The organism is Actinoplanes sp. URMC 104 (assembly GCF_051386375.1).
Taxonomy (GTDB): Bacteria; Actinomycetota; Actinomycetes; order Mycobacteriales; family Micromonosporaceae; genus Actinoplanes.
On record NZ_JBPQTO010000002.1, the window covers coordinates 2,076,327 to 2,133,442 of the forward strand.

The window sequence follows — 57,116 nt, forward strand, 5'->3', positions numbered from 1 at the left end:
GATAGACGCCCTCGCGAACGCCTACGCCAACTACGTCGTGGACGACGCTGCCGGTGTCACGGCGGGGCGCGTCGGTCAGGCGGTGATCAGCCTGCTTGCCGTGGCGCTGGTTGCCGTGACGCCCTGGACTGTACGAGCCGTCCGGCGCGGCCGCCACGCCGCCTGTGGATAACTTGCCTTTGTGGACAGCGCCGGCGTAGGGAGACGACGGGCGGCACGATGCAAGCACCTGCGATGAGAACAGGTCGCGGCGACGAGGGCCCGCGGGGAGGTCTGTCGGCCGGCGCGGGCGACCGTCGGCCGGCGCGGGCGACCGTCGAGCGATGCGGGCGACCGTCGAGCGATGCGGGCGATCGTCGAGCGATGCGGGCGATCGTCGAGCGATGCGGGCGATCGTCGGCCGGTGCGGCCGACCGTCGAGCGATGCGGGCAACCGTCGGCCGGCGCGGGCGACCGTCGGCCGGTTCGGGCGACCGTCGGCCGGTTCGGGCGACCGTCGGCCGGTTCGGGCGACCGTCGGCCGGTTCGGGCGACCGTCGGCCGGTTCGGGCGACCGTCGGCCGGTTCGGGCGACCGTCGGCCGGTTCGGGCGACCGTCGGGACGTTGCGGGCGGCTCGGTCCTTCGGCGGATCGGGGTCTGTCCGCGGTTCGATGCTGCGACGGGAGCCTGCTTCTTAAGATCACCACCGTGACGATCAAGCGGAACGTCGTCGTGGTGGCTCCGGTGGCGGGCGTGCTGCTGGGATTGCTCGACTTCGTGTGGATCAAGTACGTGCCGTGGCCGTTCGGGGCTCTGGGCAACTCGATGGCGGTCTGGGCCACGGCGGCGTTCCTGCTGACGTTCGGTTCGCGGTGGAGTCTGCGGGCGGGAGTCACGGGCGCGGTCGTCTGCCTGGTGCTGGCCGTGCCGAGCTACTACCTCGCGGCCACGGTGATCCAGGACGACGACCTGGCCAACCTCTACAACCGGAACGCGATCCTGTGGATGGCCCTCGGCGTGGTGGCGGGGGCGGTCTTCGGCGCGGCGGGCGTGCTCGCCAGGACGCCGGGGCGGCTCGCGACCGTAGCGTCCGCCATGCCGGGCGCGGTCCTGTTCGCCGAAGCCGTGATCCAGGCCCGGCGCATCGGCGACCCCTCCTACGACACGCCGGGCCAACTGGCGTTCGTCGCCGTGCTGGTGGCGCTCGGCGTGACGGCCACCTTGTCGGTCGCCCGGAACAGGGTGACGGCGCTGCTGGTCGCACTGCCCCTGACCGCGGTCGGCTACGCCCTGTTGTCGGTCACGGGCTTCCGCTGACCGGGCCAGCCTGCCGGGAACGGCACGCCGGCCGGGTCAGCCGAACGGGAGCGGCACGTCGATGCCGTTGGCGTGGTCGGTGACGCCCGCGCCGGTCACGGTGGCGCTCACGGGCAAGATTTCGAGACAGCGCCGGATCGCGTGGCCCATCAGCGGGTTGGGCACGCGCATCGACACCGTGCAGTGCGGCACCCAGCGGCCGGGCCGATAGAGGTCCCACACCTCGACCCCGGCGGCGGCGAGGCGCTCGTGCACTGCCCGGTGCCGGGTGAGCAGAGCGTCGGTGGGGGTGACGCCCAGCCAGAGCACGCGCCCGACGAACTGACCGACGAAGTCGAGGCTCAGCGTCAGGCCCTGGGCCACGGGCAGGCCGTCTAGGGCAGACACCACAGCGGACGGGGACAGGGTCCGGGCGGCCGCCAGGGACACGTGCGGGCGGTGCTTCTCCTGCAGCAGTGACGCCAGCGTCGGCACGCCCTCGTCCTCCAGGGCGCGCCACAGCGTGCGGACCCGGCGGGTGGCGTCGACGTCCAGGTAGAGCTCGAGCGCGGCGACCACTCAGGACGAGATGGTCAGCGTGACGGGGTTGCTCAGCAGGGTGCCGAGGCGGCCGCGCAGCTGGAACTGGCCGGGCGGCGGGGTGGGCCCGGCGGGGGCGCCGCCGGCGCAGGTGCTCGACTGGCGGCCGTTCCAGGTCACCTTGTACGTCAGCTGCTGGCCGGGCGGGAGCTGGCGGACGTCGCCGCCCTTGGCCGTGCTGCACGTGTCCGACGACCAGTACTTGTTGGCGCCTTGGTCGATGTAGAGCTCCTGCGGATCCGCGCCGACGTCGCGGGAACACGTACGGGCGCTGGTGTTCTTGATCTGCAGTTGGATCTCGATCGCCTGGCCGCGCTTGAGGTTGGTCGCGGCCGGGACGGGGATCACGGAGATCTCGTTGTCGGCGCAGGTGCCGTCGGCGGGCACGGTGACGTTGTTGTTCTGCCCGGTGCCGGTGCCGCCGGTCGGGGGCAGCGTCTGCTGCGTGCCGTCGGTCGGCTGGCCCTGCAGGTCGCCGGGCGCGGGCAGCGAAGGCTCGTTGCCGGGCCGGCCGTCGAGGAACGACGGGTCGGTGCTGGGCGCGGAACCGGAGGCGCCGTCGGACGTGGCCGGCTCGGGCGTCGGCAGCTGCGACGAGGACGACGTCGGGCTCTGGCCTTGCTTCCGGTCGCTCTTGTCGTCACCGGAGCAGGAAACGAACAGCACGATGATGCCGAGCACCAATGCGCCCAGCACGACTGCACGGCGCCGCCAGTAGACGGCGGAAGGAAGGGGACCAACCGTCGATCGCATGATGGGGCCCACCGTAGACCCGCGCGCCCGCGAGACCGTCGCGACGCGCCGGGGGTATGCGACACCGGCTCATTTAAAGATGGATCACAGATAGACCTTGCGCTGGTAGATCGCGTGCGCCCCGGCGACTCGATCGAGGAACAACTTTCCGGCGCAGTGATCGATCTCGTGTTGCAGCGCGCGTGCCTCGAACGCGTCGGTCGTCACGGTGACCTCCTCGCCGGTGCCGGGCAGGGCCGCAGCCACCACGACCCGGCCGGCCCGCTTCACGTCGCCGGTCAGGTCGGGCACCGACATGCAGCCCTCGCGACCGGCCTTCCAGCGGCTCGCCTCGATGATCTTCGCGTTGCAGAGGACGAACGTGCCGTGCGTGGTCGACGCCTTGGGGTGGCCGGTGACGTCGACGGCGAACAGCTGGGCGCCGACGCCCACCTGGGGCGCGGCCAGGCCGACGCAGCCGGGCGACACCCGCATGGTGGCGACCAGGTCGGCCGCCAGCTGCACGACCGCGGGGTCGGCCGGGTCGACCTCGTCGCCGACCGTGCTCAGCACCGTGGCCGGGGCGGTGACGACCGGAAGGACCTTGCCCTCGGGGCCGTCCCAGGTGATCACAGGATCTCCGACTCGGCGCGCCGCAGGGTCACCTCGACGCCCAGCTCGGCCGCGGCGACCGCGAGCTGCTCGGCCAGTTCGTCGGAGGCGCCGGCGGGCACGTCGACCTCGGCGATCAGCACGTACAGCGTGCCGCTCAACCGGGTGCTCAGGTCGGTGATGTTGCCACCCGCGGCGGCCACCACCCGGGTCACCGCCGCGACGATGCCGAGCCGGTCGGCGCCGTGGACGCTCACCACGTACGGCTCCCCGCCGTCTGATTTGTCCGGCTCGGGAGCGACGGAGCTGACCGATGTGACCACCCCGCGCAGGGAACCGAGCGCGGCCTCTGCGGAGGAGAGCGACGGCCCGGTGCAGATCAGGGTCATCGTGAAGTGCCCGCGCAGGCGGGTCATCGTCGAGTCGGTCAGGTTGGCGCCGACCCCGGCCAGCGCCTCGGCCACGTCGGCGACGATGCCGGTCCGGTCGGGACCGATCACGGTGATGGCTAGCTCGTCCACCCGCTTACAGTAAGACCTGCCATGACTCTCGCCGACGACGCCATCGCCTGGTACGACAAGAACGCCCGCGATCTGCCCTGGCGGCAGCCCGGCACGACCGCCTGGGGCGTGCTGGTGAGCGAGGTGATGCTCCAGCAGACCCCGGTCGTCCGCGTGGAGCCCGCCTGGCGCTCCTGGATGACGCGCTGGCCCACCCCCGCCGACCTAGCCGCCGACCCGCCCTCCGAGGCGATCCGCATGTGGGGCCGGCTCGGCTATCCCCGCCGGGCGATGCGGCTGCACGCCTGCGCGGTGGCGATGGTCGAGCGGCACGGCGGCGAGGTGCCCACCGATCTCGAGCAGCTGCTGGCGCTGCCGGGCGTGGGCACCTACACCGGGCGGGCGGTCGCCACCTTCGCGTACGGGCAACGGCACCCCGTGGTCGACACGAACGTCCGCCGCGTGGTGTCGCGGGCCGTCGAGGGCAAGCCGGACGCGGGCCCGACGACGACCGCCGCCGATCTGGTCGCGATGGCCGACCTGCTGCCGGAGGAGCCGGCCCGCGCCGCACGCGCCAGCATCGCGTTCATGGAGCTGGGCGCGCTGGTCTGCGTGGCCCGTTCGCCGCGCTGCCCGGAGTGCCCGTTCGCCGGCGTGTGCGCCTGGCGTCGCAACGGCTCGCCCCCGCTGGAGGGGCCGAGCCGCAAACCGCAGCGGTACGCGGGCACCGACCGCCAGGTGCGCGGACTGCTGCTCGAGGTGCTGCGCCACGCGACCGGCCCGGTGCCGCGCCAGCGCCTCGACGTGGTGTGGAACGACGACGTGCAGCGCGCCCGGGCGCTCGCCGGCCTGGTCGAGGACGGGCTGATCGAGCCGCTGAGCGAGGACACGTTCGTGCTGGCGGGCGACGGACCCCGGGTACCTCCCCAGGCGCTCTGACCCGGGCCCTCCCCAAGTCGCCGCACGGTCGATATAGTGAACGCTCACATAGACGTTAATCACGCGAATATGGCCGTTCAGGTGCCACTACGCCTCCACCGTCTCCGCGGCTGGTCAGACGGTTGTTCGCGCGAACAACGGAGGATCCCGTGGCCCGCTTCCGATCCCGCACGGCCGGCGCCCTCGTCGCGCTGGCCGCCCTGCCCCTTGCGGTCGCCCCACCGGCCGCCGCCGCCGACACCCCCGACTACACGATCACGGTGGACCCCGCCGCCACCGGCGCGGCGATCGGCGACGCGATGTACGGCGTCTTCTTCGAGGACATCAACTACGCGGCCGACGGCGGCCTGTACGCCGAACTGGTCCGCAACCGCTCCTTCGAGTTCCAGGCCGCGGACAATCGGGCCTACACCGGGCTGACCGGCTGGACCGCGACCGGCGCCGCGACAACCGTCGACGACGAGGCCCGCCTCAACGAGCGCAACCGCACCTATCTGCGGCTGTCCGGGCCGGGCGGCGTCACCAACGCGGGCTACAACAGCGGCATCGCGGTCGAGAAGGGCGAGCGGTACGACTTCTCGGTGTGGGCGCGCAGCGACACGGCGGCCCCGCTGACGGTTGCGCTGCAGACCGCCGACGGCGCCGCACTCGCGTCCCCGATCAGGATCAGCGTCGGGAACGACACCTGGACGAAGTACGCGGGCACGCTGCGAGCCACCGGCACCAGCGACGCCGGGCGCCTGTCGGTGACGACCACCGGCGCCGGCACGCTGCGGCTCGACATGGTCTCGCTGTTCCCGCGGGACACGTACAAGGGACACGGCCTGCGCAGGGACCTGGCCGAGAAGGTGGCCGCGCTGCGCCCCGGCTTCGTGCGGTTCCCGGGCGGCTGCCTGGTCAACACGGGCAGCCACTACGCGTACGACGCCGCCTCGGGCTTCCCGCGCGCCCGGTCGTACCAGTGGAAGGACACCGTCGGGCCGGTGGAGACGCGGGCCACCAACGCCAACTTCTGGGGCTACAACCAGAGCTACGGGCTCGGCTACTACGAGTATTTCCAGTTCTCCGAGGACATCGGCGCCGCTCCCCTGCCGGTCGTGCCCGCGCTGGTGACCGGCTGCGGGCAGAACCGCGCCACCGACGACCCGGCGCTGCTGCAGCGGCACATCCAGGACACGCTCGACCTGATCGAGTTCGCGAACGGCCCCGCCACCTCCACGTGGGGCAGGCTGCGGGCGCAGATGGGCCACCCGAAGCCGTTCGGCCTGACCATGGTGGCCGTCGGCAACGAGGAGAACCTGCCCGAGGAGTACTTCGCGAACTTCCTGAAGTTCCGCGCGGCGATCAAGGCCAAGTACCCCGCGATCACGGTGATCAGCAACTCGGGGCCGGACGACCAGGGCGCGACCTTCGAGAACCTGTGGGCCAAGAACCGGGCCGCGGGCACCGACATGGTCGACGAGCACTACTACAACAGCCCGAATTGGTTCCTGCAGAACAACGAGCGGTACGACTCGTACGACCGCAGTGGCCCGAAGGTCTTCCTCGGCGAGTACGCCTCGCAGGACGCCAAGTTCTTCAACTCGCTGGCCGAGGCGGCGTACATGACGGGTCTCGAACGCAACGCCGACGTGGTCAGGATGGCCTCGTACGCGCCGCTGTTCGCCAACATCGACAACGTGCAGTGGCGGCCGGACCTGATCTGGTTCGACAACGACGAGTCGTGGGGCTCGACCAGCTACCAGGTGCAGAAGCTGTTCATGAACAACGTCGGCGACCGCGTGGTGCCCACGAAGCTGGCCGGCGGCCGGGTCGTGCAGCCGCAGCCGATCACCGGCCGCGTCGGGTTCTCGACCTGGCGTACGGCCGCCCGCTACGACGACCTGAAGGTCACCACGCCCGACGGCACCGTGCTGCTCCAGGACGACTTCGGCGACGGCAACGCGGACGGCTGGACCTCGCCGGCCAACCGCGGCACGTGGACGGTCACCGACGGCGCGTACGCGCAGACCGACCTCGCCGCGGAGGACACGATGGTGGCGGCGGCCACGAACATCACCGCGACCGACTACGACATCTCGGTGAAGGCGACCAAGACCGCCGGCGCCGAGGGCTTCCTCATCCCGTTCGGGATCAAGGACTCCGGCACCTGGTACTGGTGGAACCTCGGCGGCTGGAACAACACCCAGGGCGCGGTCGAGAAGGCCACCGGCGGCGCCGCCAAGGAACAGCTGCTCACCCGGCCCGACACGGTCAACACCGGGCAGACGTACGACCTGAGGATCGAGGTGCGCGGCACCAAGGTGACGCTGATCCGCGACGGCGAGGTGTGGGGCAGCTTCGACGACGACAACGTCGTCGAGCCGTTCGCCCAGGTCGTCACCCGCGACCTGCGGACCGGCGAGCTGATCGTCAAGGTCGTCAACGCCGCTGCCGAACCGGCGTCGGCCAGGATCGACCTCGGCGACCTCCGGGTCGCCTCGACGGGACGCATGACCGTCCTCGCCGGAGACCCGGGCGAGCAGAACACCCGGTCCGCCGAGCCGATCCAGCCCGTCACCACCACGGTCCGCGGCCTCGGCTCCACCTTCACCCGCGAGTTCCCCGCGAGCTCGGTCACCTTCCTCCGACTGGAGACCCGATGAAGAGGCGCACACTGCTCGGAACCGCCGCCGGCGCGGGGATTGCCGGGCTCGCCGGAGCCGGCGCGGCCGAGGCCGCCGTGCCCCGCACCGACGCCGAGATCTACGGCGTCCCCACCGTCCAGCCGCTGGTCAGGCAGCGGGCCGACCCGTTCATCACGCCGCGAACCAACGGCATGTACTACTTCACCGGCTCGGTGCCCGAGTACGACCGGATCGCCCTGCGGGGAGCCTCCACGCTGGCCGGGCTGACCGGCGCCACCGAGACCGTGATCTGGCGGCGCCCGGCGAGCGGCAGGATGGCCGGGCACATCTGGGCGCCCGAGCTGCACCGCATCGACGGCCGCTGGTACGTGTACTTCGCGGCCGGCGACTCCGACGACGTGTTCCGGATCCGCACGTACGTGCTGGAGTCCCCGCTGGCCGACCCGCTCGACGCCAGCGGCTGGCAGCTCAAGACCCAGCTCAGGACGGAGTGGGACGGGTTCACGCTGGACGCGACGACGTTCGCGCACCGGGGCCGCCGCTATCTGGTGTGGGCCCAGAGCGAGCCGGAGATCGCGGTCAACACCAGCCTCTACATCGCCCGGATGGGCACGCCCTGGTCGCTGGCCACCAAGCCCACCCGGATCACCACGCCCACCCGTGACTGGGAGATCCAGGGCTTCCGCGTCAACGAGGGGCCGGCCGTGCTGATCCGCAACGGGCGCGTGTTCCTGACGTTCTCGGCCAGCGCCACCGACGCGCGGTACTGCATGGGGCTGCTCACCGCGGACGCGGACGCCGACCTGCTGCGCCGCGAGTCGTGGGTGAAGACGCCGGACCCGGTGTTCGTGACCAGCGCCGAGACTTCGCGCTACGGGCCCGGGCACAACTCGTTCACGGTGGCCGAGGACGGCCGCACGGACGTGCTGGTCTACCACGCCCGCGACTACCGCGACATCACCGGCGACCCGCTGTACGACCCCAACCGGCACGCGCGCGTGCAGCGGCTCTACTGGCATCCGGACGGCACCCCGCTGTTCGGCGTGCCGGTGGGCGACGGCGGCCCGATCGTGCGGATCTCCCCCGCGGACCGCCCGGACGACTTCGTACGCCATGCCGCCGACGGCGCGATCGTCGTGCAGCGCGCGCCGCGCGACCTGGCCGCCACCCAGTTCCGCTTCGAGGCGCAGGACGACGGCACGGAGGTGATCCGCTCGGTCGATCACCCCGCCTCGTACGTCGGGAGTGACCTGCGGCTCGGCCCGGCGCCGGTGAAGGTCCGGCGGGAGACCGTCCGCACGGGTCTCCAGCTGCGCGTGGAGGGCGGCGGATACCTGCGGGTCTCGAGCTCCACGGTCTCCGTCGGCTCGACCGGGACAGTCCTGCGGCTGAGCTGACGGCACGCCCGCGGACGCGTTCGCCCCCACCGCGTACGCGGGCCAACCGGAAAGGAAACGGCCCGGCTGCATCGCAGCCGGGCCGTTTCACTTGTCTGTCCTGCGGCTTACTCCTCGGAGGTCGCCGCACCCAGGTCGGCGGGAACCGCGTCGGGCACCGAGACTCCCCGGTCGGCGCCGCGGAAGACCAGCTTGGACTTCTCGACGTTGTCCGGGTCGCCCTCGCAGTCCACCACGACGATCTGGCCGGGGCGCAGCTCGTTGAAGAGGATCTGCTCGGAGAGGGTGTCCTCGAGGTCGCGCTGGATCGTGCGGCGCAGCGGCCGGGCGCCCAGCACCGGGTCGAAGCCCTTCTTCGCCAGGTACTTCTTGGCGTTCTCAGTCAGCTCGAGGCCCATGTCCTTGTTCTTGAGCTGGCCCTCGATCCGGGAGGTGAAGATGTCGACGATCTGCAGGATCTCTTCCTGGCGGAGCTGGTGGAAGACGATCGTGTCGTCGATGCGGTTGAGGAACTCCGGGCGGAAGTGCTGCTTCAGCTCGTCGTTGACCTTGACCTTCATCCGGTCGTAGTTGCTCTCGACGTCCTCCGAGGCCTGGAAGCCCAGGGAGACCGCCTTGGCAACGTCGCGGGTGCCGAGGTTGGTGGTGAGGATGATGACCGTGTTCTTGAAGTCCACGATCCGGCCCTGACCGTCGGTCAGGCGGCCGTCCTCGAGGATCTGCAGGAGCGTGTTGAAGACGTCCGGGTGGGCCTTCTCGATCTCGTCGAACAGGACCACGGAGAACGGCTTGCGGCGCACCTTCTCGGTGAGCTGGCCACCCTCGTCGTAACCGACGTAGCCGGGAGGGGCACCGACGAGGCGGGACACCGTGTACCGGTCGTGGAACTCGGACATGTCGAGCTGGATCAGCGCGTCTTCCGAGCCGAACAGGAACTCCGCGAGCGCCTTGGAGAGCTCGGTCTTACCGACACCGGACGGGCCGGCGAAGATGAACGAGCCGGACGGGCGCTTCGGGTCCTTGAGGCCGGCCCGCGTGCGCCGGATCGCCTTGGAGACGGCCTTGACCGCGTCCTCCTGGCCGATGACCCGCTTGTGCAGCTCATCCTCCATGCGGAGCAGCCGGGAGGTCTCCTCCTCGGTGAGCTTGTAGACCGGGATGCCGGTCCAGTTGCCCAGTACCTCGGCGATCTGCTCGTCGTCGACCTCGGACACGACGTCGAGGTCGCCGGCCTTCCACTCCTTCTCCCGCTGCGCCTTCTGGCCCAGCAGCTGCTTCTCCTTGTCGCGCAGCTGCGCGGCCCGCTCGAAGTCCTGCGCGTCGATCGCGGACTCCTTGTCGCGGCGCACCTGGGCGATGCGCTCGTCGAAGTCACGCAGGTCCGGCGGCGCGGTCATCCGGCGGATGCGCATCCGGGCGCCGGCCTCGTCGATCAGGTCGATCGCCTTGTCCGGCAGGAAGCGGTCGGAGATGTACCGGTCGGCCAGCGTCGCGGCCGCGACCAGTGCCGCGTCGGTGATGCTGATCCGGTGGTGGGCCTCGTAGCGGTCGCGCAGGCCCTTGAGAATCTCGATGGTGTGCGCCAGCGACGGCTCGCCGACCTGGATGGGCTGGAAGCGGCGCTCGAGAGCGGCGTCCTTCTCCAGGTGCTTGCGGTACTCGTCGAGAGTGGTGGCGCCGATGGTCTGCAGCTCGCCACGGGCCAGCATCGGCTTGAGGATGCTCGCCGCGTCGATCGCTCCCTCGGCGGCACCCGCACCGACCAGGGTGTGGATCTCGTCGATGAACAGGATGATGTCGCCCCGGGTGCGGATCTCCTTGAGCACCTTCTTGAGGCGCTCCTCGAAGTCACCGCGGTAGCGGGAGCCGGCGACCAGCGCACCGAGGTCGAGCGTGTAGAGCTGCTTGTCCTTGAGCGTCTCGGGCACCTCGCCCTTGACGATCGACTGGGACAGGCCCTCGACGACCGCGGTCTTGCCGACGCCCGGCTCGCCGATGAGCACGGGGTTGTTCTTGGTGCGGCGGGACAGCACCTGCATGACCCGCTCGATCTCCTTCTCGCGCCCGATGACCGGGTCGAGCTTGCCCTCGCGGGCGGCCTGGGTCAGGTTGCGCCCGAACTGGTCGAGCACCAGGCTCGTCGACGGGGCGGCCTCGCCCGCGGCGGCGCCGGCGGCGGCCGGCTCCTTGCCCTGGTAGCCGGAGAGCAGCTGGATGACCTGCTGGCGGACCCGGTTGAGGTCGGCGCCGAGCTTCACGAGCACCTGGGCGGCGACGCCCTCGCCCTCGCGGATCAGGCCGAGCAGGATGTGCTCGGTGCCGATGTAGTTGTGGCCGAGCTGCAGCGCCTCACGCAGCGACAGCTCGAGAACCTTCTTGGCTCGGGGCGTGAACGGGATGTGCCCGCTCGGCGCCTGCTGGCCCTGGCCGATGATCTCCTCGACCTGCTGCCGCACTCCCTCGAGGGAGATGCCGAGGCTCTCCAGAGCCTTGGCCGCGACGCCCTCACCCTCATGGATCAGGCCGAGCAGGATGTGCTCGGTCCCGATGTAGTTGTGGTTGAGCATCCGGGCCTCTTCTTGGGCCAGGACGACAACCCGTCGCGCTCGGTCGGTGAACCGCTCGAACATGCCCTCGTGCTCCTCACGTGCCGTGCGCCAATGGACTGGCGGGGCCAGCGCACGGGCATCGGTGATACCCGTACAGACAACTCTATCGCCGCCGGGTGGTCTTGCTGGGTCCTCACGGCCCCTCGAAACCGTCCGCAACGTTGATAGAGCCAACTTCGCACGCTCAACCGCTGTTCCCCCAGCGGAACGGCTACGCGGACAGCGAAATCCGGTTCCCGGCGTCCACAGCCTGTGGACAACGTTGTCCCCACCTGTGGATAACTCTACGCGCGCGACCGGGAACGCAGCGAAAAAGCAGCGGGCCCGCCACACGGTCGCGTGGCGGGCCCTGCTGCGTCGGTCGGGCGGCGATCAGTTGCGTCCCGGCCCCTTGGCGTGGAACTCGTCGACGATCTCCTGCGGGATGCGGCCCCGGTCGGAGATGTCCTTGCCGGACTTCTTGGCCCACTCCCGGATCGCCTTGTTCTGCTCCCGGTCGGCGGTGGCGCCGCCCCGGCCGCGGGCGGCCCGGCCACCCACGACCACCCCGCCGCGGGCGACCTTGGCGCCGGCCACCACGTAGGGCTCGAAGAGCTCCCGCAATTTGGCGGCGTTCTTCTCCGAGAGGTCGATCTCGTACTGAATGCCGTCGAGCGCGAACTTCACCGTCTCGTCGGCGTCGCCTCCGTCGATGTCATCGACCAGCTTGTGAATGATCTGCTTGGCCACGCGCCGCAATCCTCCCGAACACAGGTTCTCCCCGAAGCAACGCACAGACAATAACGCGCACGCGGCGTCGTACGTCAATGGCGGTAGAAACATTTCGGCAACGGATTGCTCGGCGGTGCTTACTCCGGCCGTACGAGCGGGAAGAGGATCGTTTCCCGAATGCCCAGCCCGGTCAGCGCCATCAGAAGCCGGTCGATTCCCATTCCCATGCCCCCGGTCGGCGGCATTCCGTACTCCATGGCGCGCAGGAAATCCTCGTCCAGCTGCATCGCCTCGGGATCGCCGCCGGCGGCCAGCAACGACTGCGCCACCAGCCGATCGCGCTGCACGACCGGGTCGACGAGCTCGGAATAGGCGGTCGCCAGTTCGAAGCCCATGACGTAGAGGTCCCACTTCTCGGTCAGACCCGGCGTTTCGCGGTGCGCGCGGGTCAGCGGAGCGGTCTCTTCGGGATAATCCCGCACAAATGTCGGCGCCTGCAGCGTGTGCTGCACCAGGTGCTCGAACAGCTCCTCGGCGAGCTTGCCGGGGCCCCACTTCGGGTCGACCGACAGGTCGTGCTTTTCCGCATACCGCTGGAGTTGCACGATATCGGTGCCGGGCGTGACTTCTTCGCCGAGCGCGGCCGAGAGCGAACCATAGAGAGTCACCGACGCCCACTCGCCACCGAGATCCAACTCGGTGCCGTCGAAGTGCGTCACGATGTGTGATCCGGCGACCGCGAAGGCGGCTTCCTGAATCCACTCGCGCACCTGCTGTTGCATGACGTTGTAGTCCGCGTACGCCTGGTAGGCCTCGAGCATCGCGAACTCCGGCGAGTGCGTCGAGTCCATACCCTCATTGCGGAAGTTCCGGTTGATCTCGAAGACGCGCTCGATGCCGCCGACGACGGCCCGCTTCAAAAACAGTTCCGGCGCGATCCGCAGATAGAGATCAGTGTCGAGAGCGTTGCTGTGCGTCACAAAAGGCCGGGCCGTCGCGCCGCCGTGCAGCAACTGCAGCATTGGCGTTTCGACCTCGAGGAAATCGCGGCGGAACAGCGACTCGCGCAGGCTGCGCACGACCGTCGCCCGGGTGCGGACGGTGTCGCGCGCCTGGGGGCGCACGATCAGGTCGACGTAGCGCTGGCGGACCCGGGTCTCCTCGGAGAGCGGCTTGTGCGCCACCGGGAGCGGCCGCAGCGCCTTGGCGCTCATCGCCCACGAGCCGGCCAGCACGGAGAGCTCACCGCGGCGGCTGGTGATCACCTCACCGGTGACCGACACGAGGTCGCCCAGGTCGACGAGCTGCTTCCAGTCCGTCAGGCGCTGCTCGCCGACCTTGTCGAGCGAGAGCATCGCCTGGATCTCGGTGCCGTCGCCGTCGCGCAGGGTTGCGAAGCACAGCTTGCCGCCGTTGCGCACGAAGATCACGCGGCCGGTCACCGAGACCTGGTCGCCGGTCGCGGTGTCGGTGGGCAGCTCGGCGTACTGCTCGCGGACCTGCTTGAGTGTGGTCGTCCGCGCGACGGTCACCGGGTAGGGGGACACCCCTTCGGTGAGCATCCGGTCCCGCTTCGACCGGCGGACCCGCATCTGCTCGGGAAGGTCCTCGGCGGGGTCTGGAACGGCCACATTCTGCTCGGTCACGGCACGACTCTCTGTATGGCTGGTGATGGGCCCTGAAAGCGTACTCAGGGCCCGCCCCGGCCGGAAACGAATACCGGTCAGACGTTGCGCTCGTAGACCATGCGCAGACCGATCAGGGTGATCATCGGCTCGTGCGCGGTGATGGTCTTGCACTCGTCCTTGACCAGCCACGCGAGCCCGCCGGTCGCGATGACCGCGCGCACCGGCCCGATCTCGTCGATCATGCGCGAGACGATCCCGTCGACCTGCCCGGCGAACCCGAAGTACATGCCCGACTGCAGGCACTCCACGGTGTTCTTGCCGATCACCGACCGCGGCCGCGCGGGCTCCACCTTGCGCAGCTGGGCGGCCCGGGCGGCGAGCGCGTCGAACGAGATCTCGATGCCCGGCGCGAACGCCCCGCCGAGGAACTCGCCCCGCTCGCTGATCACGTCGAAGTTGGTGGTCGTGCCGAAGTCCACCACGATCGACGGCCCACCGTAGAGCGCGTGCGCCGCGAGCGTGTTGACGACCCGGTCGGCGCCCACCTCCTTGGGGTTGTCGATGGCGAGCTGCACACCGGTCTTGACGCCCGGCTCGACGATCACGTTGGGCAGGTCGCCGTAGTAGCGCGCCAGCATCGTCCGCAGGCTGCGCAGCGCGGCCGGCACGGTCGAACAGGCGGCGACCCCGGTGATCTCCACGGCGTCGCCGGCCAGCAGCCCGCGGAACATCAGGCCGAGCTCGTCGGCGGTGGAGCGGGCGTCGGTCTTGATGCGCCAGTTGTGCACCAGCTTGTCGCCGTCGAAGGTGGCCAGCACGGTGTTCGTGTTGCCGATGTCGATGCAGAGCAGCACGGCGGGGGCTCCAAGGGTTCAGTTCGGGGTGTCGGCGGTGTGCGCGAGCCGCGTCGTTCCATCGTGTCAGTCAGGCCGGGCAGACCCCGCCCGCCCTGGGGGCTGGCCAACCATACGCCGCCGCCCGGGCGCAAATCCGAGTTCTCCACAGGCCGGAGATGAGGGGTTGTCCACAGCCAGAAGCTGACGGGTTGCGCGCGGAAACCGGCGGCGGTGCCGGCCATCCACAGAGCGAAGCTGACGGGTTGCGCGCGGAAAACCGGCGGCGGTGCCGGCCATCCACAGAGCGAAGCTGACGGGTTACGGGCGCAGAAGACCAGCGGCGGTGCCGGCCATCCACAGAGCGAAGCTGACGGGTTGCGCGCGGAAGACCAGCGGCGGTGCCGGCCATCCGCGGAGTCGAGCCGGCTGAGGGCGGCCGGAGTGAAGGCCGTCCACAGAGCCGAGCCGGCACGGTCATCCACAGGACGGACGTCCGCACAGCGGAGAGCCCGACACAGCGGCCGCCCCGCGGAGGCGGGGCAGCTGACGACGGGAGCTAGCGGGCGCGCAGGTCCATCGCGATGTCCAGGATCGGGGACGAGTGCGTCAGGCCGCCGACCGAGAGGTAGTCGACGCCGGTTGCCGCGTACTCGGCGACGTTCTCGAGGCGCAGGTTGCCGGTGGCCTCGAGCTCGGCCCGGTCGCCCACCTCGGCGACGACCTCGCGCAGCCGGTCGGGCGGCATGTTGTCGCAGAGCAGGAACGTGGCGCCCGCCTCGACGGCCTCGACCGCCTCGGCGACGGTGGTGACCTCGACCTGGACGGCCACCTCGGGGAACTTCTCGCGCACCAGGCGGTAGGCCGCGGTGATGCTGCCGGCGGCGAGCTTGTGGTTGTCCTTGATCATGGCGACGTCGTAGAGGCCCATGCGCTTGTTGGTGCCGCCCCCGACGCGTACGGCGTATTTCTCGAGGTAGCGCAGGCCGGGCGTGGTCTTGCGGGTGTCGAGCACGGTCGCCTTGGTGCCGGCCAGCGCGTCGGCCCAGCGGCGCGTGTGGGTGGCCACCCCGGACATGCGGCTGAGCAGGTTGAGCGCCGTGCGCTCGCCGGTGAGCAGCGCCCGGGTGGGGCCGGTGACCACGGCCAGCACGTCGCCGCGGGTCACCCGGTCACCCTCGGCCACCCGCTGCTCGAAGGTCGCCGTGTGGCCCGAGGTGTCGTTGAAGACGACCGCGGCGACCGGCAGCCCGGCCACCACGCCGTCGGCGCGGGCGACCAGCTCGGCGGTGTCGACCTGGTCGGCCGGGATCGTCGCCTCGCTGGTCACGTCGTGCGGCGGCGAGCCGAGGTCCTCCGCCAGCGCGGTGCGGACGACGAGTTCCACCTCGGCGACGTCGAGCTCGTTCATGGTTCCCCCTGTGGTCAGGCCATCTCTTCGAAGGACTGGTGCAACCGGGTGCGGTCGAGGGTGTGCAGCAGATGGCCGCGCCACTCGTCCTCGGCGACCGGGAAGTCCTCACGCCAGTGGCAGCCGCGCGTCTCGCGGCGGGTGCGCGCGGCCGCGACCAGCACCGTCGCGACCGTGAGCAGGTTCGTCGCCTCCCAGGCGGCGTTGCGGGGGGTGTCGCGCTGCTCGGCGAGGCGGGCCAGCTCCTTGGCGGTGGCGCCCAGCGAGTCGGCCGAGCGCAGCACGCCGGCCCCGTGGGTCATCGACCGCTGCAGCTCGGCGCGCACGGACGGGGAGACGACCCAGCCGTCGGCGGCAGAAGAATCAGCGGGGTCGGCCTGTGGGGGCAGGTCGCGGGCGATGTCGTCGGCGATGCGCCGGGCGAAGACCAGGCCCTCGAGCAGCGAGTTGCTGGCCAGGCGGTTCGCGCCGTGCACGCCCGTGCAGGCGACCTCGCCGCAGGCGTAGAGGCCGGGGATGCTCGTGCGGCCGTGCAGGTCGGTGCGTACGCCCCCGGACGCGTAGTGGGCCGCGGGCGCGACCGGGATCAGCTCGGCGGCCGGATCGATGCCGGCCGCGCGGGTGGACGCGACGATGGTCGGGAAGCGCTGCTCGAGGAACTCCCGGCCGAGGTGGCGCGCGTCGAGGTAGACGTGGTCGGCGCCGGTCTGCAGCAGCACCCGGTGGATGCCCTTGGCGACCACGTCGCGCGGGGCCAGCTCGGCGAGCTCGTGCTGCCCGACCATGAACCGGACGCCGGACTCGTCGACCAGGTGGGCGCCCTCGCCGCGCAGCGCCTCGGAGATCAGCGGCCGCTGCACCGACGTGATGCCGGCGCTGACGAACGACGTGGGGTGGAACTGCACGAACTCGACGTCGGTGACGACCGCGCCGGCCCGCAGCGCCAGCGCCACGCCGTCGCCGGTGGAGACCGACGGGTTGGTGGTGGAGGCGTAGATCTGGCCCATGCCGCCGGTGGCCAGCACGACCGCGCGGGCCAGGATGGCGCCCACGCCGTCCTCGCTGCCCTCGCCCAGCACGTGCAGCGTGATGCCGCAGGCCCGGCCGTCGGGGGCGCGCAGCAGGTCGAGCACCAGCGCGTGCTCGACCAGGCGGATCCACGGGTCGCGGCGGACCGCCTCGTGCAGGGCGCGCTGCACCTCGGCGCCGGTCGCGTCGCCGCCCGCGTGCACGATGCGGTCGGCGCGGTGGCCGCCCTCGCGGGTGAGCATGAGCGACCCGTCGGCGTTGCGGTCGAAGGCGGCGCCGAGCCGGATCAGTTCCCGTACGCGGGCAGGCCCCTCCTCGACGAGCACGCGCACCGCGGCCGGGTCGCACAGCCCGACGCCGGCGATCTCGGTGTCGTTCGCGTGGGCGGCTGGGGTGTCGAGCGGGTCGAGCACCGCGGCGATGCCGCCCTGGGCCCACCGGGTCGACCCGTCGTCGATGTTGACCTTGGTGACGACGGTGACGTGCAGGCCCTGCTCGCGCAGGTGGAGCGCGGCGGTCAGCCCGGCCACGCCGGAGCCCACGACGAGCACGTCGGTGGTCTCGCTCCAGCCGGGCTCGGGGGCGGCGAGCCGGCGGGGCAGCTCCGGAAGGTCGGCGACATCCATTTGCTCAGTACACCCCGCGGGTACGACAGTTTCCCGCCGGGGGCGGACATTCGTGGTCACCGTTACTTGTACTGCACCGGCAGGCTCTTGATGCCCTTGCCCTTGAGCGACGACGTCAGCTCCACGCCGTCCAGCCACAGGTAGCAGCGCACCCCGCGGTCGCCCTGCGCCCAGACGTCCGCGCCCCCGGGCAGCGACACCACGCCCGTACGGTATTGCAGGTCGGCGTCCTTGGGCACACCGACGTAGTCCGCGATCAGGGCGCGGCAGCCGTCGTGGAACTTCGCCCAGGTGGCGTCGTCGTCGGGGTAGTCGAGGTCCTTGGCGAACCACACCCCCGCGAACTCGCCGTTGTGCTTGGCCGCGCAGCTCACCTCGGGCATCGTCGCGATCGCGCCGTTGCCGTCCATCTGGATCGCGTAGCAGCCGAGCAGCAGGTCGGAGGTGCCGGCGGCGAGCGCGTCACGCAGACTGCTGTCCCGCTGCACCAGGCCGCCGTCGTCCTCGACCGAGTTCAGCTCGAGCACCTCGCAGCGGTACCACCGGGCGCCGCCGCTCCACGCGGCCGCGGTCGGGTGGATGACGCCGATCCAGAGCCGGGCGTTGCGCCACGGACCGCCGACGAACGTGGTGGTCTTCTGGTCGCAGACCGAATAGGCGGCCCGGGCGCCCGCGGAGCCGTCGGCGGGCGGGACGTCGGCGTCCGCGGCCGGCGACTCGTACGTGCCGACGTGCACGGTTTCGGTGCGGTGCTTGGCGGTGCAGTCGACTTCCTCGTACGTGCCGCGCGCCCCGACCGGGTTGAAGTTGGCGGTGTGGCAGGCGCCGGTGTTCGGCTCGAAGCCCGTCGCCGGCGCCATCGCGCCCCAGCCGTTGGTCAGGTCGCCGTCGACGCCCCCCGGCCGCGCGCATCCCGCGGTGAGCAGCACCGTGCCCAGGACGGCGGTGATCCCCAGCCGGAGGCCGAGCCGGTGTCGCATGAACCCACGCCTTCCCCGCGCGCCGCCGATGTCCGGTTTCTGATCATATGGTGGCGGTAGCGGCGGCGTCGGGCTTTTACGCGGCGCGATCCCCCCGCGTCAGGCCACCGGGCATGCCCTCGGCGGCCGCGGCCGGGTCGGCGCCCAGCTCGATGATCCGGTTGGCGGCGTCGACGTGCACGACGCGCGGCTGGTAGGCGCGCGCCTCGGCGTCCTCCATCTGGCCGTACGAGATGAGGATGACCAGGTCGCCGGGGTGCACCAGGTGCGCGGCCGCGCCGTTGATGCCGATCACGCCGCTGCCCCGCTCGCCCGGGATCACGTACGTCTCGAGGCGGGCGCCGTTGGTCACGTCGACGATCGCGACCTGCTCGCCGGGGATCAGGTCGGCCGCCTCGAGCAGGTCGAGGTCGATCGTCACCGAGCCCACGTAGTGCAGGTCGGCCTGGGTCACGGTGGCCCGGTGGATCTTGCTCTTGAGCATGGTGCGGAGCATCAGGCGGCCCTCTCCAGGGTCAGCGGCACGTTGTCGATCAGGCGGGTGGCGCCGACGCGGGCGGCCACCAGCAGCCGGGCGGGGCCGGTGGGCGGCGGATCGCCGAGGTCGGGGCCGGTGAGCGCGAGGTAGTCGACCCGTACGCCCGGCTCCTCGGCAAGGATCTTGTTGGCGGCGGCCAGCACCGCGTCCGGGTCGGTGTGGGTGGCGCCCTCGCGCAGGGCCCGGGAAAGGGCCAGGGCGGCGCGGCGCTCCTCGGCGGACAGGTAGCGGTTGCGGCTCGACAGGGCCAGGCCGTCCGGTTCCCGTACGGTCGGCACGCCCACGATCTCGACGCCGAGCTCGAGGTCCCGCACCATCCGGCGGATCAGCGCGAGCTGCTGGAAGTCCTTCTCGCCGAAGAACGCCACGTCGGCGCGGGTGAGCAGCAGCAGCTTCTCGACGACGGTAAGCATGCCCGCGAAGTGCCCGGGACGGCTGGCGCCCTCGAGAATCTCGCCCAGCGGGCCGGCGTTCATCGTGATCGACGGCGGGCCGCCCGGGTAGACCTCGTCGCGGCCGGGGGCGAAGACCACGTCCACGCCCTCCTCCCGGCACGCCTCGACGTCGGCCTCGAGCGTGCGCGGGTACTTGTCGAAGTCCTCGTTCGGGCCGAACTGCAGCGGGTTCACAAAGATGGTCACGATGACGAAGGGGGCCCGCTCGCGGGCCTCGCGCATGAGCCGGCGGTGGCCCTCGTGCAGCGCGCCCATCGTCATCACGACCGCCGTCCCGGCTGTCCCGCGGATCGCGGCCAGCTCGCGGCGCGTGTGGATCAGGGTGGTCATGCGGCGCTCCCCACTCCGGCACGGGACAGGACGTCGAGCAGCAGAGCAGCGTCCTGCGGGCGCAGGCGGCCTGCGGCGATGGCGCGGTCGGCGGTGCGGCGGGCCAGAGCCAGGTACGCCGGCACGGCCTCGGCCGGCATGCGGTCGAGGTGCTTGCCGACCGTGCCGGCGTCGCCCCGCGAGACCGGACCGGTCAGCGCCGCGTCGCCCAGCCGCAACGCGTTGTCGAGCGCGGCGTGCAGCAGCGGCGACAGGATCCGGGCGGGCTCCGCGATCCCCGCCGCGCGCAGCAGATCGGCGGCCTCGTTGACGAGCGTGACCAGGTGGTTCGCGCCGTGGGCGAGGGCCGCGTGATAGACCGGCCGGGCGTCCTCGGCGACCCACTCGGGCACCCCGCCGAGGTCGGCCACGAGCCGGGCGGCGAAGACCCGGTCGGCCGTGGTGACGCCCCAGGCGATGCCGGGCAGGCGCTCGAGGTCGGAGTCCGCGCCCGTGAAGGTCATCGCCGGGTGCAGGGCCATGCCCTCGACGTCGCCCAGCACGTCGAGGCCGTGGGCGCCCGAGGTGTGCGCCACCTTCTGCCCGGGGCGCAGCGCGCCGGTGGCGGCCAGCCCCGAGACGACGCCGGCGAGCGCGTCGTCGGGCACGGCCAGCAGCAGCAGGTGCTCGGCGGCGCGGGCGACCTCGTCGGCGGGCAGGATGGCGGCGCCGGGCAGCAGGCGGGCGGCCCGCTCGCGGGAGGCGGCCGAGACCGCCGCGGCGGCGACCACGCGGTGGCCGGCGGCGTTCAGTGCGGCGCCCAGGACGGCGCCGACCCGGCCCGCCCCGACGACACCCACGGTCAGGGGCGACGATGCGCTCATATCAGGATCCAGTCCTCAAGTGGGGTACCGGTCGAGCGCAAGTATGCGCTGCCGAAACACGCCCGTGACAAGACCATGTGAACAACCCCATCACCGCTCAGGCCGGTCGTGTCGCAGCCGAGCCCCGACCCCTCCCGCCTGGGGGCGGGCCCAGACCTTACGCCGCCCGCCAAGATCCGCGCGGCGTTGTCCACAGGCGCCCTCCGGCGCTTTCCACAGGCCCGTCCGGCTGTCAGCGGAGGCCTTAGGGTTGCCGGTGTGAAAACGGGCTGGCGTGCCGCGATGCAGTCCGGGCTCTACGGGCCCGGCGGCTTCTTCGTGCGCGCCGGGCAGGGGCCGGCCGATCACTTCCGGACCAGCGTGCACGCCTCGCCGCTGTTCGCCGGCGCGCTGCTGCGGCTCGTCGAGCGGGTCGACGCCGCGCTGGGCCGGCCGAGGACGTTCGACCTGGTCGACGTGGGCGCCGGCCGCGGGGAGCTGCTCGCCGCCCTGCGCCCGCTGCTGCCGGAGCGGGTGCGGCTGACGGCCGTCGAGGTGGCGCCGCGCCCGCCGGGGCTGCCCGGGGGGATCGCGTGGCGACACGACCTGCCGGAGGCCGTGACCGGGCTGCTCGTCGCCACCGAGTGGCTCGACAACGTGCCCCTCGACGTGACCGATCTCGACGACGCCGGGCGGCAGCGCAAGGTGCTGGTCGACCCCGCGACGGGCGCCGAGACGCTGGGCGGGCCGGTGGACGCGGCCGACCTGTTCTGGCTACGGCGCTGGTGGCCGGCGGCGGGGCGGGCGGAGATCGGCTGGCCGCGCGACGCGGCGTGGGCGGACGCCGTTCAGCGGGTGCGGCGCGGGTGTGCGCTCGCGATCGACTACGGGCACCTGCGCGACGAGCGGCCGGCGCTGGGCACGCTGACCGGCTATCGGGGCGGCCGGCAGGTGCAGCCGGTGCCCGACGGGTCCTGCGACGTCACGGCGCACGTGGCGATGGATGCGGTGGCGGCCGCGGCCGGGGTGCCGTACCGCCTGGTCCACCAGCGCGAGGCGCTCCGCGCGCTCGGGGTCGACGGCGCCCGGCCACCGTTGGATCTGGCCCGCAGCGACCCGGCGGGATACGTGCGCGCGCTGGCCGCGGCGGGCTCCGAGGCGGAGCTCATCGAGCCGGGCGGCCTGGGCGGCCACTGGTGGTTGCTGCACACCGTCGATGTCGACCGGCGTGGGAGCATGCTGCTATGAGGGAGATGACGGTCGGGACCGGTGCCGGGCTCGAGACCGCCGACATGGTGCTCAACATCGGCCCGCAGCACCCCTCGACGCACGGTGTGCTGCGGCTCAAGCTCACGCTGGACGGTGAGCGGGTGGTCGCGTGCGAGCCGATCATCGGCTACATGCACCGCGGCGCCGAGAAGCTGTTCGAGGTCCGCGACTACCGGCAGATCCTCATGCTGGCCAACCGGCACGACTGGCTGTCGGCGTTCTCCAACGAGCTGGGCGTGGCGCTCGCCGTCGAGCGGCTGATGGGCATCGAGGTGCCCGAGCGCGCGACCTGGCTGCGGATGGCGCTCGCGGAGCTCAACCGGGTGCTCAACCACCTCATGTTCCTGGGGTCCTACCCGCTCGAGATCGGCGCGATCACGCCGATGTTCTACGCGTTCCGCGAGCGCGAGGCCCTGCAGGCCGTGATGGAGGAGGTCTCCGGCGGCCGCATCCACTACATGTTCAACCGGGTCGGCGGGCTCAAGGAGGAGGTGCCCGCGGGCTGGACCGGGCGGGCGCGCGAGACGATCCGCACGGTCCGCAAGCGACTGCCCGACCTGGACAACCTGATCCGGCGCAACGACATCTTCCTGGCGCGCACGGTCGGGGTGGGCGTGCTGACCGCGGAGCAGGCGGCGGCGTACGGGGCCTCGGGGCCGGTCGCGCGCGCCAGCGGGCTCGACTTCGACCTGCGCCGCGACGAGCCCTATCTGGCGTACGACGAGCTGGACGTGCCCGTCGTGACGCGCACCGCGGGCGACTGCCACTCGCGCTTCGAGGTGCTGCTCGACCAGACGTACGTGTCGCTGGACCTCGCGGAGCAGTGCCTCGACCGGGTCGACCGCACCTCCGGGCCGGTCAACGTGCGGCTGCCCAAGGTGGTCAAGGCGCCGGAGGGGCACACGTACGCGTGGACCGAGAACCCGCTCGGCATCAACGGCTACTACCTGGTGTCCCGCGGCGAGAAGACGCCGTGGCGGATGAAGCTGCGGACCGCCTCGTACGCCAATGTGCAGGCGCTGGCGACGTTGATCCCCGGCTGCCTGGTGCCCGACCTGATCGCGATCCTCGGCTCGATGTTCTTCGTCGTGGGCGACGTCGACAAGTAGGGCCTAGTTGCGGCCGTAGTTCTGCTCGGACGGATAGCCGCCGTACGAGGCGAAGTCGCTGAGCGAGCCGACGTTGGTGTCGTTGGCCGAGGGCCGGTGGCGGCGCGCCTTGTAATTGGGGTCGCCGGTCACGTTGCCGGGCTCGCGGGTCTGCGGGGCGTCGTGGTCGTAGCTGTAGTCGCCCTGCTCGGCGCCGTAGGTCGGGGCGCCGTAGCCGTTGTACTCGTCGGAGTCGAAGTCGCTGCCGTAGGTACTGGCGGGCGCGCCGTAGGTGTTGCCGCTGGCGGGCGAACCGTAGACGCCCGGCGCCTGCGCGTATCCGGTGCTCGCGCCGAGGTCCTCCGGCTCGGAGCGGCCGTACGGGTCGCCGGGGTGCACCGGTGCGGACGCCCGCGGGCCCGGCGGCGGGGGCACCGAGGCGGCTCCGCGCTGCCGGGGCAGCTGCGACGGCGGCGGCACGGCGGCGGCGGCCACCGGCACACCGGCCGAACCCATCGGCACGCCGGCCGAGCCCATCGGCACACCCGCCGAGCCCATCGGCACGCCGGCCGGAGGGACACCAGCCGGTCCCATCGGCACACCGGCAGAGCCCACGGGAACGCCAGCCGAGCCCATCGGGACGCCGGCGGAACCCATGGGGACGCCCGCCGAGCCCACAGGGACGCCGGCGGAACCCATCGGAACGCCCGCCGAGCCCACAGGGACGCCGGCGGAACCCACCGGGACGCCGGCGGAACCCACCGGGACGCCGGCGGAGCCCGTCGGCACACCGGCGGAGGCGACGGGGACGCCGGCCCGGCCGCTGGTGAGCAGACGGGGCGAGCCGGTAGGCGGCGGACCGGCCGGCATGGCGGGCCGCGGCTGGGGGTCGTAGTCGTCTGCCGGGTAATCCTCGGCGGGGTAGTCGTTGGAGAACGGGTCGGGGTAGTTGTCGTCGGCCGCGAACGCGCCGAAGAAGCTCGTCCCCTCCTCGTGCTGCTGGGCCGGCACCGGCACCGGCTGGGGAGCGCCGTAGGTCTGGCCGCCGCCGCCGAACTCGGCGCGCAGCTCGCGACGGACCCGGGCGACCTCGTCGGCCACGCGTTCCTCCACGTCCGCACCGGCCGAAGCGGCGTCGTCGCGCACCAGCACGGACGCGCCGATCAGCGCCACGGCAGCCGCGATGAGCAGCACGGCGAAGCGTGCGGAGTTGGAGTTGTCGCCGAGCAGCACGACCACGACGGCCACGGGGGCGAGCAGCACACCCGCCCAGACGAGGCTGCGGAGCAGACGCGCGTTACTCGCGATCGATTCCCGGTCCGGCATGGGCGCCGATACTACCGAGCCCTCCCGTTCGGGCAAATGTTCGATCCGTACGCCCGAAATGCCGGACTTCAGGGCCGTCGCCCAGGGAAAAGCGAGGTCACCGGCCCGGACGAGGCGCCCGGGCCGGCGGCGGGAAGAGTTCGCGGCTGCGAACTCTTCGGGGCGGGGCGCTACCTCGTGCCGCGGTAGCCGCCGAGGGTGGCGAAGCCGACGATCCAGCCGACGAACAGGCCGTACGCGGCCCCGTTGCCGGCTGCCTGGAAGGCGCTCAGCAGCGACGGGTTGGCCAGGAACAGCGTGGTGAGCAGCGCGGCGAAGCCGCCCGCGAAGATGTAGGACGCCCAGCCGGCGAAGAACTGGCTGATCGTGCCGCGCGCCCGGGCCAGCTGCGAGCCGGGCAGCAGCACCAGGAACAGCGCGGTCAGCACGACCAGCAGGATCGCCTTGAGGTCGCCGACCACGATCTCGCGCAGCGAGTCGCTGGAGTCGAACGACCAGCGGGGCCAGGCGAGCAGCCGCAGCCACCAGCCGCCGGCCGTGTCGGGGTTGGTGTTGTCGCTCGCCCAGTTCGCATACCAGGGGCTGCCGAAGACGAGGACCAATATGAGCGCGGCCAGAGTGCCCGCACCAGGCGCAGATTTGTACCGGTTGCCGAGAGCCATGCGCCGCCTATTTCCCGGAGCGACGCTCAGCTTAAACGACGGCCGTGGATCTAGTGTTTCTGCAGGTAGTCGATGAACGCGGCGCGTAGCAGCGGCTCGTTCTCTCCGTAACCGTGGCCCTCCAGCTCGCGCCAGAGCGCGACCGCCTCGTCGACGGTGGGGCCGATGGAGTTGGGGGCGCCGTCGAGCTGTGAGGCCTCGTCGGCGTCGGGCAGGTGCTTGAGGACCGACCAGAAGAACCCGATGTCACGCCGCTCCCGGGCCTTGGCGAAGGCGCGCTCGCGCAGCTGCTCGGTGGGCAGGGCGTCCAGCTCGGCGAAGCTCGGAGTGGTCATGATTCACAGCATAGGCGGGCGGGCCGGTCAGCGGCTCGTGCCCCAGGGCCCGGCGTCCCAGCGGTCGCCGCGCGCGGTGCTGGTCGCGGGCGACCAGGTCTCGGGCAGGTCGGGCGACCAGTTGCCGCCGGTCGTGGCGGGCGCGGTGTTCCAGTCCGCGGGCCCGGTGACGGGCAGCGGACGACCGTACGTCTCGACGAGCCGGGTGACCACGAGGCCGCCCGCGACGACGCAGCCCGCGATCGCGAACAGCGAGATGTCGAAGGCGCGCCGGTCGGCGTAGTCGAGGAACAGCGTGAGCGCGGCGACCGCGAACAGCGTGCCGAAGATGCCGCCGCGGCGCCCGTACGCGCTGGTGCCGGCGAGCAGGGCCAGGCCGATCGCGATGCCGGTCCACTCCAGGCCGGTGCCCGGCACGACGGGGCCGTCGGACTGGGTGGCGAACAGCACGCCGGCGCCGACCGCGAAGAGCGAGGAGAGAGCCAGCGAGCCGATCACCGGAAACGCCACGACCACGCCGCGGCGGCGGGCCGGGTCGGCGGCGGCGCGCATCGAGCCGAGCCAGCGCCGTACCGGGGTCACCGTGCCCAGCGCGCTGCCCAGCACGGCCAGCAGCGCGAACCCGCCGAACAGGAAGAACGCCTGATCGGTCGGGTCGTAGGTGCCCTGCACGTCGACCGGCACGACGCGCAGCTGGTCATAGACGATCACGCCGAGGGCGGCGGCGAGCGTGGCGGCCCAGCCGGGCACGTGCAGCAGCACGACGAGCAGACCGATCACGATGCCGCCTGCCGCGGCGAAGACGAGCGCCGGCACCACGGCCTGCAGCAGCCCCTGATCGCCCTGTTCCGCGTACTGCAGGGAGGCGCCCAGCGCGATCGGGCCGAGCGCGAGGTTGGGCACGCCGGCCCGCAGGGTGAGGCCCGCGCCGAGCGTCAGCAGGCCGATCGCGGCGCCGGTGGTCAGCAGCGCGTCGAGGGCGGGGCGCTGGAAGCTGTCGGACTCCAGGCGCCAGAGCAGGAAGCCGATCGCGCCGGCGGCGACGAGCAGCACTACCTCCCAGCCGAGGTGGATGCCGAGCCGGTCGCGGCCGTCCTCGTCGGCGTCGGCGCGGCGGAGCACGTCGCCCGTGGTGTCGCCGGTCCCGCCGTCGAGCTCCTCGGCCCGCCGGCGCTGCTCGGCCGCGGCCAGCGTGTTGGCCCGGTAGGCGGACGGATCGGTGGGCGTGGGCTCCTCGCTCTGCCGGCGGTAGGCCGCCTCGTCGTACGCCATCGCCCTGCCTCCTCGTGTGCATCCCGTGCGGGGCACGCCGAGATGTGCCGGGCGCGTGCCCGTGCCCAGAGCATACGGATACGAGTCGGTCTCAGTTCAAGGCCGGAATCCGCACCTGCGGCGGGAGTCAGAGAAGCCCGGTGGGGCGGTCCGAGTCGTCCTCGTCCTTGGAGTCGGGCTGCTCCGGGATGCGGCACGCGCGCTCGAGCCAGAGGGCGGCGCCGACCAGCGCGAGCGCGGAGACCACGCCGCCGACCGCGACGGGCAGGTCGTCGTGCGCGGCTTCGGTGGTCTCCATGGCGAGCCACGCCAGCAGCCCCAGCGAGAAGCCGGTCGAGATCGCGCCGACCAGCGAGGACGCCTTGGCGAGCGCCACGTAGCGGGCGACGGCCAGCGGGTCGACGCGCGGCGCGCCGGGCTTGCGCTGGATGCGGGCCGCCGTGTTCTGCGCCAGCAGGCCCTCGGCGACGGCGAGCACGGCCAGCACGATCACCGGCGACCACGGCAGCTCGGGCAGGGCGGAATAGGAGAAGCTCAGCAGCAGCCAGCCCAGCGCCGCCGCGGCGAGACCCGCGACGATCAGCACCGAGATGCTGGTCGGGCGCATCGACGGATCCGACTTGGGCGCCTGCGGGTTGCTGCTCACGCGGTCGACTCTAGTGCGAGTTCCGGGCGCGGGCGCAGACCGGCGAGGTCGTCCGCCAGGGCGGGGTCACCCAGCAGGGCGGCGATCGGCCCGTGCCCCGGAAGGTCGGCGGCGGGCTCGACGTCCTGCCACGGCCGCAGCACGAAGGCCCGCAGGTGCGCCCGCGGGTGCGGGAGCGTCAGCTCGGGGTCGTCGCTGAGCACGGGCCGGCCGGCGGCGTCCCGGACGGCGATCACGTCGACGTCGAGCGTGCGCGGGCCGAAGCGCCGCTGCGGGTCCCGGACCCGTCCGGCCGCGGCCTCGGCCCGCCGGGCGCGCTCGAGCCAGTCCCGGGGGGACGCGGCGGGGTCCGACACGAGGACGACGGCGTTGAGGTACGCCGGCTGGTCCGCGTCACCCCACGGCGGCGTCTCGTAGACCTCGGAGATGCGCTCGACGCTGCCGCCGAGCGACCGCACGGCCTGCCGCAGGTGGTGCTCGCGGTCGCCCAGGTTGCTGCCGAGGGAGAAGATCGCCCGGGTCATGCCCGGCTCCGGCGCAGCGTGACGGCGACGTCGGCGAACTCCAGCGGGATCGGCGCCTGCGGCTTGTGAACGGTGACCTCGGCCGCGGCGACCCGCCGGTCCTCGAGGCAGGCGGTCAGCAGCCGCTCGGCGAGCGTCTCGATGAGGTTGACCGGCTCGCCGCCGACGATCGCCGCCAGGCGGCCGGCCAGCTCGCCGTAGTGGACGGTGTCGGCCACGTCGTCGCTCGCCGCGGCCGGACCCAGGTCGAGTTCCAGGCGTACGTCTATCAGGAAGTCCTGCCCCTGCTCGCGCTCGAAGTCGAAGACGCCGTGACGGCCGCGCACCCGCAGCCCGGTGAGCGTGATCCGCCCGTCCACCCCGTTCACTCCTTCTCACTCCGCGCGGAGGTCTCGCCCGGCGCTGGGGTCCCGCTCGGCGCGGAACTTTGCAGCCGAGGAGAGCCCGTCGCGCGCCAGACGGCGAGCGCGTCGGCCGTGGCGGCAACGTCGTGCACCCGTACGCCCCAGGCCCCGGCCGCCACCGCGAGGACCGACGTGGCCAGCGTGGCGGCCTCACGCTCCCGGACCGGTCGCGGGGTGCCGTCGGCAGCGGCGAGCAGCCGGCCCAGGTACGTCTTGCGGCTGGCGCCGAACAGCACCGGGTAGCCGAGGCCCACCAGCACGTCGAGGCGGGCGCTCAGGGCCCAGTTGTGCTCGGCGGTCTTGGCGAAGCCCAGCCCCGGATCCAGGATGATCTGTCCGGGGCCGACCCCGGCCGCCAGCGCGTCGTCGACCCGCTGGAGCAGCTCGTCGCGCACCTCGGCGACCACATCGGCGTAGACCGCGAGCTCATTCATGTGCCGGGAGTGCCCGCGCCAGTGCATGAGGACCCACGGGCACCCGGCCTCGGCGGCCACCCGGGCCATGCCGCGGTCGGCGAGACCGCCCGAGACGTCGTTGATCACGGTGGCGCCGGCCTCGAGCGCGGCGGCGGCCACGGCCGCGCGGGTGGTGTCGATGCTGGTCAGTACGCCCGCGCGCGCGAGGCCCTCGATCACCGGCACGACCCGGGCGATCTCGGTGGGGGCGTCCACCCGCTCGGCGCCGGGCCGGGTCGACTCGCCGCCGACGTCCACGATGTCCGCGCCGGCACTGTGCAGTTCGACACCGTGGCGCACCGCCGCCTCCACGTCGGTGTACCGGCCGCCGTCCGAGAAGGAGTCGGGGGTGACATTGAGGACGCCGATCACGACCGGGTGATCCACATGCATCAACGCCGAGGTCGCGACCTGCACATCCGTCCGCTCAGTCGTCACGACAGGAGCGTACGGCGAGCGGGGTTGTCGCACGTGCGTACGATGGTTCGTAACTCATCTCACTCATCGCCATCACCTTGCGTAACGTTTAGGACGCTTGTAGCCAAGAAGTGCGGGCCGTACTCTTCGGAACTAGGCATCATTTGTAGGAACCGCAGAGAGCAGACGAGCATGGCTGTGCCCGAACGGCTCACTCGACGCACAGGGTGGGAAGTAGCACCATATGGGCGGTGCCGTGAGGCTTCACAACTGCAGCGTGCCCGCAACCCCCTAACCGGGCACGGGGAGGTTTGACCGATGATCGCCAGTGAGCTCGCCACGCAGGCAGCGACCGTGCTCGAGCACGTCACGCTCGCCGCGCCCGAACCCAAGGGCATCGACACCAATGGCGTGGTCAAGTTCTTCGCCAGCAACATCGCGCCGATCCTTCTCGCGGTGCTCGGCGTGATCTTCATTGGACGCGCCAGCCGCGGCGAGATCTCCAAGGTGCTGACCAGCTCCGCCATCGCCATCGTGGGCCTGGCGTTCATCGCCGGCGCCGCCACCCTGTTCTTCGTCGGCGACTTCCTCATCGACCTGATCTTCAGCTGAGATGCGGCTCCGCACCGACGACGACATCTACCGGGCGCGCCTCGTCTATCTGGGCCCCCCCGGGTACACCCTGCCCATCCACCTGCCGTACGCGCAGTACGGCATGTTCGTGGCGCTGGTTCCGCTCTTCATGGTCCTGCACTACCTGATGACCTGGGAGTTCGACGCGTTCCCCGCATGGGAGATCGCGCTCGCCATGGTCACGACGTCGTACGTGTTCCGGCATGTCGACCCCGACCGCCCCGCCCGGGTCGTCATCCGGACCGCACTCACCGACTGGCGCCGCACCCGCGAGCCGGCGGTCGAGCGCCGCGATCCGAAGCTCGTCGCGACTCGCATCCGGGTTCGGGAGGAGTTGGTATGACCAGTCCTATCGCATGCTCCCACGGGGCCGGCGCATGACCGGATCTCCTCCGCACGGGCATCCCCGCGCGGATGCCGACACCCAGGGCAGGCAGAGTAACGGAGTGCGTTCGAACCACTACCCCTCGCACGGATCGGGCGAAGAGCTGACCTCCGACGAGGCCGCCGAGGAATTCGTCGCCGCGCCGGGGCACGGCGCGGTCGGAGTCTTCCAGTCACCCCAGCCGGTGCGACCGCGCGGCGGTCCGGTGGACTCCGCGCTCGACATCGACTCGCCGTTCCTCGACCTGTTCGGCGGGGCGGCGCCGCCGTCGCCGGTCTCGGCCACTCCTCCGGGTGAAACCCGGCGGAAGCCGCCCCTGTCCGAGCCGGATCTGGATTTCGACTTCGGTTTCGACTTCGACGAGCGGCCGGCGCCCCCGGTGTCCCCCGTGTCCTCGCCGCCCGCTCCGTCCACTCCGGCCGAGCCTTCGGTACGGCGTGGACCCGCCGAGGGCCCGAAGCCGGTCGAGCCCCAGGCCGTCGCGGCCGCGGCGGTCCCGATCCCGCTGACCGAGCCGCCGATCGCCGGCCCGCCGGTCAACGAACCGCCCGTCGCGCGGCCTCCGGTTCCCGAGCCGGCGCCGCTGGCCGGCCCCCCGGTCGCCGCGCCGGCGCCGATGGCCGGTCCGCCTGTCGCCCAGCCGACGCCCCTCGTCGGCTCCCCCGCCGATGAGCCGTCGCCCCTCACCAGGCCGCTGATCGACGAGCCCTTGCCGCTCGCCGGGCCCTCCGCGGGGCAGACCCTGCCGGTTGCCGGTCCTCCGGTCGCCGAGCGGCTGCCGGTCGCCGAACCGCCCCTCGCCGGTCCGCCGGTGCCCGTGGCGGAGTCCCCCGTCGCGGTGCCGCCGGCCCCGGCGCCGCGGGGACCCGCGCCGGACTTCTTCCAGGAGAACGGCGGCGCCCCCGCCGACCCGGACTTCGAGGACTGGCCCGACTTCGACAACTGGCCCACCACGGCACAGCCGGAGGCCGCGCCCGCGCCCGTCTCCACCCCGCCGCTGTGGCAGACCGTGGGCGGCGTGAACGGCGCGCGCCCGCCGCAGGCCGGGCCCGTCGAGGCGTACGCCCCGCAATCGCCACCGCAGGCTGACGCGGCTCCGGTCGAGGCGCCGCTGCCCGTGCCCGCCACGGAGAAGGCGCCCGCCAAGCGCAAGGAAAAGGCCCCTGCCAAGCGCAAGGAGAAGGCGCGCAACCTGCCGGCGCCGCGCGACAAGCTCACGACGCCCAAGCCGGTGCTGCGGCCGCAGAAGCTCAAGTTCAGAGACCGTGACCCGGTCATGGAGCTCGAGATCAGCGAGATCGCCGGGCACCTGACCTTCACCCAGAGCACGGTCACCGCCTGGTACTACCTCCCCGAGGTCCGCTGGGCGTTCCGGCCCGACGCGGAGCGCGAGGCGCTGCTGAGCGCGATCTCCGAGCAGTACGCCGGATTGGCAGGATTCCGGTTGCACCTGCGCCGCACCAACCGGCCGTTCCCGGCCGACGAGTGGGCGCGCACGGTGGACTCGTTCACCGCCAAGCCGCTGCCCGACGTGCGCGGCGGCACCTCGTGGTCCGACCACCTCGTGGCCGCCCAGCGGCACCTGCTCTCGGTCAACCACGCCGAGGGGCAGACGTACCTGGGTGTGACGTTCGCGCGGCGCTCCCTCGGGGACACGTTCTCCGAGCGGATCCTGCGGATCTTCGGCCGGGGCACGTCCGACAGCGAACGGCGCAAGCTGGGCCGCACGGTCGAGCAGTTCGACGAGGTGCTCAACGCGTTCGGCATGCGCGGCCGGCGGGTCACCCCGCAGGAGCTGGAGTGGCTGCTGTTCCGCTCGGTCGCGCTCTGCATGGCGCCGCCCGGGCCGCTCAGCCCGGTCACCAACGGGCAGTGGGACACCGGCGACCTGCTGGCGCTGACCGAGCAGGTCGAGCGCTACCGCACCCCGTACGGTTCGACAGTGAAGCTGGTCAACCGGATGACCGGCGAGGAACGGCACGTGGCCGTGCTGTCGGTCGGCCGGATGGAGCCGCTCGAGATCCCCGAGAAGCACGAGCCGTGGCTGCACTTCCACGAGCGGCTGCCGTGGCCGATGGAGCTGTCGTCCCGGCTCGACATCCTGGGCTCGGGCAGCTCGTTCAAGAACCTCGAGCACCGGCTCCGGATGATCCGCTCGCAGCAGCTGGACTACGCCGAGCACGGCATCGACGCCCCGCCCGAGCTGGAGCGTCTCGCCAAGCGGGCGCTGGTGATCGGCGACGAGATGACCACCGGGCTGCCGGTCGAGTCGGCGCGCGCGCACGGCTGGCACCGGATCGCGGTCGGCGGCGCCACCCGCGAGGAGTGCATGGAACGGGCCCGGCGCCTGATCCAGCTCTACTCGCGCGAGCTGCGGATCTCGCTGCAGCACCCGAAGAACCAGGACCAGCTGGCCCGCGAGTTCATCCCGGGCGAGCCGATCGCGAACACCGGGTACGTGCGGCGCATGCCGGTCAAGCTGCTGGCCGCGGCGCTGCCGCAGGCGGCGTCGACCGTCGGCGACCGCCGCGGCGACCTGATCGGGCGTACGGCGGGCACCTGCCGCCGGCCGGTCTTCCTCGACCTGCACTTCCCCATGGAGGTGCGCGAGCGCTCCGGCCTGGGCGTGTTCGTGGCCGAGCCCGGCGGTGGCAAGTCGACGCTGATGGGCGCGCTCGGCTATCTGAACGCCCGCCGCGGGGTTCAGGTGACGCTGCTCGACCCGTCCGGCCCGCTCGCCCGGCTGTGCCAGATGCCCGAACTGCGCCCGTACTCACGGGTGCTGAACCTGACCGGCTCCGAGCAGGGCACGCTCGCGCCGTACGCGCTGATCCCCACGCCCGTACGGTCGGAGTTCGCGACCGGGCCGGCGGGCGACCGCGAGTACGAGATCGCGGTCTCCAACGCCCGCGCCGAGCGCCGCATGCTGGTGCAGGACATCTGCTCGATGCTGGTGCCGCCGCAGGTGGCCAAGGAGGCCTCCACGGCGACGCTGCTGCGGCACGCCGTACGGCAGGTGCCCGCCGAGGAGACGTCCACGCTCGACGACGTGGTCCGTACGCTCCAGGGCCTCGACGACGACGAGGGGCGCGAGCTCGCCAACCTGCTGCTCGACACCGCCGAGATGCCGCTGGCGCTGCTGTTCTTCGGCTCGCCGCCGCAGCACCTGCTCGGCGCCGACGCGGCCCTCACCGTGATCACGATGGCCGGACTGCGCCTGCCCGACCTCAAGATCGAGCGCGAGTACTGGTCGGCGGAGGAGTCGCTGGCGCTGCCGATGCTGCACACGGCCCACCGGCTCGCGGTGCGGCGCTGCTACGGCGGCTCGATGTCCTCGCGCAAGATGGTCGGGCTCGACGAGGCCCACTTCATGGAGGGCTGGCGGTCCGGGCGCTCGTTCCTGGTGCGTCTCGCCCGCGACTCCCGCAAGTGGAACCTCGCGGCGCTGGTGGCCTCGCAGAACCCGCGCGACATCCTCGGCCTCGACGTGCAGAACCTGGTGTCGACGGTGTTCGTCGGCCGCATCGCGGAGGACCAGGAGATCGCGTCGGAGGCGCTGCGGCTGCTGCGGGTGCCGGTGCACGACGGGTACGAGGCGACGCTGGCCTCGCTGTCCCAGGTCGACACGTCGTCATCCACGCGGCTCGGGTTCCGCGAGTTCGTGATGCGCGACGTCGACGGACGCGTGCAGAAGGTGCGGGTCGACGTGTCGTACGTCGACGGCCTGCTCGAGCATCTCGACACGACGCCGGCGGCTGCCAAGGCGACGCCGGCGGCGCTGCCACTGCCGTCCGACCTGGAGGTTTGAGATGGTGCGGCGGGGGCTGGCGCTGCTGATGACGATGTTCGTCACGGTGGTGGCGTCGATCGTCTGGGCGGTGGCCGCCCCGCCGGCGTCGGCGGCGCCGGTCGAGTTGCCGGGGCGCGCTCCGGGTGGGGCGTGCAGCCTCGAGGAGTGGCAGCAGGACTTCCGGGGCTGCGTCGACCGGCTCACCGACGTGGGGTCCAGCCGGGCCTCGTGCCTCAACCCGCCCACCCCCAGCAGCCCGGACGCCGGACTGGCGGGGTGGTTCGCGGAACGCCCCGATTCGGCCGCCGCCAAGAACAGCTTCCCCGGCCTCTACAGCGACTACGGGTACGCCGGGTACAGCTACACCACCTACGACTTGGACAGTGGCTGCGCGTCGACACTCGTCGACCCGGACTTCAAGTTCGAGACGACGGTGGCCAACGGCGAGTTCATGGTGGCGACCTCGATCATCGGAGCCTCCAACGCCCTGCGTGAGCGGGCGTGGGACCCGCAGAGCATGTGGGGCTGGGCCGACCCGCTGGTCGACCAGGCCACCAAGGCGGTGTACGAGAAGGTCTTCAGCGTTTTCGGCGTCATCACGCTGGCCATCGTCGGCCTCTACCTGCTGTGGCGGTCGAAGCAGGCCGAAATGGGGGCCGCGACGACGACGGCGGGCTGGGCGATCCTCGTCATGGTCGCCGTCACCGCGATCGCGGCCTGGCCGGTGAAGTCCGCCAACATCGCGGACGGAACGCTGATCGGCACCCTCGGCGTGGTGCACGACGCCGTCGGCCCCCGCCCCGAGAAGCCGGTCGGTGACTGCGTCCTCGGCGGCACGTCCTGCGAGGACAACCGGCCGCCCGCCGTTCGGGCCAGCGACACTGCCACCGAGACGATGCTCTACCGCAACTGGCTGCGCGGGTTGCTCGGCTCGGCCGACAGTGCGACCGCCAAGAAGTACGGCGCGGCCCTCTACGACGCCCGCTCGCTCTCGTGGGACGAGCTTCAGCGGATTCGCCAGAACCCGACGACCCGCGGCGGCGTGCTCGACGGCAAGAAGGAGCAGTGGAAGCGGGTCGCGGAACAGATCAAGACGGAGGACCCCGAGGCGTACGAATACCTCCAGGGCGTCAACGGCATGGATCGGATCGGCGCCGGCTTCATCGCCGTCCTCGCGGCGATCATGTTCGCCATGTTCGACATCACCGCTTCGGTGCTGGTGCTGCTCGGCTTCCTGGTCTTCCGATGGGCCGTGATCGCGGCGCCGATCCTCGGCACGGTCGGCTTGCTGCGGCCGGCCAACGCCGGGATCAAGCGGCTCGGCAATGCCGTCATCGCCGCGGTCTTCAACATCGCGATCTTCGGCACCGGAGCGGCGATCTATCTGTTCGCCGTCGACCTGATCATGAATACCGCGAGCCTGCCCGGGTGGCTGCAGGTCGTGCTCGTCTGGCTGTGCGGCATGGTCGGCTGGCTGCTGCTGCGGCCGTACCGGCGGGTCACCCAGCTGGGCGGCAAGGACGGCGCCCGCACCATCGCCACGGGCTCGTGGCACCGCAAGTTCTTCCAGGACATGCGCGAAGCCTCCAGGGTCGACCCGAGCACGGGCGACGACCGCCAGGTGGTCGGCAAGGGCAACGGGCGCACGGTCTACGTCGATCAGGGCAACCTGCGGCCCGAGGCCCGGCTCGAGGACCCGGCCCACTCGGCGAACCGCGGCGAGCTGGTTCCGGCGACCGCCGGGGACCGCGGCGGCGCGCCCAAGCCGACCCGGCCCGACGGCAGCGAGCCGCTCGTCCCCGACGAGGTCTCGGCGCCGGCCGCAGCCAAGGCGACGTCGGCCGCGAGCCGCAGCCGCCGGCCGTCCACCGGCTGGACCGAGCCGGACGTGGCCGAGCAGCCCTCCTCGTACGCCATCTACCGCCCGGAGACCGGCAGCACCACCGCCGAGCCGGTCACCCCGCGGATCCGCTCCGAGGCCAAGTGATCGCATGGCTCGCTCACTCGAACTCGGCCTCAACAGGATCTTCCGGTCGCGCTGGGGCGTAGCCGTCGTCCTCGCGGTGATCGTGCTCGGGATCATCGGCCTCGCCCGGCTGCTCTCCGACGGCGACGACTCGCGTCCCTCGCTGGGCACCGCGTCGCCCGGCACGACGGTGAGCGCGGACCCCAAGGAGGACGACAGCGTCGTCAACGACACCGAGCCGCCGCCGAGCCCGTCGACCCGCCCGGGACGCGCCCAGCCCGAGGCGGTCGCGTACGCCTTCGCCTCGGCGTGGGCCGACCACCAGAAGGTGACCCCGAACGCGTGGCGTGACCGGCTCCTGCCGAACTCCACGCGCAAGCTGGCCGGCGAGCTCGAGGGCGTCGACCCCGCCGACGTCCCGGCCGGCCGCGTGACCGGACGGCCGAGCCTGGTGCCGGTGAGCGCGACGGTGGTCAACGCGGTCGTCACCATGGACACTGGAAAGCTCAACCTGCGCCTGGTCTCTCCCGACGGCCATTGGCGCGTCGACGGGATCGACTGGGAAACGGCGTGAGCATCCCCCGGCCACGGAAGATCGTTCTGCTCGTCGCCCTGGTGGCGACGCTCGCCCTGCTGTGCTGCGGCGGAAGCGTCACGGCCCTGCTGGTGGGCGGGCTGACCGACGAGGGCGGCGACGAGCTCGTCAGCTCGTTCGGCTGCGGCAAGGGCGGCCCGATCGACCCGGACACCAAGCTGCCGCGGATCCGGCCCTACGGCGGCGAGCAGATCCGCAACGCGGCGATCATCATCAACACCGGCGCGAAGCTCAAGATGCCGCCGCGTGCGTGGGTCATCGCGGTCGCCACGGCCATGCAGGAGTCGCGGCTCAACAACCTCGGCTACCTAGGCGCCCGCAACGACCACGACTCGCAGGGCCTGTTCCAGCAGCGGCCCAGCTCGGGCTGGGGCTCGCCCGCACAGGTGCGGGACCCGGTCTACGCGAGCACGAAGTTCTACCAGAAGCTCAAGACGGTCCCCGGCTGGGAGAGGATGCCGCTCACCCGGGCGGCGCAGCGCGTACAGATCAGCGCCTATCCGGACGCGTACGCGAAGCACGAGCCGATCGCCACGCAGATCGTCAACATGCTCGCCGACGGCGCGGCGAACGCGGTGGGCAACTCGCTCACGATGGTCTGCGCCTCCGCGGGTCAGATCGCGGCCTCCGGCTGGACGCTGCCGGCCAGCGCCGCCGTCGGCTCGGGGTTCCGCACCGCCTCGCGACCCAACCACCAGGGCGTCGACCTCATCGTCGGCAAGCATTCGCCGATCACCGCGGCGGCGAGCGGCATCGTCTCCAAGGTCAAGTGCGACGAGGACCACAGCGGACGGCGCACCTGCAACGTCGACGGCTACCCCGGCAAGGGCGGATGCGGTTGGATGGTGGAGATCCAGCACGCCGGGAACATCATGACGAGGTACTGCCACATGGTCACGGCGCCGCTCGTGCACGAGGGCCAGGAGGTCACGGCCGGCGAGCTCATCGGCCGGGTGGGCAGCAGCGGCAACTCCTCGGGGCCGCACCTGCACTTCGAGGTGCACCTCAACAACGACCGGTCGAGCGCGGGCGCGATCGACCCGGTGCGGTTCATGCGCGAGCAGGGCGCGCCGCTGGGAGAAGCGGGATGAGCGGCGAGCCGTTCCCCGACCCGTTCGCCGGGCACCCCGACTGGGCGCTCGACCCGCCGCGCCCGGTGGTGCCGACGCCGGCCACGATGAGCGGCCAGCTGCGCGGACGGCGGGTGCTGATCGGGCTCCCCGGGCACGGCTGGCGATCGGAGCTGCGCGCCGACGAGAAGGTCGTGCAGGGCAGCCGCACGTACGTGCCGATCATGGCCGAGGGCGAGTGGTACCGCGCCGAGGCCGAGCAGACGGAGATCTTCGCCCCGATGGTGCCGGTCGAGCGCGTGTGGGTCGAGGAGTACGGGATGGCCGGCCTCACGATTCCGGCCGACGACGTCACCTCGCGGCTGGTGTCGCTGGACGAGCCCGCACGCCGAAATCCCGTTCCGGCGCTGGATGCGCCGTCGCTGTCCGGTCGCCGGGTGGTTCGTCTCCTGGACGACGGCACCGAGGAGCGGGACCTCCGGGCGGTCACCGAGATCCACACCAGCGATCAGGGCGACGTCTGCGCTCGCGTCACCACCGAGCTCGACTGGTATCGGTGGGGGTGGAGCGGCCATACGCCCCGGACCCTCGAGGTGTCCGTCCACCGTCTGTGGGTCGAGTGATCTAGGAAGTCTGCGTCGCGCCACAGACGCGCCAGCCGTCCTCGTCGACCAGATTCAGCCGCCAGGTATCGGTCACTCGTCCCGGCTGGCTGGAGGTGGTCTTGACGAGATCCGTCTCGGCTTCGGCGTTGGCGCCGTTCGTCCGGACCGCGATGGTCTTCCACGTGACGGCGATGGTCGCCGTGAACTGCTTCTCCCGGGCCAGAACGTCGGCTCGGTAGGCGGCGATCTGCTGGAAGTCGCCGCCTGACCGGCACTGGTAGAGCGCTGCTCGGGCGTCGTCACGGTTGACGAGATAGGCGCGCAGGAAGTTGTCGGCAACCGCGTCCGGCTCCGCGCGCTCGATCTTCGTTTCCTCGTCGTAGAGCAGCACGGCCACCCCCACCCCGCCGAGGCAGAGCAGCGCCAGCACGCCCGCGCCCATGGCCAGCCACAACCGCAGCCGCCGGTTGGGGGCCTTCTTCGCCGGCTCGGCACCCGCCGGCGCGTCCGTCGGTTCCGTCACGGGCTCCTGCGGCTGCACACATACGACAGTAGTGCCTCCGCACACCTTTCCCCCGCGCGGACCGAGAGCGGCACAAGCCCGGACGACGCGGACATGGAACCGAGCACCGCCGAACGCGATGCCCGCCACGACTGGGATAGGTTTTATCCGCGCACACAGGAGGTGAGAGCGGTGGCAGATGCGGTTTTGCGGGTTCAGCAGGCTGCCGCTCTGCACCGGCAGGCGGCCGCCCTCGCGGAGGCGGCCTCGACGGTGCTCGATGCCGACGCGGCCGTGCCCGATCCGCTCGAGCAGCACCGCCTGTCGGAGGAGCTGAGGGCCGCCGCCGGCGCGCTCGCTCCCGGCTGGCTCGGCGCGCCGCTGGAGGCCCAGTCGGTCAACACCCCGCTAGGCGGCGTGTACCCGCCCCAGTTCGTACGCCTCGGGGTGGCCCAGCCGCTCGACGACGCCACCTTCCCCGCCGTCATCCCGCTGCTGGGCACCGGCCACCTCACGATCGACGCGACCGCCACCGACGCGCGCGTGTTCGGCCTGATCCGGTCGCTGCTGCTGCGCCTGCTGGCCGCTGCGCCGGCCGGGTCGCTGCTGGTGCGCGCGGTCGACGGCATCGGCGGGGGCGAGGTGTTCGCGCCGTTCGCCGGCCTGCAGGACGCGGGCCTGCTGTCGCCGCCCGCCACCGACCGGCAGGGCCTGCGCGACGTGCTCGCCGAGGCCGAGAAATGGCTGCGCCCCGGCCGTGGCGTCGCCTCGCGGCGCGCCCGTCGCGACCGGCTCCTGCTGGTGGTCGTCGCGAGCCTGCCCGAGCTGACCGAGGGCGAGGAGCTGCGCCGCATCGCCGCGCTCGCCCAGCAGGGCCCCGAGTCCGGCCTGCACCTGATCGTGGCGGGCTGGCCGCCGCCCCCGCTGACGGCCGAGACGACCCAGGCGCCGCTGCCGCGCACGACGATGGTGTCGGTCCGCAACCCGTACGCGGTCATCGGCGATCCGCCCGGAGCCTCGTACGGCTCCACGCCCGAGGTGTCGTGGCTGAACACGCCGGTCTTCCTCGACGAGGACCCGCCGCCGCACCTGGTGGACGCGGTGTGCCGCGAGCTGGCCGCCCACTCGGCCGCGGCCTCCCGGGTCACGCTGTCCGACCTGCTGCCCGAGCCCGGCGAGGCCCTGTGCGCGGGCGACGCGGCCGAGGGCCTGAGCACCATCGTGGGCCACGACGGCGACACCCCGCTGGCGCTGCGCTTCAACGACCTCACCCCACACTGGATGGTGGGCGGGCGGTCGGGTGCGGGCAAGACGGCGTTCCTCATCAACGTGCTGTACGGGCTGGGCGCCCGTTACAGCCCCGCGGAGCTCGCGCTCTACCTGCTCGACTTCAAGGAGGGCGTGACCTTCGCCGAGTTCGTGCCGACCCAGCGTGACCGCACCTGGCTGCCGCACGCGCGCGCCGTGGGGGTCGAGGCCGACCGGGAGTACGGGCTGGCGGTGCTGCGCGAGCTCGACGCGGAGATGGCGCGCCGGTTGACCGCGTACGAGCGGGCGGGCGTGTCGACGCTCAAGGAGCTGCGGGCGGCGGCCGCCCAGGACGGGCTCAAGCGTCCGCTGCCGCGCATCCTGTGCGTGATCGACGAGTTCCCCGTGCTGCTGTCCGGCGGCGACCCGGTGGCGGCCGAGGCGACCACGCTGCTCGACGGGCTGGCCCGTACGGGCCGGTCGTGCGGCATCCACCTGGTGCTGGCCAGCCAGGGCGTGGCGGGCGTCCAGACGCTCTACAACAAGCGCGACTCGTTCTTCGGCCAGTTCCCCGTACGCATCGCCCTGCCCGGCGGCGGCGACGTGCTCGAACCGGCGAACGACTCGGCGGCCGGCCTGCCCCTGGGCACCGCGGTGGTGAACACGGCCGGCGGCCTGGGCGGCCCGCGCGGCGCCACCCGCGGCCACGAGCGCATCATCCGCTTTCCCGACCCGCACGCGGACGACGCCCTGCTCAGCGACCTGCGGCATCGGCTGTGGGGCGCCCGCGACCCGGAGTCGCAGCCGCCGCGCATCTTCGCCGGGTACGCCCACCAGCACCTCGCCGACGACCCGTCGTACCGGGCCGCGCTGGCCGGCCGGGGCACCGGGCCCGCGGCGCTGGTCGGCCGGATGCTCGACGTCAACCTGACCACCGCGGCGTTCCCGTTCGACGCCTCCCCCGGGCGGCATCTGACGATCTTCGGCTCGCAGGCGTCGGCGTCCGAGGTCCTCGACGCGGCCGCTCGCAGCACCGCCGCGTTCCACCCGCCGCGTACGGCCCGGTTCGTCATCGCCTCGCTGGTCGCGGAGGGTGACCGTCTTGCCGAGGCGCTGGCCGCCGAGATCGGGCACCGGCAGGAGGTCGCGCTCGTCGGCGCGGACGCCCTGGCCGCCGAGCTCGACCCGGCCCGCCCCGGCTACCGCGTGGTCTTCGGCATGGACGCCGCCGGCAGCCTGCCCGGCCTGCCTGCCTTCCTGCGCGAGGGCCCGGCCCGCGGCGCGCACCTGCTCTCGTGGTGGCGTGACCTGCGCCGGTTCACCGACGAGGCCGGCGGCACCGACGCGGTCGCCGGCCTGTTGTTCCTCAACGTGCCGCCCGCCGAGATCGCCGCGACGCTCGGCCGCCCGGTCGAGTGGCAGCCGCACCCCAACCGGGCCCTGCTGCACGACCGTCAGGCCGACCGCACGGTCACCGTCCTGCCGTTCCTCGACCCCAGCGTGACCGACGACTGGGGTGACGCCCGGTGACCGATCAGCAGCAGGCCGCCGGCGCGATCCCCGCGCAGCCCGCACCCCCCGCGCCCGGCCCGTGGGCCGACTATCTGGCCGCCGCGCAACGCCTCGACGCCGTACGCCGTGCCGCCAGCGCCGCCGTCAGCGACCACCACGCCGCGGTCACCGCCGCCCGTACGGAGCTCTCCGCCGTACGCGCCCGGTTGGCGGCTCAGGAGGCGCGCCTCACGCAGGAGCTGGCCGTACCCGTCGCCGATCTGCGCCCGCTTTCCGCCGACCTGGAGGTGGCCGCCCAGACCGCCGCCGGCAGCCCGGCCACCGCGCTGACCGCCCTGCAGCAGGCACGCCGCGCCGCCGACTCCGCCGACGCCCTGCTGGCCGGCCCCGCCACCGCCCGCCGGTGGCGCCCCTGGGCCCGCAACCTGCTCATCTACGGCCCGTTCGCCGCGGTCGTGCTGATCGTGCAGATCGCGCTCTACCTGGTCGCCTCGCCCGGCTCCGTGCCCACGTACGCCCTGCTGTGCGGCCTCACCATGCCCGTGCTCGCCTTCGGGCTGGGCTGGATCACCATCGGTTTCGTGTACGGCAACGACCCCGAGGGCCTCGACCGCACCCCCATAGTCGGCGCCGTCGCGTGCCTGATCCCCGTGCTGCTGACCTGCATGGGCGTCGGCCTGTCGTCGTTCCTGAACTGACCCCGCTCTTATGGCAGCGCCGCGGTCAGGTCCACCTCGACGAGCTGACCCCGGAACCCGAGCGCAGCCACCCCCAGCAACGTCGACGCGGTCGTGAAGGCGGGCGCCAGCTCCGATGCGTTGAGCCTGTCCCAGACCGCCGCAAGTTGGGCGCTGTCCGCGCTGACCACGTAGATGACCGAGCGCACCACATCGGCGGGCTCGGCGCCCGCGGCCGCGAGAACCGCCAGGCAGTTGGCGATCACCTGGTCGGTCTGCGCGTCGAAGTCCCCCGCCTCGCCCACCACCGTGCCGTCGAGGGCGAGCGGGCATTGACCCGCCAGGTGCGCGAGCCGGCCCGCCGGCGAGATCGTGATGTGGCTGTATCCGGGCGGCTGGTGAACGGTGGCGGGGTTGAGCCTCTCCAACATCGAGCCAGTATCCCGGCGCCCCGAAGCTCCGCCCACCGAATATCCAGGACGCCCCGCGCAGAACCCGCCCGGCGCCGACCCCGCACGGCCGCGCAGAACCCGCACGGCGCAGAACCCGCACGGCGCAGAGCACGCACGGCGGTGCAGAACCCGCTCGGCGCAGAACCCGGCACAGATCCCGGCCCGGCGCAGAACCCGGCCAGGCACAGAAGCCGGCCCGGCACAGAACCCGGCCCGGCACAGAACCCGCCCGGCACAGAGCCCAGCCCGGCACGGAGCCCACCCTCCACCGGGGGAAGCCCCCGCTGCCATTGTGGCGAGAAAAGGCGATCTCTGCCGGATGCCCTGTGGACAACCCGGGACTGTGGACAGCGCCCGCCGACGGGGCTACCGGCCGAACCAGGGCAGACACGGCTCCAGACCGGTCACGACGACCTCGCTGCCGTGGCCCGCGGTTTGCCACTGCCGGCGGGTCAGCCTCAGGTGCTGCAGCTCGATGACGCCGTCGCCCGTGTCGTTGAGGCTGAGCCCGTTGTCGGTGTAGCCGAGATGCCGCGACACTCCGAGCGAAGCCCCGTTGTCGAGGCGTGCCGAGCTGATCGCGGCGAGCGCGTCGAGGTGGTCGAACGCCAGGCCCAGGATCGCCTTCCGCATCGCGATGCCGACGCCCTGCCCGCGTACGGAGGGGATCAGCCAGGAGGCGGAGTCGACGGTGCGCAGGGTGGGGAAGTTCTCGCCCTCGAGGATCTGGACGCCCACGACGGCGCCGCCGACCTCGACCGCGAAGGGCAGCGCCCACGAGGAAGGCGACCACGTGCCCATGGCACGCCAATAGTCCTGGTGGACCAGCCGGGCGCGGTTGCGGGCGAGGCTCAGCCCGGGCAGCATCTCGGCGCGCGGGTCGAGCTCGTAGTCGTCGGGCTGGATCGACGCGAGCAGCGGAAGGTCGCTCTCCCGCACCGGTCGCAGCTCGGCCACGTGACAGCGCAGCCGCAGGTCGAACAGTGGCCATGCCGTACTGCTCATGACGGTCATTATGGGTTTCTAGCCGAACCAGCCCGGCACGTCGACCGGGAAGCCCGCCTCCGGCACGACCGTGCGCAGGGAAGTCTCCAGGTCTGCCACCCGTGCCGCGCCGAGCCGCTCGACCCAGCGTGCCCGCAGCCGGTCGAAGACCTCCGCCGATTGGGTCAGCATGTCGAGCCCGCGGGGCGTGAGCCGGACGAGCTTGCGGCGCGCGTCGGCGGGGTCGTCGGCCCGCTCGACGTAGCCGAGCGCGGCCAGCCGGTCGACCGTCTTGCCCGCGGCCTGCTTGGACACCCCGAGCCGCCGCCCGAGGTCGCTGGCCGAGGCGCCGGCGGGTCCGATCGCCTGCAGTGCGAAACCGTGCACCGGCCGCACGTCCGGATGCCCGCGCGCCGCGAGCTCGGCATGCAGGTCGTCGATGAGCGAGCGGAATCCCGCGAACAGCAGAAGCGGCAGCTCGTATCCGGGCGGATCGTCAGGCATTGGCAAACTCGACAACCTGGTTTACGGTATGGACAACCACGTTGACTACTTTATCGGGAGAACGCCATGTTCGCTCAACACACCCTCGAGTCGGCGCCGGACGGGTCCCGCCCGCTGATCGAGTCGACCGTCCGGCACCTCGGCCACCTGCCCGACGCCGTCGCGCGGCTGGCCGAGTCGCCCGAGATGCTCGGCGGATTCCTTCAGGCCAGCGACCTGTTCGAGCGCAGCACGCTGGATCCGGTCGCCCGGGAGGTGGTGGTCATGCTGATCGCCGCCCGCAACGGCTGCCGCGTCTGCCGGGCCATGCACACTGGCCGGCTGCGTCAGCTGGGCGCCGACGCCGGAATGATCGCGGATCTGCGTACGGGGAAGGCCCCGGCCGACGAACGGCTGGCGGCGCTGTGGCACTTCACGATGCGGGTGCTGGAGACGTCGGGCGAGGTGCCGGACGACGAGCTGGAGGCCTTTCTGGCCGCGGGCTACACCCGGCGCAACGCGCTCGAGGTGGTGCTGGGCATCGGCACGTACACGATGTCGACGCTCGCGAACCGCCTGGTGCGGGCCTAGCGCGCGTTGATCAGCGCCATCGCCTCGGCGCGGACCTTGGCGTCGGTCTGGTACGCGCCGCGGACGGCCGAGGTGACCGTACGGGCTCCGACCTTGCGAATGCCCCGCATCTCCATGCACAGGTGCTCGCACTCGAGCACGACGATCGCCCCGCGCGCGTCCAGCTTCTCCATCAGCAGGTCGGCTATCTGCGAGGTGAGCCGCTCCTGCACCTGCGGCCGGCGCGCGTAGACCTCGACCAGGCGGGCCAGCTTCGACAGACCGGTGATGCGGCCGTGCGGCCCGGGGATGTAGCCGATGTGCGCCACGCCCTTGAACGGCAGCAGGTGGTGCTCGCACATGCTCATCACTTCGATGTCGCGGACGAGCACCATCTCTTCGTGGTCGGCCTCGAACGCGGTCTTCAGAACCTCGGCCGGGTCGACCCGCAGCCCCGCGAACAGCTCCGCGTACGCCCGGGCGACCCGCGCCGGGGTACGTTCCAGCCCATCGCGGTCGGGGTCTTCGCCGACCGCGATGAGGATTTCGCGAACCGCCTTCTCGATACGGCCGAGGTCGACGGCCTGCTCGACCGGAGCACCGGTGAGCTTGCCGTCGACCAGCCGAGCAGCGAGATAGTCGAGCTCGTCGTCGTCGCTGATCAGTTGCTGCCTTCCGAGCTGCTGCCGTTGGGGTTGGGGCCGACGGCGATCTGGCCGTCGGCGTGGGCCTGCGCCTTGAGCTTGTCGCGCTCGGCCGGCGTCAGCACCGGGGGCGCCTCGGAGGGCAGGCGCTTGCCGAAGCCGTTGAACGGCGACATCGGCGGGCGCTTGACCACGCGGGCGCAGATCCGGTCCATGTCCTCGCGGGTGATGGTCTCCTTCTCCATCAGCTCGAGGACCATGCTGTCGAGGACGTCGCGGTACTCGACCAGGATCTCCCACGCCTCGTCGTGCGCCAGCTCGATGAGCGCGCGCACCTCGGCGTCGATGTCGGCGGCCACCGCGTCGGAGTAGTCCCGCTCGTGGCCCATGTTGCGACCCATGAACGGCTCGTCGCCGCTGGTGCCGTACTTGACCGCACCGAGCTTGGAGCTCATGCCGTACTGGGTGACCATGGCGCGGGCCAGGCCGGACGCCTTCTCGATGTCGTTGCCCGCGCCGGTGGTGGGCTCGTGGAAGACGAGCTCCTCGGCGGCGCGGCCACCCAGCGCGTACGCCAAGGTGTCGATCATCTCGGCGCGGGTCTGGGTGTACTTGTCCTCGGTGGGGAGCACCAGCGTGTGACCGAGCGAGCGGCCACGCGGCAGGATCGTCACCTTGTGCACCGGGGCGGAGTGCGGCAGCGCGTAGGCCACCAGCGCGTGCCCGCCCTCGTGGTACGCGGTGATCTTCTTTTCGTTGTCGCTCATCGCCCGGGTGCGGCGCTCGGGGCCGGCGATCACGCGGTCGATCGACTCCTCGAGGAACTCGTTGGAGATCGCCCGCTTCTCGTTACGTGCGGTGAGCAGCGCGGCCTCGTTGATGACGTTGGCCAGGTCGGCGCCGGAGAAGCCCGGCGTGCGGCGGGCCACCGAGTCGAGGTCGACGTCGGGCGTGAACGGCTTGCCCTTGGCGTGCACGCGCAGGATCTGCTTGCGACCCTCCATGTCCGGGTTGTCCACCGGGATCTGGCGGTCGAAGCGGCCGGGACGCAGCAGCGCCGGGTCGAGGATGTCGGGCCGGTTGGTGGCCGCGATGAGGATGACCCCGCCCTTGGTGTCGAAGCCGTCCATCTCGACGAGCAGCTGGTTGAGCGTCTGCTCGCGCTCGTCGTGACCGCCGCCCATGCCGGCGCCGCGGTGCCGGCCGACGGCGTCGATCTCGTCGACGAAGACGATCGCCGGCGCGTTCGACTTGGCCTGCTCGAACAGGTCACGGACCCGGCTCGCGCCGACACCGACGAACATCTCGACGAAGTCCGAACCGGAGATCGAGTAGAACGGCACCCCGGCCTCGCCGGCGACCGCGCGGGCCAGCAGCGTCTTACCCGTTCCGGGCGGGCCGAACAGCAGCACGCCCTTCGGGATCTTGGCGCCGAGGGCCTGGTACTTCGCCGGGTTCTGGAGGAAGTCCTTGATCTCGTGCAGCTCCTGGACGGCCTCCTCCGAGCCCGCCACGTCGGCGAACGTCGTCTTCGGCGTGTCCTTGGTGATCATCTTGGCCTTGGACTTGCCGAAGTTGAGCACCCGCGAGCCGCCGCCCTGCATCTGCGACATGAACAGCAGCAGCAGGACCACGAGGATCGCGATCGGCAGCAGGTTGATCAGCAGGCTGAAGAGGATGTTGTCGCCCGAGACCGTCGCGTTGATCGTGCCGGTGATCCGGCCCGCGGTCTTGGCTTCCTGCACCTCGTTCCAGATGGTCTGCGTGACCTCGTACGGGTACTGGGTCTCGATCTTGTCGGTGGTCTTGCCCTCGAACCGCTCGGGCGAGGCGAGATCGATCTGGAGCGTCTGCTCCTTGTCCTTCTGGACGACCTTCTCGATGCCGGGCTGGTTCAGGCGCTCGAGCGCCACCGAGGTATCTACGCGCTGGTAGCTCGGACCACTGGTGAAGAACGAGCTCAGCGCAATCACGCCGATGATCACCAGAATGATCCAGACCACCGGGCGGCGGAAGAAACGCGTACGTTCCATACTGTTGTCGGGCGCCAAGCGCCCGGACCCTCCTGATCGGCGTCCTGGTCACCTCAACGTGCCGCCCACCGGCGGCCCCGGTCTGATGCCCCCCTGTGGTGCGGGGAAACCGTTCCGGCCCCTCCGGCGCTTGTGACACTGCGCCATCGGTCACTCGACGGTACACCGTAGGTGCCGGTTGCGAACCCGTGAGCCCGTCGCCCGGACATCCGCAAGCCGCCGCCCGTTCAGCTAGCTTTGGTGCGAAATCCGCCCATAAGGACGGAATTCTGAGAAGAGGCTGAGAAACGGTTCAGCTACGGGCGTACACGTCGGGCTTCAACACGCCCACGTACGGCAGCTCACGGTAACGCTCACCGAAGTCCAGCCCGTAGCCGACGACGAACTCGTTGGGGATGTCGAAGCCCACGTACTTCACGGGGACCTGCACCTTGACCGCGTCGGGCTTGCGGAACAGCGCGACCACCTCGACGCTGGCCGCCGAGCGCGACTGCAGGTACTTCATCAGCCACGAGAGCGTGAGGCCCGAGTCGACGATGTCCTCCACCACGACCACGTGCCGGCCGCTGATGTCGCGGTCGAGGTCCTTGAGGATGCGCACGACGCCCGAGGACGTGGTGCCCTGCCCGTAGGACGAGACCGCCATGAACTCCATCTCGGTGGACGGACCGTGCTTGCCGAGCGCGCGGGCGAAGTCGGCCATGAACATGACCGCGCCCTTGAGCACGCACACCAGCAGGATGCCGCCCTCGGCGTCGGCGTGGTCGGCGGAGACCTGCTTCGCCAGCTCGGCGATCTTTTCCCGGATCTGCTCCTCAGAGATGATCACGTGGTCGATGTCGGCGTCGTACCAGGAGCCATCAGCCATGCCCCAAGCCTGCCGCATGAAGGTTGCGGCTCGTCGCACGGGGCCATGATCACGACGCCCGGAACGCCGGGGAATCGGCCGGTTCCGCCCGTGGTGCCCGGTGAAACGGACACCGTGAGTGACAACTCTCACAGCACGTCAGGGCACTCGAACGAGCACGTCGCGCTCACGCGCCACCCGGATGCCCCCCGGCAGGTGTACGGCTCCCTGGCCGCGCCACCGCACCACCAGCGCGTCCAGCGCCTCGACGTGCCGGTGCGAGAGCGCGCTGCCCGGCGCGCCCAGCTCGCGCGCCCACATGTGCAGCACCCGCCGCCGCAGCCCCTCGGCCATGCCCACCAGGCCGGCGATCTTGAGGGCGTGCCCCCGCCTCCCCCGCCCACCCAGGGACGTCGGGGACGCTACACCGGCGGGCGCCGCCTCAGAGGCGGTTGTCCACAGGGCGTCCGTCGCCAGCGCGTCCAGCGCCTCGTTGTCCGCGGCGATCAGCGACGCCGACCGGGCCAGATTGGCCACCACGGCCGGCCCCAGCGCCTCGACCAGGGCGGGCAGCGCAGCACCCCGCACGCGCGCCCGCGCGAAGGACGGATCGGCATTGTGCGGGTCCTCCCAGGGCGCCAGCCCCAGGGCCGCACAGGCCTTGCGCGTGTCGGCCCGCGCCACGTCGAGCAGCGGCCGCACGAAGATGCCCTTGCGCGCCGGCATCCCCGACAGCCCGCGCGGCCCCGCCCCCCGGGCGAGTGCCAGCAGCACGGTCTCGGCCTGATCGTCGCGAGTGTGCCCGAGCAGCACGGCGACCGCTCCCGCGCGCGCGGCACAGGCGGAGAGCGCCGCATACCGAGCCGACCGCGCTGCCGCTTCGGGCCCGCCCGGCAGCCCCGCCACCGACACCGTCTCGACCAGCACGGGATCGAAGCCCTCGGCACGGGCCCATTCGGCCACCGAGGCGGCCCGCCCCGCCGACCCCTCCTGCAGCCCGTGGTCGACCGTCACCAGCCCGACCGAGCGACCCACGAAGCGGGCGGCCGCGGCCAGCGCCAGCGAGTCCGCCCCGCCCGAGCACGCCACCAGCACCAGGCCCTCCGCGGGCAGTGCCCGGCGCACGGCCAGCCGCACCGCGGCGACGGCGGGCGGGATGCGGGCCATTACCCGCCGATCGCGGGCTGCGGCCCGTGCACCCGGGCCACCCAGGCGTCCGGGTCGCCCAGCTCGTCGAGCCGGGGCAGCGTCAGCGGCGAGTCGAAGATCTTGTTGAAGCCGGTCATGCCGACCCGCTCGACGACGCCGTGCACGAACTTGCGGCCCTCGGCGTACTGCCGCATCTTGACCTCGATGCCGAGCAGCCGGCGGATCGCCTTCTCGAGGGGGTTGCCGCTCTCGCGCCGCCGGTTGAACTTGGCCCGGATCGACTCGACGCTCGGGATCACGTCGGGGCCGACGCCGTCCATCACGAACTCGGCGTGCCCCTCGAGCAGCGTCATCAGCGCGGTCAGCCGGTCGAGCACCGCTTTCTGCCCCGGGGTCTGCACGATGTCGAGCACCGAGGAGCGGCTGTCGGGGTCGCGCAGCGCGTCGGAGAGGGTCGCGACCCCGCGGCGCAGGCGCTCGAGGATGTGCTCGGTGCTCTGCGAGGCGTCGACGAAGGCCTGCACCTCGCCCAGGAAGTAGCCGCGCATCCACGGCACGGCGGTGAACTGGGTGCGGTGGGTGACCTCGTGCAGGCAGACCCAGAGCCGGAAGTCGCGCGGGTCGGCGCCGAGCTTGCGCTCGACCTCGACGATGTTGGGCGCGTTGAGCAGCAGCTGGCCGGGGTTGCCGGAGAACACCTCGTACTGCCCCAGGACCCGGCCGGAGAGGTACGCCAGGATCGTGCCGGCCTGCACGCCGGTGACGCGCGAGCCGATCGCGTCGGCCAGCCCGCCCGGCTGCTTGTCGCCGGAGAGCCGGGTGACCAGCGGGATGATGACCTGCTTGAGCCCGGCGATGTTGACGGCGGCCCAGTCCTTGCGGTCCACCACGCGCACGGGCGGCACCTCGACCTGCGAGGTCAGCCCGGTGTAGGCGGCGACGTGACCGGCCGCCTCGTCGGTGAGCTGCCGCAGCTCGGACACCACGGCCATCGCGTCGTCGTAGGAGACGGCGGGGCCGGATTTGGAGAGCGCGCCTGCGGTCGCGGCGGCCAGATCCCAGTCAACGAACTGCGCCATGCACCCCACCGTACCCGTGGGATTCGACCCCGCCCTCGGGAGAAACCCTTAGATCAGCATCCGCAGGTGACCAGCCGCGCCGCCACCTTGTCGAGCGCCGCGCGGCCCGTGACGGCGTTGCCCGAGCCGCTCGCCATGATGGCGAAGACCAGCAGCCGTCCCCCGGTCGTGGTGAGCACGCCCGCCATCGTGTTGACCCCGCTCAGCGTGCCGGTCTTGGCCCGTACGACCCCCTGCCCCACCTGGTTGGGCTTCGGCGCGACGAACCGCTTGAGCATCGTGCCCGACCAGCCCGCCACCGGCAGCCCGCCGAACAGGCCGCTCAGCGCCGGCTGCTGCCCGGAGGCCGCCAGCGCCAGCAGCTCGGTGAGCAGCGTGGGGCTGATCCCGTTGTGCCGCGACAGGCCGCTCGCGTCGTACAGGTTGGCCTCGTCCGCCGGCAGTCCGAGGTCGTTCATCCGCGCGATGATCGCCTCGGTGGTGTCGTCGAACGTGCCGGGCTTGCCGTCCGCGATCGCCACCTGCCGGCCCAGCGCCTCGGCCGCCGTGTTGTCGCTCTGCTCGAGCATCCAGTCGGTGAGCTGCACCATCGGCGGCGACTGCACGACGCCCAGCTGCGCGCCGGGAGCGACCCCGGTGGGGGCGGCGGAGGACGCGGCCGGCGCCTTGCCCTTCGACACGGCCGACGGCGGGATGCCGAGCATCTTCGCGAACGCCTTCGCCGCCGCGTCCGCGGGATTGCGGGAGCGCGGGTCGCCGCCGTACTCGTTGTGGATCGGCTTGATCCGGCCCGCGTTCACCATGAGCGCCTGCACGCGCGACACCTGGCCGCCCGGCGAGATGTCGCTGGAGTCCCAGCCTCGCGCCGTCTCTGGACCGCTGAACAGCGACGTGTCGTACACCAGCCGGGTCGGTTTCGTCGCGCCCAGCGCCTTCTTGACCTGGTCCGCGAGCACGTCGAGCCGCGCCGCCCCGGGGAAGAGCTTGTTGGGGCTGGTCGCGAGCGTGGGGTCGCCGCCGCCGATCAGCACGACCTCGCCCGGCTTGCTGCCCGCCACGGCGCGCGTGCTGAGCCGGTAGGAGGGCCCGCGCGCCTGGAGCACGGCCGCCGCGGTCAGCAGCTTCGTGGTCGAGGCCGGGGTGGTCATCGTGTCCGCGTTGCGGGCGTAGAGCACCTTGTCCGTGGCCACGTCGAGCACCGCCACGTGCACCTTCGTCCCGAGCGCGGCCGACTTCACCAGCGGGTCGATCGCCTTTGTCACACCCTGCGCCGTCGGCGCCGTCCCGCCGCCGGAGGCCGCCGCGAGCACCGGCGTGGGCGACGGGTCGGGCGTCGGCGGAACGGGGGTGGGCGCGCTGGTGGTCTCGGCCGCCAGCCACCCCTCGATCGGGCCGGGGCGAACGAGTCCGACGACTCCCGCGGCGAGCACGAGAACGACGACGACCGCAAGAGCCAAGAACCATTTCGTACGGGTTCCGGATGGCGTTGCACTGTTTCCCGGGCGGCCGCCGTCGCCGGTCACGGCCGTAGCGCCCGCTGCGGGGGATATTGCCGGGTCGGGCACAGGAGGCGCGACGCGCGGGATCGGCTCACCGGCATCCTGGTCGCCGGCCGGCCGCGCCGTGTTCAGCGGGACGGACGCCCGCCCATAGGTGCCACCGGTCGTCGGCGCGCCGGAACGGTCCGGCGTTCGCGGCTGCATCTGCCGATTTTCCGGCCCGTCCTGCCCGCCGTGGTGCGATTGGCCGCTTTCGGGTCCGGAATCGTCCGGCACACTCGCGGATTCGGGCCGAACGGAGGGCGGCGGCACGACCACACGACCGGGCTCGCCGGCCGTTTCGGATGACTGCCGGGGCCGCAGTGCCCGGGTTGTGCCATTGAGGTCGACAGTGACTTCGGGCTGTGCCGAAGGCGCACCCGTGCGACCCGTCGCCGGGTTACCGTTTCCCAAGCCACGATGCGACTCGGACACGCCGTCGTACCCGGGACCGTCGTGTGAATCTTGCCTCCCCACGAGCCCCTCCTGGAACACGGCGTAAGACTTAGGGGAGACTAGCGACATCCGGCACACCGTCGCGCGCGGATCCTGTCGGCCGCCGATCGTCGGCCGCAGTTCTTCCCGCCCGTGGACCGGTTTTCCTCTCAAGCGGGCGAACAAGGGAGCACATCATGGATTTCGACGTAGTGGTTGAGATCCCCAAGGGGCACCGCAACAAGTACGAGGTCGACCACAAGACGGGCCGCATCCGGCTCGACCGGACGCTGTTCACCTCGACGCAGTACCCGGCCGACTACGGCTTCATCGAGGGCACGCTCGGTCAGGACGGCGACCCGCTGGACGCGCTGGTGCTGGTGCAGGAGCCGACCTTCCCCGGCTGCCTGATCCGCGCGCGGGCCATCGGCATGTACCGGATGACCGACGAGAAGGGCCGCGACGACAAGGTCCTCTGCGTCCCCTACGAGGACCCGCGCCAGGAGCACCTGCGCGACATCCACCACCTCGGCGAGTTCGACCGCATGGAGATCCAGCACTTCTTCACGGTCTACAAGGACCTCGAGCCCGGCAAGTCGGTCGAGGGCGCCACCTGGACCGGCCGTGTCGAGGCCGAGGAGGAGATCCGCGCCTCGTTCAAGCGCCAGGAGGCCGCCGAGGCCGAGGGCCAGGAGCACTGACGTAGCACCGCCGCGCCCCGCCGTCGCCCGCCGACGTCGCGCGGCTCCCGCACGTCCCGCGCGCGGGCGGTGAAAGCCGCCCGCGCGCTGCTTTTCAGATGCTGATGTCGCCGACGGCGTCGTAGAGGCCGACCACCGCGCAGGCCACCGGGATCACCGAGACCACCACGAGCGTGTCGAACAGGTCCGCGGCCCGGCCCAGATAGGGCGAGGGCGGCTTGCGGGAGTACGTCGCCCCGGCCACCACCGTGATCAACGCCAGCACCAGCGCCGCCGCGGCCACGCCGAGCAGCACCGTCGCGTTGGCGCCGCGCAGCAGGTCGACGCCGAGCGCGGCGACCCCGGCCAGCCCGCCCACCACCAGCGGCACCCGCTGCCGCAGCGTCACGAACAGCCGCGAGCGCAGCAGCAGCGCCGCCGCGGACACGGCGATCAGGATGCGGCCCGACAGCGTGCCGGTGACGGCCAGCACGGCGAACGCGCCCACCGCCAGCACGGCGTGCCCGAGCAGCATGCCGGCGAGCAGTTCCTCGGTGCGGGTCACGGCCGCGAAGACGGTCGCCCGGTCGGGGCGCTCGCGCGCGGCGTCGAGCGCGTTCGAGGCGCTGGCCGTGGTGAAGTCCTCGGCGGCCTCGGCGCCGGTGGGCAGCGTGACCGGCGGCGTGGGCATCTTGCCGAAGCGGATGGCGAGCAGCGGCATCGCGCCGATCCCGCACACCAGGATCGAGAGCAGCACGGCGGCGGAACCCGCGGCGGTCGTGACCATGCTGGTCAAGGCCGTGATCGCGCCGAGCAGCCCGACCACGGCGCCCGCGGTGAACAGCCGCAGCTGCGCGGCCACGCCGACCCCGCCGAGCGCGGCGATCAGCAGCAGCGCCACCGAGCCGGCCAGCAGCTCGGAACCGCCCAGCCACGGCAGCAGCCCCACGACGCCGACCCGGTCGTCGGTGGCGACCAGCACCGCGCCGCCGGCGAAGGCGAACGGCATCGCGTACGCACCCAGGGCGGCTCCCGCGCGGGCGTCCCCGTACGCCCGGGAGGCCGTCACACCGGCGAGCGCGAGCAGCAGCGCGAGCCCGAGACCCGCGTACGCCGCACCGGTCCACCCCGGGCCCTCGGCGAGCACCGCCAGCAGCGCGATCACGAGCAGCACCCCGGCGCCGACCAGCGTCGCCGTGCGGGTCGAGGCGGGCGTCCAGGCGCTGCCGCGGCGGCGCGCGCCCTCGGCGATGGCCTCCACCACGTCGTCGTACTCGAGCTCGGGCCACTCGTCGTGGGCCGGGACGAGATGCAGCACCTCGCCGTCGCGTACGCCCTGAGGGAACAGACCCTGAGTAGTCGCCAGCGCGACGCCGTCGGTGCGCCGCAGCACCCACCCGCCGTGTTTCTCGCCGTCGTCCGCGAGGCCCTCACCCGCGTGCCGCAGCACCTCGGGCAGCAGCTCGGCCAGCGGCACGTGCTCGGGCAGGGCCACGTCGATGCGGCGCTGCGGAGCGCTGATCGTGACCCGGGCCAGACCGATGCTCATCCACAACCTCCTGCTCGCGTGCGCCGGCTTATCCACATCGACGATGACGAAGCTGCGGACGCGAGCGCACTTTACCTACCATGGGGCCGACGCCACGCCCGGCGACGGGCAGGCGCACAGCGGGTGACCATCCCGCCTTTGTGGACGGAAAGGGTCAAAAGCGGCATGAGCACGGTGGTGATCAAGCGGTCGGCCCGGCGGCCCGCGCCGGAGATTCCGACCGGTGAGATCGCCGTCGAGCCGCCGCCCGAGATCCCGCAGAGCACGGGCGGCCGCTGGCAGCAGGCGGCGATGGCGCTGCCGATGCTGGGCGGCTCCGTCGCGATGGCGATGATGATGGGCCAGGGCCGCACGGGCGCGTACTCCTATGTGATCGGTGGCCTGTTCGGCATCTCCTCGATCGCGATGCTCGCCACCAGCTTCGGCTCCAGTGGCTCGCCCAAGAAGGCGGAGATGATGGCCGCCCGCCGCGAATACCTGCGGCACCTCTCCGGCCTGCGCAAACGCGTCCGCGAGACGGCCCGCAAGCAGCGCGTCGGCCTGCTCTACCGTCATCCCGATCCCACCAAACTCTGGTCCACCGCCGGCAGCCACCGAGTATGGGAGAGGCGCACCAGCGACCCCGACTTCGGCGTCGTCCGGCTGGCGGTCGGGCCGCAGACGCTGGCCACGCCGCTGATCCCGCCGGTCACCCGGCCGCTGGACGAGCTCGAGCCGATGACCGCGGGAGCGCTGCGCCGCTTCCTCGACGCGTACTCGGTGGTTCCCGACCTGCCCGTGGCCGCCTCGCTGCGCGGGTTCGCGCGGGTCTTCCTGCGCGGCAGCGGCCCCGGCACCGACCGTGACGTGCAGGGCCTCGCCCGCGCGGTGGTCGCCCAGCTCGCCACCTTCCACGCGCCCGACGACCTGATCGTCGCCGTCTGCGCCGGTCCCGAGCGGCGGGCGTCGTGGGAGTGGGTCAAGTGGCTGCCGCACAACCTGCACCCGGCCCGCACCGACGCGCTGGGCCACGTGCGGCTGGTCGCCGGCACCGGCCAGGAGCTCGAGCACCTGCTCGAGGACGTGATCGGCAACCGGCCGCGCTTCAACCCGATGGGCCAGAGCGTGAGCACGCCGCACGTGGTGATCGTGCTCGACGGCGCCGACCTCAAGGGCGCCACGCAGCTCGACGACGGCATCGACGGCGTCACCGTGCTCGACCTCGATGAGCAGCCGCCGCGGCTGCTCGACCGCTCGTTGCTCGTGCTGGAGGTCGCGCACCACGGCGGGCGCCGGGTGCTCAACACGTACTCGATGGAGCACGAGGCCGAGGTCGGCGTGCCCGACCAGCTCAGCGTCGAGCAGGCCGAGGCGGTCGCCCGCCGGCTGGCCCCGCTGCGGCTGGCCGCGATGTCCAAGTCGTCCGATACCCCGCTCGCCGCCGAGCTGGGGCTGGCCGACCTGCTCGGCATCGGCGACCCCGAGACGTTCAGCGTGGCCCAGGCGTGGATGCCACGGCCCAACCGGGACAAGCTGCGCGTGCCGATCGGCGTGGGCGCCGACGGCGCTCCCGTCGAGCTCGACCTCAAGGAGTCGGCGCAGGACGGCATGGGCCCCCACGGCCTGCTGATCGGCGCCACCGGTTCCGGCAAGTCGGAACTGCTGCGCACGCTCGTGCTGGCGCTGGCGACCACGCACTCGTCCGAGACGCTCAACTTCGTCCTGATCGACTTCAAGGGCGGCGCGACCTTCGCCTCGCTCGACCGCCTGCCGCACACCGCGGCCGTGATCACCAACCTGGCCGACGAGCTGCCGCTGGTCGACCGCATGGTCGACGCGATCGACGGCGAGATGATCCGGCGGCAGGAGCTGCTGCGCAAGGCGGGCAACTACGCCAGCATCCGCGACTACGAGAAGGCCCGGGCCGGCGGCGCCGCGCTGCCCCCGCTGCCTTCGCTGCTGGTGATCTGCGACGAGTTCTCCGAGCTGCTCAGCGCCAAGCCCGACTTCATCGACCTGTTCGTCCAGATCGGACGGCTGGGCCGGTCGCTCGGCGTGCACCTGTTGCTGGCCAGCCAGCGGCTCGAGGAGGGCCGGCTGCGCGGGCTGGACACCCACCTGTCCTACCGGGTGGGCCTGCGGACCTTCTCGGCGCTCGAGTCGCGGGCCGTGCTCGGGGTGCCCGACGCCTACGAGCTCCCGCGGTCGCCCGGCCACGGCTACCTCAAGTTCGGCACCGAGCCGCTGCTGCGCTTCAAGGCGGCGTACGTCTCGGGGCCGTTGCCCAGGGCCGGCGCGCGCACCGCGGCCGGGGGCGCGGGCGCGGAACCGCAGGTGCTGGCGTATTCGACCCGATACGTGCCCGCGCCGAAGCCGATCAAGCCCGTCGAGCCCGCGCCCGAGGAGATCCCCGCCGGCGAGAGCGTGCTCGACGTGATGGTGGACCGGCTCGGCGGGCAGGGACCGCCCGCCCACCAGGTGTGGCTGCCGCCGCTGACCCAGTCCGCCGCGCTCGACGAGCTGCTCGGCCCGGTGGTCGCCGACCCGGTCCGCGGGCTGGCGTTCGCCAACCCCGAGCTGCACGGCGCCCTGCAGGTGCCGATCGCGATGGTCGACAAGCCGCGCGAGCAGGTGCGC

General features: G+C 72.1%; 52 protein-coding genes (2 of these 52 cut by a window edge). 19 read left to right on the forward strand and 33 right to left on the reverse strand.

Features of this window, described 5'->3' with window-relative positions; all coding sequences use genetic code 11:
- Together ACSNN8_RS10750 and ACSNN8_RS10755 are read left to right on the forward strand one after the other, a co-directional pair.
- A protein-coding gene (locus ACSNN8_RS10750) for a hypothetical protein (RefSeq protein WP_436648505.1) crosses the window boundary here: on the forward strand, positions 1-172 show its 3' portion. Its footprint begins 158 nt before the window's first position; the window shows 172 of its 330 coding nt (coding positions 159-330); its start codon lies off the left edge, out of view; it ends in the stop codon at positions 170-172.
- Positions 173-689: 517 nt separating this feature from the next.
- On the forward strand, positions 690-1,298 hold the full coding sequence (locus ACSNN8_RS10755; protein WP_436648506.1) for a DUF6518 family protein: 609 nt from the start codon (positions 690-692) through the stop codon (positions 1,296-1,298).
- Between the two features lie 36 nt (positions 1,299-1,334).
- On the opposite strand, the gene ACSNN8_RS10760 is transcribed toward ACSNN8_RS10755, so the two are convergent.
- The 4 genes from ACSNN8_RS10760 to ACSNN8_RS10775 form a co-directional block, all read right to left on the reverse strand.
- A complete protein-coding gene (locus ACSNN8_RS10760; protein ID WP_436648507.1) occupies positions 1,335-1,856 on the reverse strand; it encodes a 2'-5' RNA ligase family protein in 522 nt (173 codons plus the stop codon).
- A complete protein-coding gene (locus tag ACSNN8_RS10765) occupies positions 1,857-2,630 on the reverse strand; it encodes an adhesin (protein WP_436648508.1) in 774 nt (257 codons plus the stop codon).
- An 84-nt stretch (positions 2,631-2,714) separates the two neighbouring features.
- A complete protein-coding gene (gene def / locus ACSNN8_RS10770; protein WP_436648509.1) occupies positions 2,715-3,242 on the reverse strand; it encodes a peptide deformylase in 528 nt (175 codons plus the stop codon).
- Positions 3,239-3,742, reverse strand: a complete 504-nt coding sequence (locus ACSNN8_RS10775) for a glycine cleavage system protein R (RefSeq protein ID WP_436648510.1) — start codon at positions 3,740-3,742, stop codon at positions 3,239-3,241. The genes def and ACSNN8_RS10775 overlap by 4 nt, the downstream gene beginning before the upstream one ends.
- A gap of 21 nt (positions 3,743-3,763) precedes the next feature.
- On the opposite strand from ACSNN8_RS10775, the gene ACSNN8_RS10780 reads away from it, so the two are divergent.
- From ACSNN8_RS10780 to ACSNN8_RS10790, 3 genes are all read left to right on the forward strand, one after another.
- Positions 3,764-4,660, forward strand: coding sequence for an A/G-specific adenine glycosylase (locus ACSNN8_RS10780; RefSeq protein WP_436648511.1), 897 nt, complete (start codon positions 3,764-3,766; stop codon positions 4,658-4,660).
- 149 nt (positions 4,661-4,809) lie between these two features.
- On the forward strand, positions 4,810-7,305 hold the full coding sequence (locus ACSNN8_RS10785) for an alpha-L-arabinofuranosidase C-terminal domain-containing protein (protein ID WP_436648512.1): 2,496 nt from the start codon (positions 4,810-4,812) through the stop codon (positions 7,303-7,305).
- Complete coding sequence (locus ACSNN8_RS10790; RefSeq protein ID WP_436648513.1) at positions 7,302-8,684, forward strand: glycoside hydrolase family 43 protein; 1,383 nt, start codon at positions 7,302-7,304, stop codon at positions 8,682-8,684. The genes ACSNN8_RS10785 and ACSNN8_RS10790 overlap by 4 nt, the downstream gene beginning before the upstream one ends.
- 107 nt (positions 8,685-8,791) lie before the next feature.
- On the opposite strand, the gene ACSNN8_RS10795 is transcribed toward ACSNN8_RS10790, so the two are convergent.
- The 10 genes from ACSNN8_RS10795 to ACSNN8_RS10840 all read right to left on the reverse strand — a co-directional run bounded on the left by ACSNN8_RS10795 (position 8,792) and on the right by ACSNN8_RS10840 (position 20,697).
- A complete protein-coding gene (locus ACSNN8_RS10795; protein WP_436648514.1) occupies positions 8,792-11,314 on the reverse strand; it encodes an ATP-dependent Clp protease ATP-binding subunit in 2,523 nt (840 codons plus the stop codon).
- A gap of 351 nt (positions 11,315-11,665) precedes the next feature.
- A complete protein-coding gene (locus ACSNN8_RS10800; RefSeq protein WP_436648515.1) occupies positions 11,666-12,022 on the reverse strand; it encodes a histone-like nucleoid-structuring protein Lsr2 in 357 nt (118 codons plus the stop codon).
- 119 nt (positions 12,023-12,141) lie between these two features.
- Entirely contained in the window at positions 12,142-13,650 is a 1,509-nt protein-coding gene (lysS, locus tag ACSNN8_RS10805) for a lysine--tRNA ligase (protein ID WP_436649506.1), read from the reverse strand.
- 77 nt (positions 13,651-13,727) lie between these two features.
- A complete protein-coding gene (locus ACSNN8_RS10810; protein WP_436648516.1) occupies positions 13,728-14,486 on the reverse strand; it encodes a type III pantothenate kinase in 759 nt (252 codons plus the stop codon).
- A 538-nt stretch (positions 14,487-15,024) separates the two neighbouring features.
- A complete protein-coding gene (nadC, locus tag ACSNN8_RS10815) occupies positions 15,025-15,876 on the reverse strand; it encodes a carboxylating nicotinate-nucleotide diphosphorylase (protein ID WP_436648517.1) in 852 nt (283 codons plus the stop codon).
- A gap of 14 nt (positions 15,877-15,890) precedes the next feature.
- A complete protein-coding gene (locus ACSNN8_RS10820; protein ID WP_436648518.1) occupies positions 15,891-17,531 on the reverse strand; it encodes an L-aspartate oxidase in 1,641 nt (546 codons plus the stop codon).
- A gap of 62 nt (positions 17,532-17,593) precedes the next feature.
- Positions 17,594-18,511, reverse strand: coding sequence for a septum formation family protein (locus tag ACSNN8_RS10825; protein WP_436648519.1), 918 nt, complete (start codon positions 18,509-18,511; stop codon positions 17,594-17,596).
- A gap of 76 nt (positions 18,512-18,587) precedes the next feature.
- Positions 18,588-19,007: an aspartate 1-decarboxylase gene (panD, locus tag ACSNN8_RS10830; RefSeq protein ID WP_436648520.1), complete on the reverse strand. Its 420-nt coding sequence runs from the start codon at positions 19,005-19,007 to the stop codon at positions 18,588-18,590.
- Positions 19,007-19,834 carry a pantoate--beta-alanine ligase gene (gene panC / locus ACSNN8_RS10835; protein WP_436648521.1) on the reverse strand — a complete coding sequence of 276 codons (828 nt, stop codon included), beginning with the start codon at positions 19,832-19,834 and terminating at the stop codon, positions 19,007-19,009. Before panC ends, panD begins: the two co-directional genes overlap by 1 nt.
- Positions 19,831-20,697 carry a Rossmann-like and DUF2520 domain-containing protein gene (locus tag ACSNN8_RS10840; RefSeq protein ID WP_436648522.1) on the reverse strand — a complete coding sequence of 289 codons (867 nt, stop codon included), beginning with the start codon at positions 20,695-20,697 and terminating at the stop codon, positions 19,831-19,833. The genes panC and ACSNN8_RS10840 overlap by 4 nt, the downstream gene beginning before the upstream one ends.
- 258 nt (positions 20,698-20,955) lie before the next feature.
- On the opposite strand from ACSNN8_RS10840, the gene ACSNN8_RS10845 reads away from it, so the two are divergent.
- Positions 20,956-21,924 (forward strand): SAM-dependent methyltransferase, encoded by a 969-nt coding sequence (locus ACSNN8_RS10845; protein ID WP_436648523.1) that lies wholly within the window; start codon positions 20,956-20,958, stop codon positions 21,922-21,924.
- The gene (locus ACSNN8_RS10850) at positions 21,921-23,054 is read left to right on the forward strand and encodes an NADH-quinone oxidoreductase subunit D (RefSeq protein WP_436648524.1); all 1,134 of its coding nucleotides are present in this window, start codon (positions 21,921-21,923) and stop codon (positions 23,052-23,054) included. The genes ACSNN8_RS10845 and ACSNN8_RS10850 overlap by 4 nt, the downstream gene beginning before the upstream one ends.
- A 3-nt stretch (positions 23,055-23,057) precedes the next feature.
- Here ACSNN8_RS10850 and ACSNN8_RS10855 read toward each other — a convergent pair whose 3' ends face one another.
- The 8 genes from ACSNN8_RS10855 to folP form a co-directional block, all read right to left on the reverse strand.
- Positions 23,058-24,359 carry a hypothetical protein gene (locus ACSNN8_RS10855; protein ID WP_436648525.1) on the reverse strand — a complete coding sequence of 434 codons (1,302 nt, stop codon included), beginning with the start codon at positions 24,357-24,359 and terminating at the stop codon, positions 23,058-23,060.
- Positions 24,360-24,529: 170 nt separating this feature from the next.
- The gene (locus ACSNN8_RS10860) at positions 24,530-25,021 is read right to left on the reverse strand and encodes a hypothetical protein (RefSeq protein ID WP_436648526.1); all 492 of its coding nucleotides are present in this window, start codon (positions 25,019-25,021) and stop codon (positions 24,530-24,532) included.
- Between the two features lie 50 nt (positions 25,022-25,071).
- Positions 25,072-25,356: a hypothetical protein gene (locus ACSNN8_RS10865; RefSeq protein ID WP_436648527.1), complete on the reverse strand. Its 285-nt coding sequence runs from the start codon at positions 25,354-25,356 to the stop codon at positions 25,072-25,074.
- A 27-nt stretch (positions 25,357-25,383) separates the two neighbouring features.
- Positions 25,384-26,628, reverse strand: a complete 1,245-nt coding sequence (locus ACSNN8_RS10870; protein WP_436648528.1) for an ABC transporter permease subunit — start codon at positions 26,626-26,628, stop codon at positions 25,384-25,386.
- Positions 26,629-26,755: 127 nt separating this feature from the next.
- On the reverse strand, positions 26,756-27,235 hold the full coding sequence (locus tag ACSNN8_RS10875) for a DUF3180 domain-containing protein (protein WP_436649508.1): 480 nt from the start codon (positions 27,233-27,235) through the stop codon (positions 26,756-26,758).
- Between the two features lie 35 nt (positions 27,236-27,270).
- Positions 27,271-27,798 (reverse strand): 2-amino-4-hydroxy-6-hydroxymethyldihydropteridine diphosphokinase, encoded by a 528-nt coding sequence (gene folK / locus ACSNN8_RS10880; protein ID WP_436648529.1) that lies wholly within the window; start codon positions 27,796-27,798, stop codon positions 27,271-27,273.
- Complete coding sequence (gene folB, locus ACSNN8_RS10885) at positions 27,795-28,157, reverse strand: dihydroneopterin aldolase (RefSeq protein ID WP_436648530.1); 363 nt, start codon at positions 28,155-28,157, stop codon at positions 27,795-27,797. The genes folK and folB overlap by 4 nt, the downstream gene beginning before the upstream one ends.
- Before the next feature lie 5 nt (positions 28,158-28,162).
- Positions 28,163-29,050, reverse strand: a complete 888-nt coding sequence (folP, locus tag ACSNN8_RS10890; protein ID WP_436649510.1) for a dihydropteroate synthase — start codon at positions 29,048-29,050, stop codon at positions 28,163-28,165.
- A gap of 342 nt (positions 29,051-29,392) precedes the next feature.
- On the opposite strand from folP, the gene ACSNN8_RS10895 reads away from it, so the two are divergent.
- The 7 genes from ACSNN8_RS10895 to ACSNN8_RS10925 all read left to right on the forward strand — a co-directional run bounded on the left by ACSNN8_RS10895 (position 29,393) and on the right by ACSNN8_RS10925 (position 38,136).
- A complete protein-coding gene (locus ACSNN8_RS10895; protein ID WP_436648531.1) occupies positions 29,393-29,686 on the forward strand; it encodes a hypothetical protein in 294 nt (97 codons plus the stop codon).
- A 1-nt stretch (position 29,687) separates the two neighbouring features.
- Complete coding sequence (locus ACSNN8_RS10900) at positions 29,688-30,050, forward strand: hypothetical protein (protein ID WP_436648532.1); 363 nt, start codon at positions 29,688-29,690, stop codon at positions 30,048-30,050.
- A gap of 103 nt (positions 30,051-30,153) precedes the next feature.
- Positions 30,154-33,900 (forward strand): ATP-binding protein, encoded by a 3,747-nt coding sequence (locus ACSNN8_RS10905; protein ID WP_436648533.1) that lies wholly within the window; start codon positions 30,154-30,156, stop codon positions 33,898-33,900.
- Between the two features lies 1 nt (position 33,901).
- A complete protein-coding gene (locus ACSNN8_RS10910; protein WP_436648534.1) occupies positions 33,902-35,869 on the forward strand; it encodes an MFS transporter in 1,968 nt (655 codons plus the stop codon).
- Between the two features lie 4 nt (positions 35,870-35,873).
- Positions 35,874-36,422: a hypothetical protein gene (locus tag ACSNN8_RS10915; protein ID WP_436648535.1), complete on the forward strand. Its 549-nt coding sequence runs from the start codon at positions 35,874-35,876 to the stop codon at positions 36,420-36,422.
- Entirely contained in the window at positions 36,419-37,534 is a 1,116-nt protein-coding gene (locus ACSNN8_RS10920; protein WP_436648536.1) for a M23 family metallopeptidase, read from the forward strand. The genes ACSNN8_RS10915 and ACSNN8_RS10920 overlap by 4 nt, the downstream gene beginning before the upstream one ends.
- Entirely contained in the window at positions 37,531-38,136 is a 606-nt protein-coding gene (locus tag ACSNN8_RS10925; protein WP_436648537.1) for a hypothetical protein, read from the forward strand. Before ACSNN8_RS10920 ends, ACSNN8_RS10925 begins: the two co-directional genes overlap by 4 nt.
- A 1-nt stretch (position 38,137) precedes the next feature.
- Here the strand turns inward: ACSNN8_RS10925 and ACSNN8_RS10930 are convergent, their stop codons facing one another.
- Positions 38,138-38,659: an Rv0361 family membrane protein gene (locus tag ACSNN8_RS10930; protein ID WP_436648538.1), complete on the reverse strand. Its 522-nt coding sequence runs from the start codon at positions 38,657-38,659 to the stop codon at positions 38,138-38,140.
- A 144-nt stretch (positions 38,660-38,803) separates the two neighbouring features.
- Between ACSNN8_RS10930 and ACSNN8_RS10935 the strand changes: the two genes are divergently transcribed.
- Together ACSNN8_RS10935 and ACSNN8_RS10940 are read left to right on the forward strand one after the other, a co-directional pair.
- Positions 38,804-41,398 (forward strand): FtsK/SpoIIIE domain-containing protein, encoded by a 2,595-nt coding sequence (locus ACSNN8_RS10935; protein ID WP_436648539.1) that lies wholly within the window; start codon positions 38,804-38,806, stop codon positions 41,396-41,398.
- Positions 41,395-42,078, forward strand: a complete 684-nt coding sequence (locus ACSNN8_RS10940; RefSeq protein ID WP_436648540.1) for a hypothetical protein — start codon at positions 41,395-41,397, stop codon at positions 42,076-42,078. The genes ACSNN8_RS10935 and ACSNN8_RS10940 overlap by 4 nt, the downstream gene beginning before the upstream one ends.
- An 8-nt stretch (positions 42,079-42,086) precedes the next feature.
- Here the strand turns inward: ACSNN8_RS10940 and ACSNN8_RS10945 are convergent, their stop codons facing one another.
- The 3 genes from ACSNN8_RS10945 to ACSNN8_RS10955 form a co-directional block, all read right to left on the reverse strand.
- Complete coding sequence (locus ACSNN8_RS10945) at positions 42,087-42,488, reverse strand: RidA family protein (RefSeq protein ID WP_436648541.1); 402 nt, start codon at positions 42,486-42,488, stop codon at positions 42,087-42,089.
- Positions 42,489-42,875: 387 nt separating this feature from the next.
- On the reverse strand, positions 42,876-43,514 hold the full coding sequence (locus ACSNN8_RS10950; protein WP_436648542.1) for a GNAT family N-acetyltransferase: 639 nt from the start codon (positions 43,512-43,514) through the stop codon (positions 42,876-42,878).
- A gap of 18 nt (positions 43,515-43,532) precedes the next feature.
- A complete protein-coding gene (locus tag ACSNN8_RS10955) occupies positions 43,533-43,997 on the reverse strand; it encodes a MarR family winged helix-turn-helix transcriptional regulator (protein WP_436648543.1) in 465 nt (154 codons plus the stop codon).
- A gap of 66 nt (positions 43,998-44,063) precedes the next feature.
- On the opposite strand from ACSNN8_RS10955, the gene ACSNN8_RS10960 reads away from it, so the two are divergent.
- A complete protein-coding gene (locus tag ACSNN8_RS10960; RefSeq protein ID WP_436648544.1) occupies positions 44,064-44,567 on the forward strand; it encodes a carboxymuconolactone decarboxylase family protein in 504 nt (167 codons plus the stop codon).
- Here the strand turns inward: ACSNN8_RS10960 and folE are convergent.
- The 6 genes from folE to dacB all read right to left on the reverse strand — a co-directional run bounded on the left by folE (position 44,564) and on the right by dacB (position 51,755).
- Positions 44,564-45,211: a GTP cyclohydrolase I FolE gene (gene folE, locus ACSNN8_RS10965; RefSeq protein WP_436649512.1), complete on the reverse strand. Its 648-nt coding sequence runs from the start codon at positions 45,209-45,211 to the stop codon at positions 44,564-44,566. The two genes, ACSNN8_RS10960 and folE, sit on opposite strands and share 4 nt — an antisense overlap.
- A complete protein-coding gene (gene ftsH / locus ACSNN8_RS10970) occupies positions 45,208-47,223 on the reverse strand; it encodes an ATP-dependent zinc metalloprotease FtsH (protein WP_436648545.1) in 2,016 nt (671 codons plus the stop codon). The genes folE and ftsH overlap by 4 nt, the downstream gene beginning before the upstream one ends.
- A gap of 292 nt (positions 47,224-47,515) precedes the next feature.
- Positions 47,516-48,091 (reverse strand): hypoxanthine phosphoribosyltransferase, encoded by a 576-nt coding sequence (gene hpt / locus ACSNN8_RS10975; protein ID WP_436648546.1) that lies wholly within the window; start codon positions 48,089-48,091, stop codon positions 47,516-47,518.
- Positions 48,092-48,229: 138 nt separating this feature from the next.
- The gene (gene tilS / locus ACSNN8_RS10980) at positions 48,230-49,237 is read right to left on the reverse strand and encodes a tRNA lysidine(34) synthetase TilS (protein WP_436648547.1); all 1,008 of its coding nucleotides are present in this window, start codon (positions 49,235-49,237) and stop codon (positions 48,230-48,232) included.
- Complete coding sequence (locus ACSNN8_RS10985; protein ID WP_436648548.1) at positions 49,237-50,298, reverse strand: zinc-dependent metalloprotease; 1,062 nt, start codon at positions 50,296-50,298, stop codon at positions 49,237-49,239. Before ACSNN8_RS10985 ends, tilS begins: the two co-directional genes overlap by 1 nt.
- 53 nt (positions 50,299-50,351) lie before the next feature.
- The gene (gene dacB / locus ACSNN8_RS10990) at positions 50,352-51,755 is read right to left on the reverse strand and encodes a D-alanyl-D-alanine carboxypeptidase/D-alanyl-D-alanine endopeptidase (protein WP_436648549.1); all 1,404 of its coding nucleotides are present in this window, start codon (positions 51,753-51,755) and stop codon (positions 50,352-50,354) included.
- A gap of 713 nt (positions 51,756-52,468) precedes the next feature.
- On the opposite strand from dacB, the gene ACSNN8_RS10995 reads away from it, so the two are divergent.
- Positions 52,469-52,972: an inorganic diphosphatase gene (locus tag ACSNN8_RS10995; protein ID WP_436648550.1), complete on the forward strand. Its 504-nt coding sequence runs from the start codon at positions 52,469-52,471 to the stop codon at positions 52,970-52,972.
- A 94-nt stretch (positions 52,973-53,066) separates the two neighbouring features.
- Here the strand turns inward: ACSNN8_RS10995 and eccD are convergent, their stop codons facing one another.
- Positions 53,067-54,500: a type VII secretion integral membrane protein EccD gene (gene eccD / locus ACSNN8_RS11000; RefSeq protein ID WP_436648551.1), complete on the reverse strand. Its 1,434-nt coding sequence runs from the start codon at positions 54,498-54,500 to the stop codon at positions 53,067-53,069.
- Between the two features lie 165 nt (positions 54,501-54,665).
- Between eccD and eccCa the strand changes: the two genes are divergently transcribed.
- Positions 54,666-57,116, forward strand: partial view of a type VII secretion protein EccCa gene (gene eccCa / locus ACSNN8_RS11005; RefSeq protein WP_436648552.1) — the 5' portion only. The gene runs 1,518 nt beyond the window's last position; only the first 2,451 of its 3,969 coding nucleotides appear in the window; the start codon lies at positions 54,666-54,668; the stop codon falls past the right edge of the window.

Coding starts and splice junctions, on each gene's coding strand:
- ACSNN8_RS10840 (WP_436648522.1), bottom strand. CDS start 20,697: ATGAGCGCATCGTCGCCCCTGACCGTGGGTGTCGTCGGGGCGGGCCGG.
- hpt (WP_436648546.1), bottom strand. CDS start 48,091: ATGGCTGATGGCTCCTGGTACGACGCCGACATCGACCACGTGATCATC.
- ACSNN8_RS10870 (WP_436648528.1), bottom strand. CDS start 26,628: ATGGCGTACGACGAGGCGGCCTACCGCCGGCAGAGCGAGGAGCCCACG.
- ACSNN8_RS10955 (WP_436648543.1), bottom strand. CDS start 43,997: ATGCCTGACGATCCGCCCGGATACGAGCTGCCGCTTCTGCTGTTCGCG.
- ftsH (WP_436648545.1), bottom strand. CDS start 47,223: ATGGAACGTACGCGTTTCTTCCGCCGCCCGGTGGTCTGGATCATTCTG.
- ACSNN8_RS10895 (WP_436648531.1), top strand. CDS start 29,393: ATGATCGCCAGTGAGCTCGCCACGCAGGCAGCGACCGTGCTCGAGCAC.
- ACSNN8_RS10825 (WP_436648519.1), bottom strand. CDS start 18,511: ATGCGACACCGGCTCGGCCTCCGGCTGGGGATCACCGCCGTCCTGGGC.
- ACSNN8_RS10960 (WP_436648544.1), top strand. CDS start 44,064: ATGTTCGCTCAACACACCCTCGAGTCGGCGCCGGACGGGTCCCGCCCG.
- panD (WP_436648520.1), bottom strand. CDS start 19,007: ATGCTCCGCACCATGCTCAAGAGCAAGATCCACCGGGCCACCGTGACC.
- ACSNN8_RS10850 (WP_436648524.1), top strand. CDS start 21,921: ATGAGGGAGATGACGGTCGGGACCGGTGCCGGGCTCGAGACCGCCGAC.
- panC (WP_436648521.1), bottom strand. CDS start 19,834: ATGACCACCCTGATCCACACGCGCCGCGAGCTGGCCGCGATCCGCGGG.
- ACSNN8_RS10900 (WP_436648532.1), top strand. CDS start 29,688: ATGCGGCTCCGCACCGACGACGACATCTACCGGGCGCGCCTCGTCTAT.
- ACSNN8_RS10860 (WP_436648526.1), bottom strand. CDS start 25,021: ATGGCTCTCGGCAACCGGTACAAATCTGCGCCTGGTGCGGGCACTCTG.
- ACSNN8_RS10985 (WP_436648548.1), bottom strand. CDS start 50,298: ATGGCGCAGTTCGTTGACTGGGATCTGGCCGCCGCGACCGCAGGCGCG.
- ACSNN8_RS10765 (WP_436648508.1), bottom strand. CDS start 2,630: ATGCGATCGACGGTTGGTCCCCTTCCTTCCGCCGTCTACTGGCGGCGC.
- ACSNN8_RS10945 (WP_436648541.1), bottom strand. CDS start 42,488: ATGTTGGAGAGGCTCAACCCCGCCACCGTTCACCAGCCGCCCGGATAC.
- ACSNN8_RS10820 (WP_436648518.1), bottom strand. CDS start 17,531: ATGGATGTCGCCGACCTTCCGGAGCTGCCCCGCCGGCTCGCCGCCCCC.
- ACSNN8_RS10915 (WP_436648535.1), top strand. CDS start 35,874: ATGGCTCGCTCACTCGAACTCGGCCTCAACAGGATCTTCCGGTCGCGC.
- eccD (WP_436648551.1), bottom strand. CDS start 54,500: ATGAGCATCGGTCTGGCCCGGGTCACGATCAGCGCTCCGCAGCGCCGC.
- tilS (WP_436648547.1), bottom strand. CDS start 49,237: ATGGCCCGCATCCCGCCCGCCGTCGCCGCGGTGCGGCTGGCCGTGCGC.
- ACSNN8_RS10865 (WP_436648527.1), bottom strand. CDS start 25,356: ATGACCACTCCGAGCTTCGCCGAGCTGGACGCCCTGCCCACCGAGCAG.
- ACSNN8_RS10780 (WP_436648511.1), top strand. CDS start 3,764: ATGACTCTCGCCGACGACGCCATCGCCTGGTACGACAAGAACGCCCGC.
- ACSNN8_RS10875 (WP_436649508.1), bottom strand. CDS start 27,235: ATGCGCCCGACCAGCATCTCGGTGCTGATCGTCGCGGGTCTCGCCGCG.
- folP (WP_436649510.1), bottom strand. CDS start 29,050: ATGCATGTGGATCACCCGGTCGTGATCGGCGTCCTCAATGTCACCCCC.
- ACSNN8_RS10910 (WP_436648534.1), top strand. CDS start 33,902: ATGGTGCGGCGGGGGCTGGCGCTGCTGATGACGATGTTCGTCACGGTG.
- ACSNN8_RS10925 (WP_436648537.1), top strand. CDS start 37,531: ATGAGCGGCGAGCCGTTCCCCGACCCGTTCGCCGGGCACCCCGACTGG.
- ACSNN8_RS10855 (WP_436648525.1), bottom strand. CDS start 24,359: ATGCCGGACCGGGAATCGATCGCGAGTAACGCGCGTCTGCTCCGCAGC.
- folK (WP_436648529.1), bottom strand. CDS start 27,798: ATGACCCGGGCGATCTTCTCCCTCGGCAGCAACCTGGGCGACCGCGAG.
- ACSNN8_RS10995 (WP_436648550.1), top strand. CDS start 52,469: ATGGATTTCGACGTAGTGGTTGAGATCCCCAAGGGGCACCGCAACAAG.
- ACSNN8_RS10950 (WP_436648542.1), bottom strand. CDS start 43,514: ATGAGCAGTACGGCATGGCCACTGTTCGACCTGCGGCTGCGCTGTCAC.
- nadC (WP_436648517.1), bottom strand. CDS start 15,876: ATGAACGAGCTCGACGTCGCCGAGGTGGAACTCGTCGTCCGCACCGCG.
- ACSNN8_RS10790 (WP_436648513.1), top strand. CDS start 7,302: ATGAAGAGGCGCACACTGCTCGGAACCGCCGCCGGCGCGGGGATTGCC.
- ACSNN8_RS10795 (WP_436648514.1), bottom strand. CDS start 11,314: ATGTTCGAGCGGTTCACCGACCGAGCGCGACGGGTTGTCGTCCTGGCC.